Source organism: Rhizobium sp. Root1203, from assembly GCF_001424945.1.
Classification (GTDB): Bacteria; Pseudomonadota; Alphaproteobacteria; order Rhizobiales; family Rhizobiaceae; genus Rhizobium.
In genome coordinates this window covers 110,049-165,900 of record NZ_LMCW01000001.1, presented here as the reverse complement: position 1 = coordinate 165,900, position 55,852 = coordinate 110,049, and the positions used below count along the sequence as shown (strand labels likewise).

General features: G+C 60.5%; 57 protein-coding genes and 3 pseudogenes (2 of these 60 only partly in view). 13 read left to right on the top strand and 47 right to left on the bottom strand.

Translation table 11 applies throughout. The features are described 5' to 3' along the window. From ASC97_RS00885 to ASC97_RS00835, 13 genes and pseudogenes are all read right to left on the bottom strand, one after another. On the bottom strand, positions 1-866 hold the 5' portion of the coding sequence (locus ASC97_RS00885; protein ID WP_057466472.1) for a flagellar hook protein FlgE. Its footprint begins 433 nt before the window's first position; the window shows 866 of its 1,299 coding nt (coding positions 1-866); the start codon lies at positions 864-866; its stop codon lies off the left edge, out of view. A 129-nt stretch (positions 867-995) separates the two neighbouring features. After that, positions 996-1,667 (bottom strand): transcriptional activator Rem, encoded by a 672-nt coding sequence (gene rem, locus ASC97_RS00880; RefSeq protein ID WP_057466471.1) that lies wholly within the window; start codon positions 1,665-1,667, stop codon positions 996-998. Between the two features lie 282 nt (positions 1,668-1,949). Then, on the bottom strand, positions 1,950-2,534 hold the full coding sequence (locus tag ASC97_RS00875) for a transglycosylase SLT domain-containing protein (protein WP_057466470.1): 585 nt from the start codon (positions 2,532-2,534) through the stop codon (positions 1,950-1,952). After that, a complete protein-coding gene (gene fliK / locus ASC97_RS00870; RefSeq protein ID WP_057466469.1) occupies positions 2,455-3,840 on the bottom strand; it encodes a flagellar hook-length control protein FliK in 1,386 nt (461 codons plus the stop codon). The genes ASC97_RS00875 and fliK overlap by 80 nt, the downstream gene beginning before the upstream one ends. Before the next feature lies 1 nt (position 3,841). Continuing rightward, on the bottom strand, positions 3,842-5,149 hold the full coding sequence (gene motC / locus ASC97_RS00865; RefSeq protein ID WP_057466468.1) for a chemotaxis protein MotC: 1,308 nt from the start codon (positions 5,147-5,149) through the stop codon (positions 3,842-3,844). Positions 5,150-5,152: 3 nt separating this feature from the next. Next, positions 5,153-6,376 carry a MotB family protein gene (locus ASC97_RS00860; protein ID WP_057466467.1) on the bottom strand — a complete coding sequence of 408 codons (1,224 nt, stop codon included), beginning with the start codon at positions 6,374-6,376 and terminating at the stop codon, positions 5,153-5,155. After that, positions 6,373-7,008 (bottom strand): hypothetical protein, encoded by a 636-nt coding sequence (locus ASC97_RS00855; RefSeq protein WP_057466466.1) that lies wholly within the window; start codon positions 7,006-7,008, stop codon positions 6,373-6,375. Before ASC97_RS00855 ends, ASC97_RS00860 begins: the two co-directional genes overlap by 4 nt. A gap of 168 nt (positions 7,009-7,176) precedes the next feature. Beyond that, on the bottom strand, positions 7,177-8,142 hold the full coding sequence (locus ASC97_RS00850; RefSeq protein WP_057466465.1) for a flagellin N-terminal helical domain-containing protein: 966 nt from the start codon (positions 8,140-8,142) through the stop codon (positions 7,177-7,179). A 268-nt stretch (positions 8,143-8,410) separates the two neighbouring features. After that, positions 8,411-9,319, bottom strand: a complete 909-nt coding sequence (locus ASC97_RS00845) for a flagellin N-terminal helical domain-containing protein (RefSeq protein ID WP_057466959.1) — start codon at positions 9,317-9,319, stop codon at positions 8,411-8,413. A 256-nt stretch (positions 9,320-9,575) separates the two neighbouring features. After that, a pseudogene (locus ASC97_RS36130) lies at positions 9,576-10,102 on the bottom strand (flagellin); the annotation flags it as partial. Between the two features lies 1 nt (position 10,103). Further along, positions 10,104-10,457 (bottom strand): annotated as a pseudogene (locus tag ASC97_RS35000) (flagellin N-terminal helical domain-containing protein); the annotation flags it as partial. A gap of 1 nt (position 10,458) precedes the next feature. Then, on the bottom strand, positions 10,459-10,738 hold a 280-nt coding region (locus ASC97_RS34995; RefSeq protein ID WP_443216722.1), incomplete at its 3' end, for a flagellin N-terminal helical domain-containing protein. A 283-nt stretch (positions 10,739-11,021) separates the two neighbouring features. Then, positions 11,022-11,829 (bottom strand): annotated as a pseudogene (locus tag ASC97_RS00835) (flagellin N-terminal helical domain-containing protein). A 390-nt stretch (positions 11,830-12,219) separates the two neighbouring features. Here ASC97_RS00835 and ASC97_RS00830 point away from each other — a divergent pair. Then, positions 12,220-14,181 (top strand): O-linked N-acetylglucosamine transferase, SPINDLY family protein, encoded by a 1,962-nt coding sequence (locus ASC97_RS00830; RefSeq protein ID WP_200959432.1) that lies wholly within the window; start codon positions 12,220-12,222, stop codon positions 14,179-14,181. 72 nt (positions 14,182-14,253) lie between these two features. Here the strand turns inward: ASC97_RS00830 and ASC97_RS00825 are convergent, their stop codons facing one another. The 3 genes from ASC97_RS00825 to ASC97_RS00815 are packed head-to-tail and all read right to left on the bottom strand — an operon-like array spanning position 14,254 to position 17,407. After that, positions 14,254-15,474: a glycosyltransferase gene (locus tag ASC97_RS00825; RefSeq protein ID WP_057466464.1), complete on the bottom strand. Its 1,221-nt coding sequence runs from the start codon at positions 15,472-15,474 to the stop codon at positions 14,254-14,256. Further along, positions 15,471-16,547, bottom strand: a complete 1,077-nt coding sequence (locus ASC97_RS00820) for a radical SAM protein (RefSeq protein WP_057466463.1) — start codon at positions 16,545-16,547, stop codon at positions 15,471-15,473. The genes ASC97_RS00825 and ASC97_RS00820 overlap by 4 nt, the downstream gene beginning before the upstream one ends. After that, positions 16,544-17,407, bottom strand: a complete 864-nt coding sequence (locus tag ASC97_RS00815) for an NAD-dependent epimerase/dehydratase family protein (protein ID WP_057466462.1) — start codon at positions 17,405-17,407, stop codon at positions 16,544-16,546. The genes ASC97_RS00820 and ASC97_RS00815 overlap by 4 nt, the downstream gene beginning before the upstream one ends. A 119-nt stretch (positions 17,408-17,526) precedes the next feature. Here ASC97_RS00815 and ASC97_RS00810 point away from each other — a divergent pair, with 119 nt between their 5' ends. The 3 genes from ASC97_RS00810 (at position 17,527) to ASC97_RS00800 (ending at position 20,743) form a co-directional block, all read left to right on the top strand. Continuing rightward, positions 17,527-18,759: an FkbM family methyltransferase gene (locus ASC97_RS00810; protein ID WP_057466461.1), complete on the top strand. Its 1,233-nt coding sequence runs from the start codon at positions 17,527-17,529 to the stop codon at positions 18,757-18,759. Beyond that, complete coding sequence (locus ASC97_RS00805; protein ID WP_057466460.1) at positions 18,756-19,850, top strand: FkbM family methyltransferase; 1,095 nt, start codon at positions 18,756-18,758, stop codon at positions 19,848-19,850. The genes ASC97_RS00810 and ASC97_RS00805 overlap by 4 nt, the downstream gene beginning before the upstream one ends. Positions 19,851-19,981: 131 nt before the next feature. Beyond that, positions 19,982-20,743, top strand: coding sequence for a TylF/MycF/NovP-related O-methyltransferase (locus tag ASC97_RS00800; RefSeq protein WP_057466459.1), 762 nt, complete (start codon positions 19,982-19,984; stop codon positions 20,741-20,743). Between the two features lie 132 nt (positions 20,744-20,875). Here ASC97_RS00800 and rfbC read toward each other — a convergent pair whose 3' ends face one another. The 17 genes from rfbC to flgF form a co-directional block, all read right to left on the bottom strand. Beyond that, positions 20,876-21,427 carry a dTDP-4-dehydrorhamnose 3,5-epimerase gene (rfbC, locus tag ASC97_RS00795; protein WP_057466458.1) on the bottom strand — a complete coding sequence of 184 codons (552 nt, stop codon included), beginning with the start codon at positions 21,425-21,427 and terminating at the stop codon, positions 20,876-20,878. Between the two features lie 78 nt (positions 21,428-21,505). Further along, positions 21,506-22,759 (bottom strand): glycosyltransferase family 2 protein, encoded by a 1,254-nt coding sequence (locus tag ASC97_RS00790; RefSeq protein WP_057466457.1) that lies wholly within the window; start codon positions 22,757-22,759, stop codon positions 21,506-21,508. Positions 22,760-22,847: 88 nt separating this feature from the next. After that, complete coding sequence (gene rfbG / locus ASC97_RS00785) at positions 22,848-23,951, bottom strand: CDP-glucose 4,6-dehydratase (protein ID WP_057466957.1); 1,104 nt, start codon at positions 23,949-23,951, stop codon at positions 22,848-22,850. Beyond that, the gene (rfbF, locus tag ASC97_RS00780) at positions 23,942-24,715 is read right to left on the bottom strand and encodes a glucose-1-phosphate cytidylyltransferase (RefSeq protein ID WP_057466456.1); all 774 of its coding nucleotides are present in this window, start codon (positions 24,713-24,715) and stop codon (positions 23,942-23,944) included. The genes rfbG and rfbF overlap by 10 nt, the downstream gene beginning before the upstream one ends. Before the next feature lie 230 nt (positions 24,716-24,945). Then, positions 24,946-25,683 (bottom strand): flagellar type III secretion system pore protein FliP, encoded by a 738-nt coding sequence (fliP, locus tag ASC97_RS00775; RefSeq protein ID WP_057466455.1) that lies wholly within the window; start codon positions 25,681-25,683, stop codon positions 24,946-24,948. Continuing rightward, a complete protein-coding gene (locus tag ASC97_RS00770) occupies positions 25,680-26,198 on the bottom strand; it encodes a flagellar basal body-associated FliL family protein (protein ID WP_057466454.1) in 519 nt (172 codons plus the stop codon). The genes fliP and ASC97_RS00770 overlap by 4 nt, the downstream gene beginning before the upstream one ends. 11 nt (positions 26,199-26,209) lie before the next feature. Then, the gene (gene flgH / locus ASC97_RS00765; protein WP_057466453.1) at positions 26,210-26,926 is read right to left on the bottom strand and encodes a flagellar basal body L-ring protein FlgH; all 717 of its coding nucleotides are present in this window, start codon (positions 26,924-26,926) and stop codon (positions 26,210-26,212) included. Next, entirely contained in the window at positions 26,923-27,468 is a 546-nt protein-coding gene (locus tag ASC97_RS00760; RefSeq protein ID WP_443216723.1) for a MotE family protein, read from the bottom strand. The genes flgH and ASC97_RS00760 overlap by 4 nt, the downstream gene beginning before the upstream one ends. Continuing rightward, positions 27,468-28,586, bottom strand: a complete 1,119-nt coding sequence (locus ASC97_RS00755; RefSeq protein ID WP_057466451.1) for a flagellar basal body P-ring protein FlgI — start codon at positions 28,584-28,586, stop codon at positions 27,468-27,470. The genes ASC97_RS00760 and ASC97_RS00755 overlap by 1 nt, the downstream gene beginning before the upstream one ends. After that, positions 28,583-29,065 (bottom strand): flagellar basal body P-ring formation chaperone FlgA, encoded by a 483-nt coding sequence (gene flgA, locus ASC97_RS00750; protein ID WP_057466450.1) that lies wholly within the window; start codon positions 29,063-29,065, stop codon positions 28,583-28,585. The genes ASC97_RS00755 and flgA overlap by 4 nt, the downstream gene beginning before the upstream one ends. A gap of 17 nt (positions 29,066-29,082) precedes the next feature. Beyond that, positions 29,083-29,871, bottom strand: coding sequence for a flagellar basal-body rod protein FlgG (gene flgG / locus ASC97_RS00745; protein ID WP_057466449.1), 789 nt, complete (start codon positions 29,869-29,871; stop codon positions 29,083-29,085). A 19-nt stretch (positions 29,872-29,890) separates the two neighbouring features. Beyond that, positions 29,891-30,217, bottom strand: a complete 327-nt coding sequence (locus ASC97_RS00740; RefSeq protein ID WP_057466956.1) for a flagellar hook-basal body complex protein FliE — start codon at positions 30,215-30,217, stop codon at positions 29,891-29,893. After that, a complete protein-coding gene (gene flgC, locus ASC97_RS00735; RefSeq protein WP_057466448.1) occupies positions 30,217-30,633 on the bottom strand; it encodes a flagellar basal body rod protein FlgC in 417 nt (138 codons plus the stop codon). Before flgC ends, ASC97_RS00740 begins: the two co-directional genes overlap by 1 nt. Positions 30,634-30,636: 3 nt before the next feature. Then, complete coding sequence (gene flgB / locus ASC97_RS00730) at positions 30,637-31,029, bottom strand: flagellar basal body rod protein FlgB (RefSeq protein ID WP_057466447.1); 393 nt, start codon at positions 31,027-31,029, stop codon at positions 30,637-30,639. 156 nt (positions 31,030-31,185) lie between these two features. Then, a complete protein-coding gene (locus ASC97_RS00725; RefSeq protein ID WP_057466446.1) occupies positions 31,186-31,737 on the bottom strand; it encodes a hypothetical protein in 552 nt (183 codons plus the stop codon). An 11-nt stretch (positions 31,738-31,748) separates the two neighbouring features. After that, positions 31,749-33,140 carry a flagellar protein export ATPase FliI gene (fliI, locus tag ASC97_RS00720; RefSeq protein WP_057466445.1) on the bottom strand — a complete coding sequence of 464 codons (1,392 nt, stop codon included), beginning with the start codon at positions 33,138-33,140 and terminating at the stop codon, positions 31,749-31,751. Positions 33,141-33,156: 16 nt separating this feature from the next. Further along, positions 33,157-33,891 carry a flagellar basal-body rod protein FlgF gene (flgF, locus tag ASC97_RS00715; RefSeq protein ID WP_057466444.1) on the bottom strand — a complete coding sequence of 245 codons (735 nt, stop codon included), beginning with the start codon at positions 33,889-33,891 and terminating at the stop codon, positions 33,157-33,159. A 251-nt stretch (positions 33,892-34,142) separates the two neighbouring features. Here flgF and motA point away from each other — a divergent pair, with 251 nt between their 5' ends. The 6 genes from motA to ASC97_RS00685 all read left to right on the top strand — a co-directional run bounded on the left by motA (position 34,143) and on the right by ASC97_RS00685 (position 39,343). After that, positions 34,143-35,015, top strand: a complete 873-nt coding sequence (motA, locus tag ASC97_RS00710; protein WP_057466443.1) for a flagellar motor stator protein MotA — start codon at positions 34,143-34,145, stop codon at positions 35,013-35,015. Between the two features lie 4 nt (positions 35,016-35,019). Then, positions 35,020-35,958: a FliM/FliN family flagellar motor switch protein gene (locus ASC97_RS00705; protein WP_057466442.1), complete on the top strand. Its 939-nt coding sequence runs from the start codon at positions 35,020-35,022 to the stop codon at positions 35,956-35,958. Between the two features lie 63 nt (positions 35,959-36,021). Beyond that, positions 36,022-36,618: a flagellar motor switch protein FliN gene (gene fliN / locus ASC97_RS00700; protein WP_057466441.1), complete on the top strand. Its 597-nt coding sequence runs from the start codon at positions 36,022-36,024 to the stop codon at positions 36,616-36,618. Between the two features lie 29 nt (positions 36,619-36,647). Continuing rightward, positions 36,648-37,688: a flagellar motor switch protein FliG gene (fliG, locus tag ASC97_RS00695; RefSeq protein WP_057466440.1), complete on the top strand. Its 1,041-nt coding sequence runs from the start codon at positions 36,648-36,650 to the stop codon at positions 37,686-37,688. 127 nt (positions 37,689-37,815) lie between these two features. Beyond that, entirely contained in the window at positions 37,816-38,898 is a 1,083-nt protein-coding gene (gene flhB, locus ASC97_RS00690) for a flagellar biosynthesis protein FlhB (RefSeq protein ID WP_057466439.1), read from the top strand. Between the two features lie 4 nt (positions 38,899-38,902). Then, positions 38,903-39,343 carry a hypothetical protein gene (locus tag ASC97_RS00685; protein WP_057466438.1) on the top strand — a complete coding sequence of 147 codons (441 nt, stop codon included), beginning with the start codon at positions 38,903-38,905 and terminating at the stop codon, positions 39,341-39,343. Positions 39,344-39,364: 21 nt separating this feature from the next. Here the strand turns inward: ASC97_RS00685 and visR are convergent, their stop codons facing one another. From visR to ASC97_RS00620, 13 genes are all read right to left on the bottom strand, one after another. Continuing rightward, positions 39,365-40,111: a transcriptional regulator VisR gene (visR, locus tag ASC97_RS00680; protein ID WP_057466437.1), complete on the bottom strand. Its 747-nt coding sequence runs from the start codon at positions 40,109-40,111 to the stop codon at positions 39,365-39,367. An 11-nt stretch (positions 40,112-40,122) separates the two neighbouring features. Continuing rightward, positions 40,123-40,869: a transcriptional regulator VisN gene (gene visN / locus ASC97_RS00675; RefSeq protein ID WP_057466436.1), complete on the bottom strand. Its 747-nt coding sequence runs from the start codon at positions 40,867-40,869 to the stop codon at positions 40,123-40,125. Between the two features lie 313 nt (positions 40,870-41,182). Next, a complete protein-coding gene (gene fliF, locus ASC97_RS00670) occupies positions 41,183-42,871 on the bottom strand; it encodes a flagellar basal-body MS-ring/collar protein FliF (RefSeq protein WP_057466435.1) in 1,689 nt (562 codons plus the stop codon). A 108-nt stretch (positions 42,872-42,979) separates the two neighbouring features. Further along, a complete protein-coding gene (gene cheT, locus ASC97_RS00665) occupies positions 42,980-43,372 on the bottom strand; it encodes a chemotaxis protein CheT (RefSeq protein ID WP_057466434.1) in 393 nt (130 codons plus the stop codon). 12 nt (positions 43,373-43,384) lie between these two features. After that, positions 43,385-43,939, bottom strand: a complete 555-nt coding sequence (cheD, locus tag ASC97_RS00660) for a chemoreceptor glutamine deamidase CheD (RefSeq protein ID WP_057466433.1) — start codon at positions 43,937-43,939, stop codon at positions 43,385-43,387. Next, the gene (locus ASC97_RS00655; RefSeq protein ID WP_057466432.1) at positions 43,936-44,325 is read right to left on the bottom strand and encodes a response regulator; all 390 of its coding nucleotides are present in this window, start codon (positions 44,323-44,325) and stop codon (positions 43,936-43,938) included. Before ASC97_RS00655 ends, cheD begins: the two co-directional genes overlap by 4 nt. After that, positions 44,325-45,368 (bottom strand): protein-glutamate O-methylesterase CheB, encoded by a 1,044-nt coding sequence (cheB, locus tag ASC97_RS00650; protein ID WP_057466431.1) that lies wholly within the window; start codon positions 45,366-45,368, stop codon positions 44,325-44,327. Before cheB ends, ASC97_RS00655 begins: the two co-directional genes overlap by 1 nt. Next, complete coding sequence (gene cheR, locus ASC97_RS00645) at positions 45,365-46,276, bottom strand: protein-glutamate O-methyltransferase CheR (protein WP_057466430.1); 912 nt, start codon at positions 46,274-46,276, stop codon at positions 45,365-45,367. The genes cheB and cheR overlap by 4 nt, the downstream gene beginning before the upstream one ends. Further along, on the bottom strand, positions 46,273-46,740 hold the full coding sequence (locus tag ASC97_RS00640) for a chemotaxis protein CheW (RefSeq protein ID WP_057466429.1): 468 nt from the start codon (positions 46,738-46,740) through the stop codon (positions 46,273-46,275). The genes cheR and ASC97_RS00640 overlap by 4 nt, the downstream gene beginning before the upstream one ends. A 4-nt stretch (positions 46,741-46,744) precedes the next feature. Next, positions 46,745-48,991: a chemotaxis protein CheA gene (locus ASC97_RS00635; protein ID WP_057466428.1), complete on the bottom strand. Its 2,247-nt coding sequence runs from the start codon at positions 48,989-48,991 to the stop codon at positions 46,745-46,747. A gap of 17 nt (positions 48,992-49,008) precedes the next feature. Next, a complete protein-coding gene (gene cheY1, locus ASC97_RS00630) occupies positions 49,009-49,374 on the bottom strand; it encodes a chemotaxis response regulator CheY1 (RefSeq protein ID WP_003545492.1) in 366 nt (121 codons plus the stop codon). Beyond that, positions 49,371-49,667, bottom strand: a complete 297-nt coding sequence (locus tag ASC97_RS00625; protein WP_057466427.1) for an STAS domain-containing protein — start codon at positions 49,665-49,667, stop codon at positions 49,371-49,373. Before ASC97_RS00625 ends, cheY1 begins: the two co-directional genes overlap by 4 nt. 63 nt (positions 49,668-49,730) lie before the next feature. Beyond that, on the bottom strand, positions 49,731-51,341 hold the full coding sequence (locus ASC97_RS00620) for a globin-coupled sensor protein (protein WP_057466426.1): 1,611 nt from the start codon (positions 51,339-51,341) through the stop codon (positions 49,731-49,733). A 652-nt stretch (positions 51,342-51,993) separates the two neighbouring features. On the opposite strand from ASC97_RS00620, the gene ASC97_RS00615 reads away from it, so the two are divergent. After that, entirely contained in the window at positions 51,994-53,418 is a 1,425-nt protein-coding gene (locus tag ASC97_RS00615) for an ArnT family glycosyltransferase (protein ID WP_057466425.1), read from the top strand. Positions 53,419-53,422: 4 nt separating this feature from the next. On the opposite strand, the gene ASC97_RS00610 is transcribed toward ASC97_RS00615, so the two are convergent. Beyond that, entirely contained in the window at positions 53,423-53,725 is a 303-nt protein-coding gene (locus ASC97_RS00610) for a transcriptional regulator (protein WP_057466424.1), read from the bottom strand. Between the two features lie 34 nt (positions 53,726-53,759). Here ASC97_RS00610 and ybaL point away from each other — a divergent pair, with 34 nt between their 5' ends. After that, entirely contained in the window at positions 53,760-55,574 is a 1,815-nt protein-coding gene (ybaL, locus tag ASC97_RS00605; protein ID WP_057466423.1) for a YbaL family putative K(+) efflux transporter, read from the top strand. A gap of 54 nt (positions 55,575-55,628) precedes the next feature. Further along, positions 55,629-55,852: the 5' portion of a hypothetical protein gene (locus ASC97_RS00600; protein WP_057466422.1), read on the top strand. Its footprint extends 160 nt past the window's final position; 224 of the gene's 384 nt are visible here — the first part of the coding sequence; it begins with the start codon at positions 55,629-55,631; the stop codon falls past the right edge of the window.

Genomic DNA, 55,852 nt, shown 5'->3' with positions numbered 1-55,852 from the left:
ATCGAGCCGGCCGTGATGGTGTCGTTGATCGTCAGCGCACCGGTGCTGACCATCTTGCCGTTTGCATCGAACGTCAGCGTCGTGTTGCCGACTGCAGCGGTTGCCGCGGGAGTGTAGGGAAACGACGAGGTGCCGCCGGTGGCAGCGTCAGCGTGACGGAACACCGCAACCTGCCAGGTGCTTGCTACGCCGGGAGCTGCCGGTGGAGGTGTCGTCACTGCGGTCTTGGTGAAGTAGAAATCGTACTGCACCGTATTGCCGAGCTTGTCGTAGCCGACCATCGACATCTGCTTGGTGTCGGCAGTCATCGGTGCCGTGTTGGACAGCGGCAGGTTGCCGGTTGCGACCGCCGCGTTGGAGTTCAGGTTGCCCGCGAAGTTGCCGGTGGTCGATGCGATCGCGGTCAGGCCGGACTGATTGACGTTGATCGGAACCAGACCGGAGAAACCGTTGACAACAACTGCCGGAGCGCCTGCATCGTAGGAATAGCCCATCAGCTTGAAACCGGCGGAGTTGACCAGGTTGCCCAAGGGGTCCTTGGTGAAATCGCCTGCACGGGTCAGGACCGGCACGCCATCCGGGCTCTGGACGATGAAGAACCCGTCACCGGAGATCGCCAGGTCGTAACCCGATGTGGTGTACGAGATATCGCCCTGCTCGGAAACAGACTGGCGCACCGTGGTCTGGACGCCGCCGGAATTGTAGTTGCCGGATGTCGATGGAAGGACCAATGACGAGAAGGCAGTCGAGACGGCCTTGTAGCCCGTCGTGTTTGCGTTTGCGATATTGTCCGCGACCGTGCTCAAGCGGTTAGCCTGTGCGTTCATGCCGGACACTGCCGTCTTCATGCTGCCAAAAATGCTCATCTGAAAACCTCGATTCCCTTAGTAGACCTGAGAGTATTTGTTGGGCCTTGCGTGAAGCTGTCTGGAGCTGGAGAGCCTGCCGAAACTATTCGAGGCTAGGCTTCACATGTGCGGCCCACTTTGAAAAAATTAATTCCAATCAATGCAATAGCCAAGGAAGCGCTTCGAATCGACAGGGTCGACACCGAGCTTCTTGCGGAGCTTCTTGCGGAGTTTGGAAATATGGCTTTCGACGACGTTTTCTTCGACTTCCTCGTCGAAGATGCCGTAGATGGCGTTGAAGATCTGTGTCTTCGTAACGCGGCGACCGCGGTTGGCGATCAAGTACTCGAGGATGCGGCGCTCTCGACGCGGCAGCACAAACACTTCACCGTGGATTTCCGGATCGCGACCGTCTGAGAAAACGCGGATTGCGCCGATGTCGGTGTGACTGGAAATTGCCTTGAGGCGGCGCCGGATCGCAGCTGCGCGGGCCAGAATCTCGCGGGGATGCACCGGCTTGCGGACAACATCGTCGACGCCAGAATCGAAAAGCGCGAGCGTATTTTCAAGAGACGGCTGATCGCTGACAGCAATCACCGGCGCCTGGGTCCGGTCGCGAATCGCCCGCGGCAGCTCGGACGTCTTCTGTCCCTGCCCGATCAGGAATGCCTCGACAGCGGCGATATCAGAATCCGCCGCCGATTGAACCCATTCCCCGAACTCACCTGGATCAAACCCTGTTGAGGGAATGCCCTCACGCCCGAAAAGGGACGTGTATCCGTCTTTCACGAGCTCACGCTCATCAACCACTACGATCATTCGTCCGCCTCCGAATCACTTGTGGTACCTCGATGCTCTATGGGTACGAATCGCGCGATTCTGGGACAAGCTGTAGGAACTCACAGGCAGAAATTAATAGTTGATTAAGATTTGGGTCCCGATTTGACCTAGATGTAGTGGGTAGCCAAGCTTTTTAACACAAAAGTTTCGTGGAAAAGTTAACGAAGCCTAAAATGTGACTTGCGTGACCACATTGAGCCAGATTCCTGCCACATTGTGACACATTTCCGCTTTGTTCTATTTCTGCTATCTTTGATTGAATCAGTTGCGGCAGAAGTTACTCGCATTGGGAGTCCACTTGCCATAGCCCGTCGCGACCAGATTGGCGATGACGCGGCATACGTACTGCTTCTGCGCGGGGTCATTGTTGGGGCCGGCATGATATCGCGCGACCGCCATCGTCCAGGTTTCGTGCCGATCATGCAGATTGCGCAGAAACTTCGCAGCATACTCCACGTTCCGCCTGGGGTCGAACATCTCTTCCGTGGAGCGGAAATTCTCACCATGGTAGAACTGGTTGATCTGCATGCAGCCGATATCGATCAGCTTGGCACCGGATCTGCGCGCCACCTCAAACTGCCTCAGGGCGTCCTGCTCGGAGGGTGGGAAGAAAGGCTTCCCCTCGATGTTGAGGGCGTAGGGATAGAGCGACCCTTTCCGTCCCGTCTCGGTCAAGCCGACGGAATAGAGAATGCCCTCCGGAATACCGAACTTCAGCGCAGCCGACTGGATCTCCTGCTCGCACGCGGTGTTCGAAGCTCTCGCCTCAGAGGTAGACGTCGCTGCCGCGCCCACTACCACCAGAGCTTGAAGAAGCGCCGTCAACAGCGATCTCGCCTGCGTCATTGAAACCTCCAGCACTGCGCTGTCCCGATTGATTCTGACGCTCGCGAGCCTCGCCGCCCTGCCCTTGCTGTGCGAATGCCTGCTGGCCCTGGGCGCCCTGCTGCGCGCTCGCTTCGGAACGCCCGACCGGCGCCATGCTGATCGTCACGTTATCTATAGTGTAACCCTGGCTGCGCAGCGCCTCAAGAATCTTGCTGTGATCTTCCTTGAGCTGCCGGTAAGCAGCGCCTGTCTCCACCTTCAGATCGACGTTCAGCGCGTCGCCCTGCAAACGCATCGTTGCCGTGACGAGGCCGAGATCGATCGGATTCATCTGGATCTTCAGCGTGTTCACGACCTTGCCGGTGCTGGTCCATTCGGCGGCATTGGAGAGCGCCGAACTTGCCTGCATAGCATGGGCCCATTCGGGATCGCCCGAAATGGCTGCCGTCACGGCAGCGGAATTGGTATTCTGCGCCAGGCCGATATAGCGACGCGAATCAAGCACCGCGATAGCCTCGACGTTCGTCTTGCCCGCAGGTTCGGCGGCGGGGTCCTTTTCGATACCGAGATGCATGTCCATTGATTGCGCCTTGCCATCGGCGCGGCTCAATCGAAATGTCCTGGCATCGGCGCCGTCCACCGTGGCGACACCCGGCATTTCGGCGTCGGCAGCGGTGCCGTCCTTGACCGATAGCGACTTGGAAACGTCGACAGGGGTGCCGTCCTTGGACTTTGCCCCCATGTCGGACTTGTCTTTGGGATCTGCCGGTGCCTTGGGGTCGATCGTTTGCCCGGACAAGGCGATTGCGACGGCGGCAGTCGCACCGTCTGCCGGCAATTGCTTGAGCAGGCTCAGCACGTCCGACGCGGCGCTATCATCGGCGACCTCGTCCTTGGCGTCGTTGCCTTGAGCCTTCGAAGGCTTGGCGCTCTTGGAGACATGCGCTGCGACTTCATCTTCCAGAGCGTCGGCACCATCCTGCCGCTCATCGGCCTGGTGCTTGCTGCCGGACTTGATCTCGTCGCGACCCGTCTTCAGCGCATCTTTCGGCACAAGACCGGTTTTCGAGCCGGCCTCGGCCTGCGCTGCCAGGGAGGCGTCACTGAGGTCGATCAGCGGCTTTGCCGTCGGCCGATGCGCGCTTCCGACCTCTGTGCCTGCCGTGCTCGTGCTCGCGGCTTGTCCGCCCGGTTCCGTGCCGGATCCGCCGCTCGCTTTGTTCAGGACATCCGAGAACCCACCGCCGCCGGCCTCACTGCCCTTGGTCGTCTGCCGACCGGGCCGGGCCACCGAAGGAGCTTCCGAAACGCTGATGTCCGCCATATCAGTTGCTTTCTTTGTTCAAGAGGCCGTCGATCTCATCCAATTGCGATCGACTTGACGTCACAAACGAGCTGAACGAAGGGTCCGCGTCCTTCTGTCCACTCGCACCAGATATCGGCACGGATGCCGCATCTCCGGCAACAGGATCCTGGGCTGCATCGTGCTCGCCCCCGTGTTCCGCCGCTTGCGGAACGTCAGCCTGCTCAGAAGTCATTTCTCGATCATCAGATCTAGGGGTCGAGCCTTGCGTCAGGCTTGCCGGATCCGGCGCGCGAAGCACCTGTTCTGCAACGCTTTTTGCCGCTGCACGCAGAGCCTTGTCGCGGGGCGACAGATCGCTGTCGGCGATGGTGTCGATGTTCTTTGCGGCCGCATTGATCTTGTCTGTCGGAATTGCAGCCATGCCACCATAGAAATCCGCCAGCGCACCAAAGGCGTTGTCGGCGTTACCTGCGAGCGCCTGGGCCCGGGCTGCCGACATCCTGGCGAGTTCGCTCTTGCCGGCAATCGCGGCCGCACGCGCGATGCGCAGATAAACTTCGCGCTGCCGCGCCTCGTCCATGAAGGAGAGGATGCTTACGACATCTTCCGGTTTGACCTGATGGTCATGATCGACGAGCAATTTGACGAACAGATCCGCAAACTGGCTGGCGTAGGGAGAATGCAGGTAGCGACGGATGTAGCGCTGCGAGTATTCCAGCCCCTTGTCCACCATCCCGGCGTCGACGCATATCGCGACCGAGCGGCGCAGGGCCGCCTCCTCCACGATGGTGCCCGGCGCATTGAGGCGGGCGCGGTCGTAGAGTTTCAGCGCATTCGCCGGACCGCTGGCAAGGGTGACGTTGGCGCTGACCAGGGCGAGGTAAGGACCAATTCTCTTGTCCTTGTATTCATCGGCCGCGTCGGTCAGGCTCTTTGCGACGAGCAGTCCCTTGCCGCTCAGGTACTTCCTGAGGATATCGGTCACGCGATTGTCGAAATAGCCATTCACATCGCGCGACACGAGATATTCAAGCGTCTGCGGATTGCCGCCGCTCATGGCGTAGATCAGGGCCGCATCGACGTTGCGATCGTCGTCGAAGACGGAAGGATCGAGAGAACGCAGCCGCTTGTCGATCGTGCCAAGCATGAAGCGTTGCATCTCTGCTGCCGAATGATCTCCGAGCACCACGGAATCCTGCACGAACTGCAGGGATCGCAGCATCTTGTACGGTGCGGTATTCTCCTCGCCTTCCGCACATGCTGCGGCGGACGGAATTGCCGCAAGGCCAAGAAGGAGAGGCAGGAGATGGCGATGCAGACGAGCCATGGGTTATCCCCGATCCGCCTGCACGAGGATCTCGATGCGCCGGTTCGCCGCATTGAACGGATCAGCCGGCTCCTTGAGTTTGCGGTCGGCAAAGCCCGATACCTGCGAGATGCGCTTCTCATCAAGGCCGCCGCGGACGATCATGTAATAGGCTGCCTGGGCGCGATCCATGGACAAGCGCCAGTTTGCGTTCTCGCCCTTGTATTGACGGCCGTCGGTATGACCTCTGATGACGACCGCGCCCGGCTTGTCCTTGAGCACGCCGCCGATCTTCTCCATCGCGAGGATCATCTCCTTGCGCGGAACGGCTGAGCCGACATTGAACATCGAATCGTCGCTCTGATCGGAAATACTGACCAGCAGTCCACCTTCCGAGGGAGTCACGGTCAGCCCCTCGGCCAGTTTGCCGGCGGCGGCGCCGATCTGCTCGGTGATTTCCTTCTGCAACGCCTCCGCCTGCTTCAGTTCCATCGCCTTCTGCGCGTCGGTCACCTTTGCTTCGCCGGCCTTGCCCTGCTCTGTCTCAGTGGTTTTGCTTTCGGCGTCCGCGGCCATGGTCATGTCCTCGGACTTTGCGACTTCCAGCGGATCCTGCGAGGGGTCTACCGGCGAATTGTCGGATGCCTGCTGCTTCTTGTCGGCGTGAGTTACCTCAATCTGCTTCGTCCAGAAATCCGGATCGAACGGATCGCGATAGGCCTCGCCGCCGTCTGCCCCCGTTGCGGGACCGGAGTCGCTGGCTCCGCCTTCGCCCTTGGCGCTGACGTTTGCCTGTTGGCCGACTTCCTGGGCGATTTCAGCGAGAACAGAATAGGGGTTCTCAAAGAAATCGGCTTCCGAATAATTCGCCTGGTCGCCGGAGGTGGATGTCTGGTCCTCGCCGGTGGACGACGCTGCCCCCTTGTTGGGCTTGTCTTCCTTCTCTTTCGACTTGTCCTGCTTCTCTTCGCCGTCGGCCTGATCGACAGGCTTCTTCAAGCCTTTTTCCGTCGGCTTCTCGTCGGCGAGCTTGATCGGATTGAAGTAGGTCGCGACGGAGGCCTTCGTTTCCTCGTTTGCGGCGTTGACCAGCCACATGACGAGAAAGAACGCCATCATCGCCGTCATGAAATCGGCGTATGCGATCTTCCAGGCGCCCCCGTGGGATCCATCGTGATCGCCACCGCCGTGACGTTTGACGATGATGATCTCGTTCTTGCCGTGGTGATGGTTTTCGCTCTCGCTCATTCCAGAACTTTCTTCAAGCTCGTCGCCCAGGCTGACATGCGGGTCACGAGAATCGCGTCGCCGAATTCAACTGTTAGATCGACATCGGGCGTTTCATGGTGGCGCAGAAGGGCTGCCTTCTCGCCAAGTGCATTCTTCAACACGTCGAAGAGCCGCGCGGGGCCCTTCACGATAACGGTGCCTGCGTCACCTTCCAGTATCGCTGACCGAAGGCTGCCGGCGAGCGTGAGCGCCGCCTTTTCCGCCAGAGCGTCCGTCATGACAGGCGCCAGGACTTTTGCCGTGGCAGCGCTGACAATCTCGGCAACCTCGGTGGCAATGGTCTCCAGGCGGGTCGCGATCAGCTCGGCCGCCTCGACTTCGTACCGATCCCTAAGCTCTTCGATCTCGCGCTGGTGGACCAAGGCGACAGTCTGCGCTTCGAGTTCGTATTTCTCCGTCAGCGCCGCAGTCGCCTCTGCATGGCCCGCCGCATGGGCGCTCTGCCGCTCGGCTTCGACGTCCACTTCGGTTTCGGCCGGGATCTCGGCAAAACCGCCGAAGTCGTTGGCAAAGTCATCCGTCTCGACGGCCGGTATTGCCACGGCGGGCTCGCCAAAGTCCTTCAGATAACGAGAAAGAAGCGCGCTCACTGAACCCACCCCATACCCGCGTAAAACTGCAACATGCCGCGCCCCATTCGACCAGACAACTCGTCAGGCGCGATTCCAGGAAGCGCCTTCATGCATCGAAACTAGGGTGTCAAACTTGTGCGAAGATGAAGGGCGGCAGCGCCGGCGCCGTCGCCGCCGCTGTCTCTCTTACTGCAGAAGGATCAGCACCTTGCTCGCCGCGGTGTTCAGGATCGATACGGCCTGTACGGCCATCTGCTGTTGCGTCAGCAGTGCCTTCTGCCGGGTCGATGCCTCGTCCATGTCGGTATCAATCAACGCGCCGACGTTCTTGTCGATCAGATCGGACATGTTCGCGGTGTATTCCACGCGATCGCTGATGCGCTCGCTCATGGTACCGAGCCCGGCTGCGGTGGCCGTCACACTCTTGAGCATCGAGTCCACGACGGCGAGCATGTCTTTGATCTGCGGAAGGGTCGTGTTGGCGTCCAGTTTGATCTCGGTTCCGCCTGCGGGAGTCGTCGACCCGGCGTTGACCAGATAGTAGTTCCGGGATGTGGCGCTGCCGTCGGGATTCAACGTGTTCGCGTCGATCGCCTGTGTCAGCACGCCGCGATTGGCATCCGTCATGTCGATCATCACGGTTTGGGCGGCGGGAAAGCTGATGGTCTGCGCCTGGTAATCCCCACTTGTGCCGCGAACGAAGCCGCCGATCACCGATCGTGACGTTGGCGGCGTTGCGTCTCGATTGAGCAGCCAGTTCTCGCCTGCGAAGTTGGTCGTCAGAACGGTCGTCTGCAACTGGCTCTTCATCTCGCCCAGAGACGTATTGAGTTTCGTCTTGTCGACGCCCGCCTCCTGCGCCGTAACGAGGGTGGCGCGGATATTGCCCAGCTGATCGATAAGGCTTTCCATGGCGGTGTAGGCGGTGTCGACCTTGGATGCCCCGACGCCGAGGGCATCGTGGATGTTCTGCAGCGAGCTGCTGTCCGACCGCATCACGCTGGCAAACGACCAGTAGGTCGCGTCGTCTGCGGCCGTCTCGACGCTCTTGCCCGAAGAAACCTGCTGCTGAACCGTAGCCGCATCCTTGTTGATGATGCGCAGCGCAGCGAGAGCATTTACCTGGCCGGCGCTCGTAATTTTATAGGTCATCTTGGGCTCTGAGGTAGGGGAACGGGACAGGCCGGATTACCGGCAGCGACCGACTTGGCGTCATGCCACCGACTGGACTTCCAGGTCGGCTCGTCGCTGAAACAAATCAACTGTTAAGGAAATTTAACCAACCGCGACGACGCGCGCAAGGTGTGGAAATTGTGGGCCGCAAGCTTCGCGCAACCTTTAAAATTGCTTCGAAAACAAAGAGAAAGCCGCATCGGAGGACGCGGCTTTCGATCGGTCGCAGAGCGCTGAGCGCCGTCGCTTAGTTCTTGAACAGGGTCAGGACATTCTGAGCGCTGGAGTTTGCAATCGACAACGACTGGATCGCCAGCTGCTGTTGTGTTTGCAGCGCCGTCAGCTTGCTCGATTCCTCTTCCATGTCGGCATCGACCAGGCGTCCGACACCCGAATCTATCGAGTCGCTGAGAGTGGACACGAAGCTGTCCTGAAGATCGATGCGGGTCGAGATCGAGCCGAGCTGCGATGCAGCCTTGGTCAGGGCGCTCAGGCCGGCTTCAACTGCCGTCAGCGCCAGGTTGATGTCGGCCGGGGTGAAGTTGGCGATATTCATGCTGTAGATCGAACCGACGGTGCCAGAGGAACTGCCGATGATGCCCGATGTGGTATTGATCGCGCCGGTGGTATCCATTCCGAACAGCACGTTGCCATTGGTGCTGTCATCGAGGACGTACTGGGTCGTCTGGACTGCAACCTGGCCGTTCGCACTGCGGACGAACGAGGAGACTACGCTCTTCGTCGTGTTGCCGGCAACCCAGTTCTCGCCGGAGAACGACGCGGAGCCTGCCACGCTCAGAAGCTGCTGCTGAAGCTGTGAGATTTCGTCCTGGATCTTCGTCTTGTCGACGCCCTTTTCCGTCGCCGCAACGATCTTCGCCTTGATTTCGCTGACGATGTCGATGGCGCTGTCCATTGCCGAATAGGCCGTGTCAACCTTGGCCGCACCCAGGCCGAGAGCGTCGGAAACGGCCGAGAGCGCCTTGTTGTCCGAGCGCATGGTCGTCGCGATCGACCAATAGGCGGCGTTGTCCTTGGCTTCGGCGACGCGATAGCCGGAGGAGACGCGATTCTGTGTTTCTTCGAGGCTACCGTTGATGCTGCGCAGGGTCTGGAGCGCGGACATAGCCGCAACGTTCGTCAAAATGCTGGTCATAAAAAAATCGCCCCTTACGGCAAAATTGATCAAGGGACACTCCGGAAGACACCGGGAACGGCAATCAGCGTCATGCCTGCTAACCGCCTGTTAGGTTTGGTTAACATACCGTTTCGTTGACGCCAGAAAACATCAGTTTGGTTAACAAATACTTAACGAACAGAAAAAAGGCCGCACTCCTGCGAGCGCGGCCTTCCATATGAGGCGCCGGATGCCGGCGCCTTGTGCTTCCAGGGCGCCTTTCGGCGTCCGTTTATTAGCTGCGGAACAGCGAGAGGATGTTCTGCGAAGCGGAGTTTGCAATCGACAGCGACTGAACAGCGAGCTGCTGCTGGGTCTGGAGAGCCGTCAGCCTGCTCGATTCTGCTTCCATGTCGGCGTCGACCAGGCGGCCTACACCAGACTTGATGGAGTCGCTGAGCTTGGAGACGAATTCGCTCTGCAGATCGATGCGCGTGGACATCGAACCGAGCTTCGAGCCGAGGGCGGTCATCTTCTTCAGAGCCGTTTCGGTGTCGGAGATGAGGTTGTCGATGTCACCCTTGGTCGAGGTCGAGSTGATCGAGAAGCTCGAGATCGAAGCCGTCGTGAACTTCGCGCCGTTGGTGCCGAGGATGCCGTTGGTGCCGGCCGTGTCGAACAGCAGGTCGTTCGCCGTGGTGATGTAGCTCGTCGTGGTGACGGCAACGCCGCCCGAGGAGTCACGAACGAACGAGGAGACGACGCTCATCGTTGCGCCGACGCTGGCCTGTACCCAGTTCTGACCGTTGAACGAAGCAGATGNAACCGGCGGAGGACGACGGCAGGGTGCGCCGGTTGCCGTGGTGATGTAGCTCGTCGTGGTGACGGCAACGCCGCCCGAGGAGTCACGAACGAACGAGGAGACGACGCTCATCGTTGCGCCGACGCTGGCCTGTACCCAGTTCTGACCGTTGAACGAAGCAGATGCTGCAACGCTCTTCAGCTGAGCCTGCAGCTGGGTGATTTCGTCCTGGATCTTCGTCTTGTCGACACCTTCTTCGGTGGCGGCAACGAGCTTGGCCTTGATCTCCGTCACGACGTCGATCGAGCTCTGAACTGCGGTGTAAGCGGTATCGACCTTGGCAGCGCCCATGCCGAGAGCGTCGGAAACAGCCGANTGGCCTTGATCTCCGTCACGACGTCGATCGAGCTCTGAACTGCGGTGTAAGCGGTATCGACCTTGGCAGCGCCCATGCCGAGAGCGTCGGAAACAGCCGAGAGGGCCGCGTTGTCAGAACGCATGGTCGTTGCGATAGACCAGTAGGCAGCGTTGTCAGCAGCCTTGCCGACGCGCTCACCAGACGAAACGGCGTTCTGTGTCTTCGACAGGCTGCTGTTGACGTTGCGCAGCGTCTGCAGAGCGGCCATTGCGGTGTTGTTGGTCAGAATGCTCGTCATCTTATTTGCCCCTTTGGCAGATTGAAAAAAAGAAGGGACATTCCGGATCTGTTGCCGGGAACGGCGGCCAGCTTCATGCCTGTTGAACGCGTCTTGTTTGCTGGTTCAACTCGCCGTTTCGATAGGCACATCTAACGGCAATATGGTTAAGAAAAGCTGAAGCGAAAACCGAATATTCTCAAAATTATCCGTGGGTTAGCTATATTTTTGTTAACCCTACGTTAAAACATTAGCGGCCGGGGTTTCCCCCGGCCGCCGATGTTTTCCGTATTGCTTGGACTTATCAGCCGCGGAACAGCGAGAGGATGTTCTGCGAAGAGGAGTTTGCAATCGACAGCGACTGGATTGCCAGCTGCTGCTGGGTCTGGAGAGCCGTCAGCTTGCTCGATTCTTCTTCCATGTTGGCGTCGACCAGGCGGCCTACACCAGACTTGATGGAGTCGCTGAGCTTGGAGACGAAATCGCTCTGCAGATCGATGCGCGTGGACATCGAACCGAGCTTCGAGCCGAGGGCGGTCATCTTCTTCAGAGCCGATTCGGTGTCGGAGATGAGGTTGTCGATGTCACCCTTGGTCGAGGTCGAGCTGATCGAGAAGCTCGAGATCGAAGCCGTCGTGAACTTCGCGCCGTTGGTGCCGAGGATGCCGTTGGTGCCGGCCGTGTCGAACAGCAGGTCGGTAGCGGTAGCAGTGTAGCTCGACGTGGTGACGGAAACGCCGCCCGAGGAGTCACGAACGAACGAGGAGACGACGCTCATCGTTGCGCCGACGCTGGCCTGTACCCAGTTCTGACCGTTGAACGAAGCAGATGCTGGCCTTGATCTCCGTCACGACGTCGATCGAGCTCTGAACTGCGGTGTAAGCGGTATCGACCTTGGCAGCGCCCATGCCGAGAGCGTCGGAAACAGCCGAAAGAGCGCTGTTGTCGGAACGCATGGTCGTTGCAATCGACCAGTAGGCAGCGTTGTCTGAAGCCTTGGCAACGCGCTCGCCAGACGAAACGGCATTCTGCGTCTTCGACAGATTGCTGTTGACGTTGCGCAGCGTCTGCAGAGCGGCCATTGCGGAGTTGTTGGTGTTGATGCTTGTCATTGGTTTCGTCCCCGAAAACTAGATACAATGGAGGACATTACCGGACTTATTTACCGGCAATGACGGTTCAGCTTCATGCTACTTGGCCGATTTTTTTCAGGACCAAACCCGTCATGTCGAGGAACAATTTTGCAGCTAAATCTTGCAAACTGATTAAAATGCGGGTGCAAATTCCTGAGCCGATACAAATGGTTAATTAATCGTGACCATACGCCGCCGGATTTGACACCCGGCCCGGCGGGGAGACTTCGGATAGCGCCTCCCGCTACGGGCAAGCTTCGTATGCAAGCGTAACTATTGGATTGCTACCAAAGCCGCGACGCTCGTCCATCAGCGAACGCAGATTGGTGCTCACAGCTTGAAGATTGAACGGGGTTGACCTTGAACAGTATGGTTTCGTTTTCCGCAGCATCGAAAGACTACCAAAGCGGGCGCTACGTGAAATCCCTGGAGACGCTCAACGCGCTTCTGGAGACCCAGAAAGATTCCAAGACATACGGGCTTCTTGCCAAAACCCTGCTTCAGCTGGGAATGAAGGCGGACGCGGCCCGGGCCTTTGCCCTCGCCGGAGAGGCAGGAGGCTCCAGCGGCATAGAGTTCACGCGCAGGGCTGCCGCGCTCCATCACGAGTGCGGCAACGAGGAAGATGCGCTCCTGCTGGGGCTGCGGTTGATGGCACAAGGACACCTCGACGCCGACATCGCCTATATCCTTGCTTCGATCTACCAGGAACGGGGACGCGACGACCTGCTCAGCCCTTTCCGAAAGATTCTCGCCGAAAGCGGCAACGTCGAGCACACGCGTCTTGCGGTGAGATTGCTCCGGAACGATCCGAACGACCAATCGCAGGCTTTCCTCGCACGCAGTCTTTTCAAGCGCTTCCCCGACATCGTGTCGATGCGCATGCTGTATCTGATCTTCGCCCGCGCAGTCTGCGATCTGACGTCCGTGAAGCGGCATCAGCGTCTGGTGGACGAGCTGCTGGCAAAAGGCGAGCATGACATCCTTCAGCACGACACGGAGTTTTATGTCCTGCAATGGTGCGGTGACGAGGCGCTGAACCGACTGGCGAAGGGTCGTCACAGGCCCATAAGCGAGGCGCATGTGGCGGAGCGGAGAAGCCGGCCGCACAACTGGTCGAGCAAGATTCGTATCGGATATCTGTCGAACGACCTCTTTGACGATCACGCGACCATGAAACTCCTGCGTCGCGTGCTCGAGCTTCACGATCGCGACCGCTTCGAGGTAACGCTATATTGCCATACCGACGAGAAAGGCATTGCGCGCAACAAGGCAGACCGAAGCCGCTGGGGCAACATCGTCCGGATCGTCGGCATGACCGACGAGGAGGCGGCTACGCTTATGCGGGAGCACGAGATCGATGTTCTCGTCGATCTGAAAGGCCCTACCTTCGAGACGCGCTACAGCATTCTGAACCATAGCGTCGCGCCGGTTCATGTCTCCTGGCTGGGCTTTCCAGGCAGCGCGATCGACACGGATCTCGATTACATCATCGGCGACAGATACGTTCTGCCCGAGACCTCCAAGCCGCACTATCATGAGAAGTTCATCCGCCTTCCGGACACCTATCAACCGAACGATCCTGTCCACCGGCCGCGACCGCGCGCCGCAGGTCGCGCAGAGTTCGGCTTGCCCGAGGACAAATTCGTGTTCGCGTCGTTCAACGGCAGCCGCAAGATCACGCCCGCCACCGTCGACGTCTGGTGCAACATCCTGCGAAGAGCCCCGGACAGCGTGCTGTGGGTTCTGGCGATGTCTCCCGCCGCAGAGGCCAACCTCAAGCAATATTTCAAGCAGCAGGGCATTCCGACGAAACGCGTCATCTTTTGCCCGCGCGCCGACTACCAGACACACATCGATCGCCAGCAGGCGGCCGATCTCGCGTTGGACACATGGCCGTACAACGGCCACACCACGACCTCCGAACAGCTCTGGGGCGGACTGCCGGTACTCACGCTCAAGGGCACGAATTTTGCGTCGCGTGTGAGCGAGAGCCTGCTGAACGCGATCGGGCTGCCGGAACTCGTGGCGCCTGACGTTCAGCGTTATGAAGACCTGGCCGTTGAACTCTACGAAAACCCCGAGCGGATCGAAGCGTTGAAGCAGACCATCGAGGACAACAGGCACATCAAGCCCTTGTTCGACGCTGAGCGCTTCTGCCGCCACATCGAGACCGCGTACGAAATGGCCGTTGCGCGCGCCAAACAGGGACTGGTTCCCGACCACATCGACGTGCCGGCGAGACCGGTCCGCAATGAACCGTTCAGCGTCGAAGACACCATCGCGACACCGGCTGAGACCGGCGGTTACAAGCTCTTCGACTTTGGCTGACCAACCTGTGGCGGGGAGCGTTGTCAGATGCTCCCCGCACCACAAGTTTGTGTCAAGGCAGATGGTACCGGATTAATTTGCCAGGGATCTGAGAGTGACGTCCTCCGGCATGCATGCCAGGAAGTGCGCGAGACTGCCCTTCGATGCCGCGCCGGACGACGAGAAATCAGCGATCGCGAGCACGTTGCCGGGGCGCGTCTGTGTCGACAGAAACCAGCGAGCGGCGTCGCTGCCAAGAAATTCACTGAAATCGACCACGCGTTTCGGCTGTGACAGCAGCTCTGCGTAGCACGTCTGCAGTGCCTGCGCCGACAAAGACGGGATGTGGGTTCGCGCGACCGTCGCTGCCGCTGCCCGCCCCATGGCCGATACCTGCTCCGGATGATCGAGCATCCAGGCGAGCTTGATGGCTGCGTCTGCCGGGTCGGTCGCCACAAGCCCGGTTCGGCCGTCCTCGACGACGGCCATCTCGGCCGGATTGGCCATGACCAGCGGCGCAACGCCCAGCGACATGGCCTCGATAAGAACGTTCTCGGCGGTGCCGTAGTGATCCGGGCGCAGGAGATAGACCAGTATTCCCGCTTCCGACAGCATCGACTGCGGATCCCCGTGCGCACCTTCGAGCGAGACGCGCGCCGGCTGGCGCATGGCGGCCGCGCGTGCCGCCGGTTCGCCTTGCGGGTCGAACTGGCCCCAGATCTCGACGCTGAAGTCCTTGTGCCCGACCGCATCGACAATCTCGAAGAAAGCAGGATGCATCTTCACGAAATCGACGGTTCCGAGATAGACGGCCCTGGAGGGGTTCTGCACCGCGTCTGCGACAGTCCCGAAGCCGAAGCCGCTGTTGACCACGCCAAGTCTCGTGCGCAGCGACGGTGGAAGGTCCCGCAGATTGTCTGCCTGCAGCGAGCAGGGCGAGGTGAAAAGCAGTCGATCCGGCATTTCCGCGAGACGCTCCGGCAGCAGGGGCGGAAAGAGACCGGAGATGTGCGCCCACACGACGGAGCGCATCGCCGGGAGGCTCCATCCGCTGAGGCATTGGTAAAGGCGGGGATGGTTCCACCACTCGATCTGGACGACATCAGCCGCCTCGACGGCGGCCTGAAGTTCGGCCGGCCCGCCTGTCATCAGCGTCGCGCCGGAAGCCTCGACGAGGGACGGGAAGCGCCGATCGCGCGGCTCCTCGAGAAGAAAATAGGTGCGCCGGACATCCCGCGAGCTGGCGGCCGCTATCGCCGCATGGGCCTTGCCGACGCCGCCACCCAGGTGCGGCGTCAGATGCAGAACGTTCATTCCGCGGCTACGGGGAACGGAATTCGCACGCCGCCGGGAGCCGGGACGTCAGGGTTGATCTTGACGAGGTTCCGGAACCGTTCGAGCAGCATCGGGCGATGCTCGTCGATGCTGTCGGGCAGGCAGTGGGTGAGCTGTCCGCAATTTCCGCAGGTCTGGTTTTCGCAGCGGCGACCTTCCAGATGCTGGAGACGCAGGCTGTTCATCTTGTCGGAGTTCCAGATTTCCTTCATCGTCTGCGTGCGGGCATCGCCGATGATCAGCTTGCGGCCCCAATCGAGGAAGCAGGAGCTGACGAGACCATCCGCGTTCACAGAGCAGCCGTAGAAAATGTAGGGGCAGGTGTCGGTGTTGCCGATTTCCTGCTGGTAGATGCCCTGAGTGATCTGTACGCCGGTATGCTTTTCGATGTCGAACTCTGGCCAGCACGGTGCGAAATTCTCGATGAAGATACGATCCGCGTAGTCTCCGAACGTGTCGAAAAACTCCTGCTTCTGCGCCTCGCTGATCAGCTCTCCGGGAATCTTGATCGAAATTTCACAGTCGCCCTTGTTGTCGTAGAGCCATTTGACGTTCTCGACGAACTTCGGGAAATTGAAATTGAAGCCCGTGAACTTCATGTACTGCTCGACGTTCATGCCATCGACGGAGATATTGATCTTGTCGATCCCTGCCGCGATGATTGGCGCCATGCGCTCGGGCGTTATGAAAGTGCCGTTTGTCGTGGTGTCGATGTATTCGATGTAGCCGCTCTTCTTGGCGTAGGCGACCATGTCGGCAAAACGCTTGTTGAGCAGCGGTTCGCCATCCTTGTAGAGGCGCAGAACCTTGATCGGGTTTTCGAACGCTGCAAGATCGTCGATGACCTTCTGGTATACTTCGTACTTCATAGCGCCCTGATAACGCCCGGTCTCGGCAATCATGTCGCGGTGACCGGTCGGGCAGAATGTGCATTTGAAGTTGCAGGAACTTGCCGGATCCACAAAGACGATAAACGGCGTCGATAGCGGGATGACCGTCTCGAGCGGCGTACGGTCGTCTAGATTGATACGCGGCTTCAACTGGGCTTTCATGAATTCGACTCCGGCGACCGATTGGGTAGCATAGCGTTGCAGATACCCACGACAGCGGCCGGATCGGATGGATGAATGGCGGCCGTACCGAATTCGAGCAGGTCGCGCCTGCCGTATTCGTCGGCGATCGCCTCCACCAGTTGGCGTATCGTGGTCGATTTACCTGAACATATGTTGATTGCGCCAGACTGACCTGTGGCAACCACATTGGCGATCATCGCCCCAGCCTGGACCACATCGAGAAAATCGCGTCTTTGCGTTCCCGCGGAAAGCCTCGCGACCTCCCCCTTGCCCAGCCGTTCATGAACGTAGGGAACCAGACGCGCCGGATGCTCGCCTTCTCCGAAGAGATAAAACAGACGACACCAGGAAAAGTCAGTTCCCTGCTTCGTGAAGAACTGTGTCAGCATATGGTAAACGGAAAGTTTACATGCCGCGTAGAGTGTCGCGGGTGATAGTTCGGAGTCGACAGCGAGAGCTTCCGAGGGAAGTCGGTATTCAAAGCAGGTGCCGACGCCTATGAAATGGCGGACGCCGGCTGCCGCAGCGCCACTTGCCATCCGCAACGTTCCGCTTACGCAATCGAAATTCTCCGCCGCGTCCAGATACTTCCCCGGGACGACGTACCAGGCGCAATGGATTACAGCATCGACGCCCGTGAGGACCGTCTTCCACCACTCCCCGCTTTCGGCGAAGAGGTCGGCGCTCGTGACCAAGCCCTCCCGATCGACGGGCGCGACCAATCGCGCTTCGGATCCCGGACGCAGCACGACGCTCACGTCGTGACCGGCATCCACGAGCGATCTGTGAATCTGACGGCCGACGAAGCCGGTTGCGCCGGTGAGGACTACGCGAGCCATGACAAGCCCCGGGAAAGGTAGTGCATGATAACTGGTCCTATTGAATTTGGGAGCATTTGGAACAATCCGAATCAGGGTTTTTGCCGGTGTGAACCTAGCAACAGGACCGAGAGAACGGAATGGAGCAGCGGGCAGCCGCAGCGCTGGCAAGCGAGGCCAGAAACGACGAAACCGCCGCTGCCCGAGACATTGGGGCGGCGTGCGACCGTCGGTCGGCAAAGCGGCTGCTTCTCGAGATTGCAGACGATTCGACCGACCGGCAGCCCCAGGCGCCCAGGCAACCGCTTTCTCTCTACGGCGGCGGCGAACTCGGCCTGCTCGCACGGGCACACCTCGAAGCGGTCGGCTGCGGCATCGCAATGGTCGTCGACCGAAATGCGGAACAGCTCTCGTCCAGCCCGGCCTGGAGCGGCCTGAACGTCGTTGCGCCCGCCGATGTGCCGCAGGAATTCAAGACAAGCGCCCTTCTGGCCGTCAGCGTCGTCACCAGCCCCTATCGCGCGCTTGAAACAGCCCTGAGGGCCGATGGGTGGGCAAATGTCGTGCCGTTCTACGACATCGCCGAATCGTTCCGTGACCGGCATCCGCTGTCGAACGGCTGGTTCGCAGAGCCGTTTGACGCAGAAGACGCCGCGCAAACATCAGCGGTGCTGGACCGATGGGCGGACGATGCGTCTCGGGCTCACCACCTGCAGTTCCTCGCCTGGCGCAGATTGCGGCAGGAATGGGTATTCTCCACAGCTCCCGTGGCGACGCACGACAGGTTCTTCATTCCTGAAGTCATGCAGCTGCTGGCCGACGACGAGGTCTTTCTCGATGCCGGCGCGCATCACGGCCATGTCATCCAGCGCTTTTTGAAGGCAACGGACGGCGCGTTTGCTTCGATCGCAGCAATCGAACCTGACGGTGCAAGCCGGAGCATTTGCCTGGAAACCATTGCAAAGCTGCCGCCCGAGATCGCCGGCCGGATCAAGGTCATCGACGCCTTGCTCGACACCGAAAGCCGCAAGCAACCGTTTCACGACGGGCTCGGCTACGCGTCCCAGATCGCCGCGACGGGAGCGAGTTTCCGGCTGACGACGACGATCGACAGCCTCGAACTTTCGCCGACCTTCCTGAAGCTCCACCTCGAAGGCGCAGAGCTGCCGGCCCTGAAGGGCGCCCGGCAGACGATCGCGCGGCATCGCCCGATCATCGCCGCGACCACCTATCACAACGACGACGGGATCTGGCGCACGCCAGCCTGGCTGATGGAAAACCTGGAAGGCTACCGCTTCCTCATGCGGCTGCACGGGTGGTGCGGCACCGGAGCGGTCGTCTATGCAATACCCGAGGAAAGACACAACGCATGACGTTCTCCGTGGACAAACTGATGCCGGCAGTCGAGGCGGCGAAGGCCGCCTCGGCTGGCATCGTCGGCAGACCTGACGCGCGCGTCGCCATCTACGGCACAGGTTTTCTCGGTCGCTGGGCGGCAAAGTGGCTCGTCCAGCAAGGAATGAACCTCGTGGCCTGCTTCGATGGCGACCCCGCGAAGGCCGGCGGCACCGTATGCGGCGTGACAATTCATGGGGCCGACGAGGTCGAGAGCATCCGTCCGGATCTCGTTTTCATTACAGCCCGGCATGCCGTCGGCGCAGTTTCGCGCTACCTTGCGGACCGGGCAATCCCGCACGTCTCATTTGATGGATACTACGCCGCAGGTCACCTAGACGATTTCGCCGGCGTGGCACCGCTTTTCGCGGACGAGCGTTCCCAGCACGTATTGCAGTCGATACTGATGGTAATGCTCAGCGGAGACCGGCGCTATTGCGAAGAGATCTTCGAGAAGGACCAGTATTTTTGCCTTCCAAGATTCTGCGGTGCCGAAAACGAGACCTATGTCGACGCCGGCGCCTATACTGGCGATAGCATCGAGCGCTTCCTGTGGGCACATTACGGGGTGTTCAAAGAGATTCACGCCTTTGAACCGGGCGTCCGGCAGTTCCAGGCAATGTCGAAGAGGATCGCCCGGCTATCGGACGAGTGGGCCCTGCCGCAAGACGCAATCCAACTCAACAAAGTCGGCCTGGGTGCGGGGAGCGCCACCATGGCGTCGGCGACGCACAGCGGACAGCTGCAAAGCCTGCAGCTCGAGATGAACGATTCACCGTCCGATACCGGCGTCCCGATTCAAATCCAGTCTCTCGACGCGTATCTTGACAGCAGACGGGCGACGTTCATCAAAGCCGATGTGGAAGGCATGGAGATGGCGCTGATCGAAGGCGCGCAGGCGACCATCGTGAACTTCAGGCCAAAGCTCGCGATATGCGTCTATCACTATCCATCGGATATTCATGAAATCGCAGTCCGTCTCAAGCAGCTGGTCCCAGAGTACCAAATGGCGCTCCGCCACCACTCGCCGCAGTTCATGGAAAGCGTGCTCTACGCATGGGCCGATTAGACGCAGGGCGCGCGATGTCATTGGGCTCCATCCTCGCAACCTCATCGATTTCGAGGCCAGCCGGCTCGCCCCGGACAAGCAGCGGTGAGACATCACTGCACAAAGTTTCACCCTAACGGAGCTATTCCGACATGCAGACCGATACGTTCTTCTATCCCTCCGATGGCGAGAATTCCTACTTCACCAAGCTCGCCGCCATCACGCAGAAATGGCCGCATGACGTTCGCCACTACATGGACCTCTTCCCGGTCTATGCCAGCCGCCGCTCGTTCATCCGCCAACTCGCCCATTACGAGCTCTTCAAGCTCACTCAGGATCTGCCCGGGCACTACGTCGAGTTCGGTGTCTACTACGGAAAGTCCTTCTTCAGCTGGCACAAGTTCCTTGAGGTCTTCACACCGACGGCGACCCACAAGAAGGTTTTCGGCTTCGACAGCTTTGCCGGGTTCCCGAGCCTTGCGGAGCAGGACGGAGACACCGACACGCGCATTCAGAAGACGCCGGGCGGCCTTAGTTCGGAAAGCTTCCTAGACGAATTCATGGAACTCATGAAACTTCACAACGAGGATGGCGTGCTGCCGACCAATCGCGGCAACATCGTCACCGGCGACATCAACCAGACCCTGCCCCACTGGCTTGACGAAAACCCGGAAGCCCGGTTCTGCCTCATCAATCTCGATGTGGACATCTACGAGCCGACGAAGCTCGTGCTCGATCGCTGCTGGGACCGGGTGGTGACCGGCGGCGTGATCGTTCTTGACGAATACGCCACGAGCAAGTGGCCTGGCGAAACGATCGCCTGGGACGAGTTCGCCAGGGAGCGCGGTATCAAGACGCCGCTGCGCCGCTTTCCCTGGGCAAACGCGCCGGGAGCGTATCTCGTCAAGGAGTGACGCCGACGGGGTTCACCCATCGCCCAGAAAATCATACGCCCGGCTTCGACCGGGCGTTGTTGTCTATCAAGGGATTTACAAGGCCTTCGGCGCATGCGGAACGGCCGCGTGGGCCGCGGCCCTGGTTTCCGGTCAGCCAAGTTCTACCGGTTGCAGCTCCGAAAACGACGGGTGAGCGAGATCCCTCTGAGAGACGTTCGCAGCAGGTAGCGGCCAGGCGATAGCCAGTTGCGGGTCGTTGTAGCAAAGGCCGCCCTCGTCCACCGGCGAATAGAATTCCGACACGAAATACATGAGTTCCGTATCCGGCTCCAGCGTCTGGAAGCCATGGGCGAACCCGTGCGGAACGTAGATCGCGTTGCGCGCTTCGGCCGTCAGTTCGTAGCCGATCCAACGTCCATAGGTCGGCGACCCGGCACGGATATCGACGACGACGTCGAGTGCTGCACCGCGAACGCAACGGACGAGCTTGACCTCGGCTTTCGGCGGGCGCTGAAAATGCATGCCACGCACGGTGCCTTTCGCGGCACTGAACGAGGTGTTCGCCTGTACCCACGTCGCCTCCAGCGCCTTGTCGGCAAACTCCTGCACGCAGAAGGAGCGCGCGAAGAACCCCCGTTCGTCCGTGCGCCTTTCGATCGCGATGGAAAATACGCCGGATAGGCCGAGCGGTTGTATGTCCATTTTCGAACATCCTCTTGTGGGAAACGACGGAGCGCCCAGATGCCGGATCAAGCGTGGCCGGCAAGCAGACGCCGACGGCTAAACCAGGATCGAAACCGAGAGATCCGTTTCGCGCAGAACCAGGTTCGGCAGGCAGCCCCGATCCAGGAACTGCTGCCTCTCCGCATCGCCGGGCACCAGGACCAGCAATTTTGCCATGTCGGCTTTCTCGTCGCCGTCGATCTTGTCGACCACGGCAACATCCTGCGGCAGGCCGAGATCGCGCAGCATTCGTTCGACCGGCTCTATGTTGCCGATGCCGTGAAGGACCAGCCGGCTGACACCTGCAACCGCGCCGGCGGTCCAGGCCAGCGCCTGCAGCGAGGCCATGCGCGGCAGTATATCCCGCAGAGGCAGGAGGTCCGGCGTTCCCGCAAGACCATTTGCCGCCAGCCGCACGTAGATCTCGTGAGCCTTCAGATAGTTCTTTTTCCCAAGCCACAGCTTGAGGGCAATACTCATTCGAACAAAGACGAATTGCTGTATCACCTGCTGATAGCGACTGCCGCGATCCCCGCTCAGGGTCATCGCGCCACGCTTCAATCCGGTATGCAGGAAGTACTCCAGGCCTCCACGATATCGATCCCACGACGTCATGGCTTCGTCGTGCCCCGCCTGAACGCGGTCGCGAGCGATGGCACTCTGGATGATCGAGCGATAAAACGGCTTCTTCAGGAACGCGACATCGCCGAATTCGAGGAAGTGGGCAAGGTGCATGAAGGGAGAGTAGCAGAACGTGCCTGGAATCGGCAGCGAGCGTAGCGCCGAGACACTGAAGATTGCCGCTTCCGGGAAAATGTGCCCCTCGGTGACGAAATCGAAGACCTCGCTATAGCTGCGGCGGACGAAGCGCATGTCCCTTTCGAGTTCGAAGAAAAGGTGGGTGTCGCGACCCTCGATCTCGTTGTGCTGGTACCATGGGGCATAGCAGGCGCTGACGACGGGGTTGGTGTCAAGATAATCGACCGCTTCCCTCAGGCCGTCCATGATGAGCCGATCGTCATCCCCGGTGTAGACGGCGTACCTGCCCCCGACGAGATGGAAGGTGCTCATGACATTGACTTCAAGCCCGCCATTGGTGGCGCGCCTGAAGTATTTGATCGGCATGCCGTAACCGATGAACTCCTCGACCAGCGCAGGGGTATCGTCCGTCGAAGCGTTGTCCGAGATGACGATTTCATAGGCGAAGGGGAGATCGACGGTTTCGCGATAGTATTGCAGCGTGCGGCGCAAGAAAGCGGACCGGTTATAGGTCGGAATGCAGATGCTGAGCTTGATATCCCCGGTCGTCATTTCGCAGTCTCCCTGAGCGGCCGAGCAGCTCGAAATCGCCGCCGCGCGCTCGTCGTCTTCACCTGAATTTCGTTATGGCGATAACCGTCTAGCCGGCCATGGCCATGCGCGCATGGACCGATACGAGCGCACTCGTCGGCGCCAGCGCTTCGTATCGCGCGATCTGGTCGAGCGTGAAGGAGCGCATATCCCGTCCCGCGCGATGAGCCGCGTACCAGGCGGACGTCCACTCGATCGTCTCGCCGAGGTCGAGCCTTGGCCGCCACCCGAGCGAGGCGGCGGCAAGCTGCGAAGTGAGCGTCAGGGTGGCTGCCTCCGGCGGATGTGCGCCGGGAGCCATTTCCCACCCCCTCGCCAAACCACAGGCGGCGCTGAGGGCGTCGACGACGTCGGCAACGGTTGCGAAGCTGTCGGGGTCGGGCCCGAAATTCATCGCCTCCGGCAGTCCGCCCTGGCGCGTGGCGAGTGCCTCGGCCATCGCGAGATAGCCGCTGAGCGGTTCGAGCACATGTTGCCATGGGCGCACGGCGTCGGGATAGCGCAGGCTGATGCTCCTGCCATCGCTGACGGCGCGCATGAAGTCCGGCACAAGCCTGCCCTCTGCCCAATCGCCGCCCCCGATGACGTTGCCAGCTCTCGCGGTCGCAACCAGAATGCCTTCCTTGGCCATGAAGCTGTCGCGATAGCTCCTGCAGACGAGTTCGGCGCAGGCCTTCGAATTGCTGTACGGGTCCTTGCCGCCGAGGGGGTCGAGCTCGGAGAACGGCCGGCCTTCGCCGTGATTCTCATAGACCTTGTCCGATGTGACGACGAGCACCGCGCTCACGGTTCCCGATGCGCGAACGGCTTCGAGCAGGTTCACCGTGCCCATGACATTCGCGGCGAACGTCTCCACCGGGTCCGCATAGGAGCGGCGAACCAGTGCCTGGGCCGCCATATGGATGACGATCTCGGGCCGCGCGGCTTGCAGCGCCGCCGTCAATCGGTCTCGGTCGCGGATATCGAGCGTCGTATGATGCTGTCCCGGCCAGGGAGCGACAAGCTGATGCAGCGAGCCAGGCTCGGCGGCCAGGGCCGCGCCATGGACTTCGGCGCCCATGCGCTCCAGCCACAGACAGAGCCAGGCACCCTTGAAGCCCGTATGCCCGGTGATGAAGACGCGGCGCCCGGCCCAGAAATTCGTCATGCCCAGACCTTCCAGGGCGCCTTGCCCGATCGCCACAAGTCATCGAGTTCCGTGCGTTCGCGAAGCGTATCCATGGGCCGCCAGAACCCGTCATGGCGGAACGCCGCGAGCTGGCCGAGCCTGACCAGCTTCTCCAGGGGGCCGGTCTCGAGGACCGTTTCGTCTCCCTCGATATGATCGATAATCGAGGGCTGCAGAACCAGGAAGCCGCCGTTGATCCGTTGCCCGTCGCCGCGCACTTTCTCGGCGAAGTTCGAAACGAGATCTCCGGACATTTCGAGCGCGCCGAACCGGCCCGGGGGAAGAACGGCGCAGACCGTTCCGTCGAGCCCATGGCTGCGGTGGAACGCGATCTCCGCGGTGATATCGATGTCGGCGACACCGTCGCCATAGGTGAGGCAAAAGGGCTCGTCGTCGCGCAAATACTTGCGGATGCGCTTGATGCGTCCGCCGGTCAGCGTGTTGATCCCCGTGTCGATGACCGTAACGCGCCAGTTCGGCGCAGAACCGCCGTGGTATTCGATGCTGTTGCGGCCGAGATCGACCGTGATGTCGCTATGATGAAGGGCGAGGTTTGCGAAGTATTCCTTCAGCATATAGCCCTTGTAGCCGGCGCAGATGATGAAATCGTTCAGGCCGTGATGAGCGTAGATGCTCATGATATGCCAAATGATCGGCTTGTCGCCGACTTCGACCAACGGCTTGGGACGAACCGACGTTTCCTCGGCGAGCCTGGAGCCCAGGCCGCCGGCAAGGATGACGACCTTCATGGGAACCGCCGTGGCTCAATGCGGAAAAGGCGACCTCGGACTATCGTGTCCGGAGCGGGAAACCAGGGGCATTCATGGGTCATATGGAAGACAATCCGGTAGCAGGTATGTCCCCATCTATTCCGGAAAACTCTTGTGTGAACCTTGCCTGCCCGAGAAGATCGACACTGCATCGTCACGGGTAAGAAATTGGGTTTTTCGCGGTGAAATCGAAGCGGACGACGCAATCGTCAGTGGAACGATCGCACCAGACTGCCGACGAGCAGGTTCCAGCCGTCTATCAAGACGAAGAAGAGGATCTTGAACGGCAGGGAGATCGATGTCGGGGGCAGCATCATCATGCCCATCGCCATGGTGATGGTCGCAACGATCAGGTCGATGACCAGAAACGGAAGCACGACGAGGAATCCGATTTCGAAACCTCGGCGGATTTCCGAAATCATGAAAGCGGGGATCAGCACGCGATAGTCGACCTTCTCGCCGGTATCGACCGTCTGGCCGCGCTCGCGCGCGAGATCGACAAAGAGCGCAAGGTCCTTCTCGCGCGTATTGTGGGTCATGAACGTCCGAAACGGCTCGGCAATCCGCTCAATTGCCTGCTGTTCGTTGATCTGGTTGACGAGCAGCGGCTGCACGCCGGTCTGCCACGCCTGATCGAAGGTCGGCTGCATGACGTAGAAGGTCATGAAAAGCGACAGCGACAGGAGGATCATGTTCGACGGCGTCGACGAAAGGCCCATGCCACTGCGCAGGATCGAAAAGGCGATGACGAAGCGCGGAAAGCTCGTCACCATGATCAGGATGCCCGGCGCGACCGAAAGGACGGTGAGCAGGCCGAAGGTTCTGATGATCCACGCGGCGACCGAACCGTCAACCGGCAGGTTCAGCAGGTTCGTCGGCAATTGCTGGGCATGCGCCAGCTCCGGGACCGCCATCATGGCAGCCAAAATCACGAGGAATCGAATCATTCGATGACGAAGGTCCTGAACATGATCTTCGATACGCGTCCCTGCGCTCGAAGGTCAACACGCTCCTGGATGTCATCCCTAAGATATTCGAAGCCGCGCGGGCCTTCGATCTGCTGCAGCGAAACCGTCCGTACGTAGGCCAGGATGTCCTGATGAATATCCTCGGCGAGCTTCACGTCCGGCGGACCGTCAAACAGCAGCGCAATCTCGAGGCGAACCCAGTTCTCCGAGGGATAGGCGAGATTCGACGTGATGGGCTCGAGCTGCACGACGTTGTTGGCTTCCGTCGAGATGTGCGGCAGGCCAGTCTCGCCTTCCTTCTTCTGCGTGGAAGCGTCCTTGGCTTCCTTGGCCTGTTCTACCTGTGCCGCCCCCTTGATGCTGGGAGCAACCATCCCGCCGACGACCCAGCCGCCGCCGCCGCCGAGCAGCGTCAGGACGGCAAGACCCACGACGGTCATCATGGCGGCCGACTTCTTTTTCGACTGGCCTTCGGGCGCTTCTGCATTTGCCATCGTATTCGACCTCAGAGCGGCGAGAAGAGATCGACGACCTGCTGGCCGCGCGGAGGCTGCTGCACTTCCATCAGGCGGCCTCGACCGCCGTAGGAGATCCGCGCCTCGGCGATCTTCTCATAGGAGATCTGGTTGTCGGCATCGACATCCTGCGGACGCACGATACCGGCGACGTTGAGAATCCGGATTTCCTGGTTGACACGAACTTCCTGTGAGCCGCTTAGCACCAGGTTGCCGTTCTCAAGGATGCCGGTGACTACGGCGGCGACCATGAGCTTCAGTGTTTCGGAGCGGTCGATCTTGCCCTTGCCGTCGGTGCTTGTATCGGAACCATACGTCACATCGGTCTTCGACGACGGGTTCCAACCCATGACGTTGGCATTGACGTCCCAGTTGAGGCCGCTCGAGTTGGTCCGGCTGCGGCTGGTATCGTTCTCGAACTTCGCCTTGTCGTTGATCTGAATGTTGACGGTCAGGATATCGCCGACATTGAGCGCACGCGCGTCCTTGAACAGCGCGGCCTGGGAATCGCTCCAGAGCGAATAGCCCTGGGCGACCTGCCGCGGCTGCTTCGGATACATCGACATCTGCGACGTCTGGCCATAGGCAAGGCCGCTGCCGATCGGGCTCATGGCGGGAGCTCGGCCGATCTCGTTGACCGCTTGCGGCGACGCGCAGCCTGCGAGAATAGCTACGGCACCGATTGCCGCCGGGAGGAGCTTGTTCATGAGGGGTCCTTCGACGTATTGGGATCGGACGCGCTGGCGATGATATTGGCGATGATCGCCGCCTTCTTCGGATCCATCTCGTTCAAGATCAGGCTCGACTGCGTCGGGTTGAGCCGCATGACGACGGCTGCAGCGACTTCGATTCTCATCTCCTGAAGCTGCGAGGCAGCGGCGTCCGGCTTCATTTTCTTGTAGATATCGGTCAGGCCCGCTTCGGCCTGCTTCAGGAAGACATCCCGGCGTTTCAGCCAGTCCTGATATTCGTCCTTGCGCTTCTGCATCTCGGCAATGCGGGTGTCGACATCGGCGCGCAGCTTCTCCAGCTCCTGCTTCTGCAGCAGGTAGCGCTGGTCGCGGGCCGGATCGGCGATGTTCGTGCAGAACTGCTTGATCTCCTCTTCCGAGGTGAGCTCGCCGCCGACGGTCGACCGTGCTTCCTGCGCAAAGGCGCCTGGAATCGTCAACAGCACGATGGCGGCAGCGGGCAGCGCCAGACGGCGCATCAGTTCAGGAAGAACCACGCTCGGACCCGAAAACTTCATCATTGCAGCACAAGCTCCGCTTGCAGCGCACCGGCAGACTTGATGCCCTGCAGGATTGCGATGATACCGTCCGGCTTGACGCCGATATTGTTGAGGCCCGCCACCAGCGTCTTGAGATCGGGTCCGTCGAGCAACGCCACCTTGCCACCCGTCTTCTGGGCCGCGATATCCGTCTGCGGCTGGACAGCGGTGACACCGCGAGAAAACGGCTCAGGCTGGATGATCTGCGGCGTTTCGGTCACTTGCACGGTCAGCGTACCGTAGCTCACGGCAACCGGCGAGACGCGCACGTCCGCTCCGATGACGATCGTTCCCGTGCGCTCGTTGACGACGACCTTGGCGGGCGTGTCGGTTTCGACGGCGAGGTTCTCGATATCCGCCATGAGGCGCGTAAGGTCGGCTTCCCGAGGCTTCTGGACGACCACCTCCTGGGCATCCTTCGCCTCGGCAACAGGGCCGCCGAAGCGACGCGAAGCATAGCCGTTGACGACGTCGGCGATCCGGACGGCGGTCGAGAAATCCGGGTTGCGCAATTGCAGCACCAGATTGACGGAATCCTTGAAGCGCGAAGGCAATTCGCGTTCGATGATGGCACCTCCCGGAACCCGGCCGGCGGTGGTGACACCTTCGGTGACACTCGCCGCCTGGCCTTGGGCGGTGAAGCCCGATACGACGACCGAGCCCTGGGCGACGGCATAAATCTGGCCGTCGGCACCCGACAGAGAGGTCATGACAAGCGTACCGCCGCGCAGCGACGTGGCATCGCCGAGCGAACTGACGCTGACGTCGATGCGGCTGCCCGGGCTTGCGAAGGGCGGCAGGTTGGCCGTGACCATGACGGCGGCCGTATTCTTGGCGTTGGACTGGCCGCCCTGCGTCGAAATGCCGAGATTCTGCAGCATCGCGCGCATCGACTGCTCGGTAAACGGCGAAGCACGGAAGCCGTCGCCGGTCCCCTGAAGGCCGACGATCAGGCCGTAGCCGATCAGCTGATTGTCGCGGCCCGCCTGAAGCGAGGCGATATCCTTGATGCGCGACGTCACTGCAGCAGGCGCGACCGACGCAAAGTTCGGAGACAGAAATGCAAGCGTGATGAAAAGGCGAAAAAATATCTTCATTTTGCGGCCACGTGTATTGTGCCGTCGGCGAGCACAGTGCCGCTGACGATGACACCGGAATCCATATTGCGAACGCGGACGAGCTGGCCGGTCATACCGTCTTCGAGCGGCGATCCCGCAGCCGAGATCGTCATCGCGCCCAGCGTGAACACCAGACGGATCGAAGAGCCACGCGTCACCGTGTAGGGTTCGCGCAGCGCCGAAATCGAGATGGTCCGTCCAGGCAGGAACGTCCGCTTGGATATCATCCCCTCGACCTGGCCAATCGACTTTGCATAGTCGCCCGCCAGATTCGGATTGGTCACCTCCACCTCCTGCAACTGGGCACCGGAGATGGCTTCGCCGGGGTAGATGGTCGTCGTGGGAACCACGGCATAGCCCATTCCGGCAGCGACTGCCGGTGGTGAGACAATGCTGGTGACGACGATCGCGGCGGCAGCTGCCCATCCGCGGATGTTTCTAACCCGGCAAAACATCATGTTTCGGCTCTTCCCTGTTACTTCAGGTTCTTGCTGACGATGGAGGCCATTTCGTCGGCGGTGGTGATGACCTTGGAGTTCATTTCGTAGGCGCGCTGGGCCGATATCAGCTCGGTGATTTCCTTCACCGGATCGACGTTCGACGATTCCAGATAGCTCTGCTTGAGGTAGCCGAATCCCGCCTCGTCGGGCGTGCCGACGACCGGATCACCGGAGGCCGGCGTCTGGGCGAAAAGGTTGTCGCCGAGAGGCTGCAGGCCGGCTTCGTTGACGAAATCGGCGATCTGCAACTGGCCGAGGACCGTGGGATCCGTTGCGCCGGGGAGCTTTGCCGAAACTTCGCCCGAGCGGCTGATGGTCAGCTGGGTAGAGCCTGTCGGGATCGTGATATTCGGGGCGACCGTATAACCGTCGACCGTGACGATCTGGCCGGTCTCGTTCTTGTTGAAAGCACCTGCACGGGTATAAAGCGTCGTGCCGTCCGGAGCCTCGATCTGAAAGAAACCGCGGCCGACCAGCGCGACATCGAGATCGTTGCCGGTCTGAGCGAGTTCGCCCTGAATGTGCAGGTTGCGGACAGATGACGTCTGCACGCCGAGACCGATGTTGGCACCTTCGGGAACGATCGCCTGGTTGGCCCGGTTGGAGACGCCCTTTGCACGTTCCGTCTGATAAAGCAGGTCCGTGAATTCAGCGCGGGCGCGCTTGAAGCCGGTCGTATTGATGTTCGCGATATTGTTCGCGATGACTTCAAGATTGGTCTGCTGGGCATCCATACCCGTGGCAGCAATGGCAAGCGCTCTCATGGCTTCGTCCTTAAATCAACTACATCTGCATCTTTGTGACTTCGAGAAAGGCCGAGACGACCTTGTCGCGAAGGGCGATTGCTGTCTGAAGTGTTTGCTGAGCCTGCATCACGGCATCGACGACTTCACGCGTCGTTGCGGTCCCCTTGATACCCGCAAAGGACATGTTTTCGGCATTCTTCAGGGTGTTGACCGCACCGTTCGCGACGTTGCCGAGGACGGACGCGAAGCTTCCATCGGTTACCGCACTTTGCGCAGACGACGAGGCAGTGGACTTGCCGAGATCGACGCCGGCGAGGTCGCGCGTCATCGACAGGGAGCTGATATTGCTTATGTTGTTGATCATCATTGGCTCTTCAGAAGGTCGATCGTCGACGAGATCAGGTCACGGGATTGCTTAATGGTCTGCAGATTGGCGTCGTAGGAGCGGTTTGCTTCCCGCATGTCGGCCATCTCGACCAGCATGTTGACGTTCGGCATCTTGACGACACCTTTCGCGTCCGCAGCGGGATTGCTCGGATCGTATTCGGTCGTGAACTTCGACTCGTCGACGCCGAGCTTCTTGACGTTGACGGTCGTTACGCCGTTGGCGCGATCGACAGCCTCGCCGAAGGTGATCGTCTTGCGGCGATACGGATCGGCGCCCGGCGTATCCCCGGTCGAGCGGGAGTTGGCGATGTTTTCCGAAACGATGCGAAGACGCGTCGATTGCGCTTCGAGACCGGAACCTGCGATTTTAAGGGCTGCTGACAAAGGATCCATGGTTTACGTCTTCACCGTCATGAGCATCATTCGATTGAAAGAGCCGACGAGCGATGTGTTCAGCTCGTACTGGCGCTTGATTTCGCCGGATTTGGAAAGCTCCTCGGCGAGGCCGACCGTATTGCCGGATTCCTGCATACCGATTTCCTGATCGAGCGCGGCATCCTTCACGTCGATGTCGCTTTTGGTGCTCAGATCGTTGCCGGTCAGGTGCGCAGGGTCGGTCCGCGCCATCGTCACGTCCGATTTGTCGAGGACGGCCTGGAATGGCGTGATGTCCCTGGCGCGAAATTTCGGCGTGTTCGCGTTCGCGATATTGCCGGCAACAACCTCCTGACGGATCGTCAGCCATTCCGCCTGCCGCGAGGCCAAGTCGAACAGTTGAATCGGTTGCATAGAAACTCTCCGTTTTTACTGACGTGAACCTACGACGGTAATCTTGCGTCAGACTTACGGAGAATACGGTCTTGGAGTACCGGAGCTGTGTACCTCCAAAGATGCAAAAGGCTCCGCCGTTGCCGGAGGAGCCTTCAAACCGACCGGACGCCAATCCTAGTTGCGCTGGTAGACGTCGCCCTTCGAGGTCACGATCACCCATTTGCCGTCGCGCTCTTCCAGTGTCGCCAGGCGGCTCTCGTCCGGCAGGATCGAGCCGACGCGGACCACGTACATCCCTGACGTATCCTCGATCAGCGCCCGACCGTTCGCCACGTGCAGGAGGCGGAAACCGGAGTTGCCCGGGAACGGCTGTTCCTCGGCAGGCATGCCCTTGTCGTCTTCCTTGCCGATGCTGGAGACGGTTGCCGTCGTCATCGGGTCCACCGGAACCTCGGGCTTGTCCTGCTGGTTCCTGTTCGCCATCGCCAGCGGCGAGACGCTGAAAACGTTTCGCGCCGGCCAGTCCGGCAGGTCGCGGGTGTGATCGCCCTGGGCGACATTGATGCCGAACTTGTCCTCGTTGAAAAAGACATACCACGGGAAAACCGCGGATGCGCCTGCCAGAAGGAGACCGGCCACGGTCAGCGCGCGGTCGTGAAAGGCCGTTCTCCTGCGCCCCTCCGGCTTCAGCGGAGCGATCTTCTCGTCATCGTCGAAATCGGTCACGTGTTGCCTTTCTATCGTCGAATGCCCGGCTGGTTGCCTATGCCGGCTGCGGCCTTCAGCGCACCGGCCAGGTCGGCGAAGGCGTCGAGCGAATCGGCATCGCCGGGCGACTGTTTCAAAACATCGTAAATAATCGGTACCTGCTTGACGGCCATGTCCAGATCCGGATCGGCGCCCTGGCGATAGCCGCCGATCAGCCGCAGATCGCGTGTCTCTTCGAACCGATGAACCAGCGTCTTCAGACGCGAGACCAGCTTCTCCTGGTCCGGTGTCCAGGCCTTGCGTGCCAGACGCGATATCGAGGCCAGGGGATCGATCGGCGGATAGCGCCCTTCCTCGGCAAGGCTGCGCTGCAGCACGATATGGCCGTCGAGAATGCCGCGGGTCGAGTCAGCAATCGGATCGTTGTGGTTGTCGCCATCGACGAGAATGGAAATGATCGCCGTGATCGTTCCAGTGCCTTCCGGGCCGGGTCCGGCTCGTTCCAGCAGGCGCGGCAACTCCGTGAACACCGAAGCCGGGTAACCGCGTGCGATGGGCGGCTCTCCCGAGGCCGTGGCAACTTCACGGATTGCGTGAGCGAAGCGGGTCACGCTGTCGACGATCAAAAGGACGTTCTCGCCCTGATCCCGGAAATACTCCGCGATCGTTACGGCCGTCAGCGGCGCCATCTTGCGCAGCATCGGGCTTTCGTCGCTGGTTGCGACAACCGCGATCGACTTCTTCATGTTGGCGCCAAGCGTGTCTTCGATGAATTCGCGCACTTCACGACCGCGTTCGCCAACCAGTGCGATAACGACCTTGTCGAAGGCGTCGGCGCGCGCGAGCATGGACAGCAGCGTCGACTTGCCCACACCCGAGCCCGCGAAAATGCCAAGGCGCTGGCCCAGGCACAGCGGCGAGAAAATGTCGATCGCCCGTACGCCGGTCCTGAAACCCTTTTCCACGCGCTGGCGCGTCATCGACGGCGGCGCCGTGTTGGAAATCGAGCGCCGGTCCAGCCCCTCGGCAATCGGGCCGAGGCCGTCAATCGGCTCGCACAGCGAATTGACGGTGCGGCCGCACCAGGCGGCGGATGGAGAAATGCGGAAGGCACCCTTGCGGATAACGACGTCATGGATGCCGATCGGCTCTCCCGGTTCGATCGGGCAGACATAGGTCAGCTCCGGCTCCACCCTCACGACTTCGCCGAGGTGAACGCCGGTCGGCGACCTGTGGGCGACGAACTCGCCCAGGCGCACATGGCGCGACAGGCCGGTGACCGTGTAGTGCCCTGCCGCAATCGTCTGCACGTGGCCGCCCGGAGCGACAAGAAAAGCCGGATTGGCGTATCGCTCTGTCAGGCCCGCAAGGTGTGCGAGCTTGGGCGAAAGTGCGCCTTCGGTGAGGGGTGCGTTGGGCATGCTTCAGACCTTCCGGTTAGCGGCTGCCACCGAGCGTCTTGATTGCTTCACCGAAGGAAGCCTCACTGTCCTTGGAGAGCGACGCCATGCTTTCGAAGGCCCGGTTCACTTCGATCAGCTGCGTGATTTCGCGCATCGCATTGACGTTGGAGTTTTCCAGGTAGCCCTGCTGGACGCCGACGTTGAAGCGGTCGGTGATGGAGCGCGGCGTTTCGGTGGTCATGATGCCGCTGTTTTCATAGCGCAGATAACCCTTGCTGATATCTGCTTCGAAGAGACCAAGCGAACCGGCCTGCCTGCCGTCCTGATAGATCAATCCGTCAGAACCAACCTTGGGCTCGCCGCCGCCCTTGTTGAGCTGGATCGGCGCGCCGCCTGCATCGAGAACCGGATAGCCGCGCACCGACACGAGTTCCCCGGTCTCCTTCAGCGTGAAGCGGCCGTCCTTGGTCAGGATCTTGCCGGCAGGTGTGTCGAGCGAAAACCATGCATCGCCCTTGATCGCGAAATCGAGCATGTTGCCGGTGTGCTCGAGTTCGCCGCTGTCGCCGGACAGGTAGTCGTTTCCCTGCGAGACATAGGCGATCTTGGCGTTGATCTTGTTGCCCGTCTCACTCAGCATCTGATTGAATTTCACTTCCGTGCCGCGGAACCCGGTCGTGTTCACGTTCGCCATGTTGTCGGCGATGGTATCGAGGCGTCGTTCAAGCGCCATCTGGGACGACAACGAAACATAAAGACCGGATTGCATCGAGGTAAGCTCCTGGCATTGGCGATGAACAGTACGGAACCCGCACGCTTGCAGTCGGTTCGACCACGGGTCCGCTGAGGCGGCATCTCAGAAACGGGCACGAACGCCCATTCGTCATCTGCAACCTGACAGCAAATCCTTGTGCGAAGCTGGGTACGCAAAAAGCTTGGTTTCCGGGCCGATCATCAGCCTCACGCAAGCCAGCAATCCTATCCCTTCGGTTGAAAATAACGATCAGGTTTGGACTGACGATGAATATCATTATCGGATTTGTGATTACCTGCGGCTGCATCGTCGGCAGCTTCATGGCGATGGGCGGGCATATCGGCGCGCTCTGGCAGCCTTTCGAGCTCGTGATCATCGGCGGCGCCGGCCTGGGCAGCTTCATCATGGCGAACCCGATGAAGGTTGTTAAGGACTCCGGAAAGGCGCTTGGAGAGGCCTTCAAGCACTCGGTGCCGAAGGAGCGGAACTACCTCGATACGCTCGGTGTCCTCTATTCTCTCATGCGCGACCTGCGTACGAAGTCCCGCAACGAGATTGAAGCCCACATCGACAATCCGGCGGAATCCTCGATCTTCCAAGCGGCTCCGACCGTCCTGAAGAACAAGGAGATCACGGCATTCATCTGCGACTACGTTCGCCTGATCATCATCGGCAACGCCCGCTCTCACGAGATCGAGGCCCTGATGGACGAAGAGATCAATACGATCCTTCACGACAAGATGAAGCCATACCACGCCATCCAGATCATGGGCGACGCTTTCCCGGCGATCGGCATCGTGGCCGCCGTCCTTGGCGTCATCAAGGCGATGGCCCACATCAACGATTCGCCGGAAGTTCTCGGCCACCTGATCGGCTCGGCGCTTGTCGGAACCTTCCTCGGCATCCTGCTTTCCTATTGCCTCTGCTCGCCGCTGGTCTCCCAGATCAAGGTCGTGCGTTCGAAGCAGCATCGTCTCTACGTGATCGTGAAGCAGACGTTGCTCGCCTACATGAACGGCTCGGTGCCGCAGGTCGCGCTCGAGTACGGCCGCAAGACGATCTCGGCCTACGAGCGACCTTCGATCGATGCCGTCGAGCAGGAAATGATGAACCCCGGCGGCGAGAACAAGGCGGCGTAAGGACATGAATGCTCCACTCCAGAAACCAGTGATGGACAACGCTCTCCTCGCCAAGCTCACGGGCAGACTTGGCGACCGGGCGACAATCGAAAAGCTCTGCAGCTCGTTCGGCGACGTCTATTGCGAATTCCTGCCCGACATCATCAAGAGCGAGACCAACCTCGACGTCGAGGTGAGCTATATCGGCTGCCACCGGGGCTTTAAGAGCGATCTGATTGCCGATCTCGGCGAGAGCGTCACGCTGGTTCATGCGGTATTGCGCAACTGGTCGCAGAATGTGACGCTCGCCTGCGGCAACCGCTTCATCATCACCCTGATGGAGCATCTTCTGGGAGCTTCGCCGGAATCGGTCGAACAGCCTGCAGATCGCGTGCTCTCGGCCATCGAGCTGGAGCTTGCCGTTACGGTCTTCGAAAAGATCGCCAATGTGCTTCGTTCCGCGGTGAACGCACCGGGCGGCTTCGAACCGATCCTGGAGCTGCCGCACGCAATCGAAACGCCGACGAAATCCGCCGACGACAAGGTCGACGAGTTCGCGGCGGCCATCACCATGGCGATCACGCTTTCCGGGATCACCTCCGAGTTCTCGCTGATCGCGCCGCAGGCTGCACTGCTGAAGACCACTGTTACCGCCCCCCGCGCGCAGAACCAGGCTGCAAAATCGTCCGCGTGGACCGAACAGCTTACGGAGCAGGTGCGTCGTTCGCAGGTTACGCTCGATGCCAAGATTCGCCTGCAGGACCTGACCCTCAGGACGATTTCGAAATTGGCGGCAGGCGACGTCATCCCCTTCCACGACAGTGGCGATGTCCGCGTCGACGTCAGCGCCAACAGCAGGGACCTGTACGTGTGTGAGTTCGGACGCTCGGGCGAGAATTATACCGTCCGGGTCAAGGATACGATCAACTCGGATGACGAGCTCATCCGCCACTTAATGAATTAGGCCATTTCGGTCCCCCTGCCCCAAGGCAGGTTGAGGCAAGTTTCAACTGGAATAGTGATTTTCATGGCGACGAAGAAGACAAACCAGAACAGCGATCTTTCACTCGAGCTTCCGGGCAACGAGGCTGAACTTGATCAGGCTATCGACGACCTGCGCGGCGTTCTGAAAACCGACGCGGACGGCGGAATGCCGGACTTCGGCGATGAAGCCGACGCATTTAGCGGCGGTACCGATCTCTCGACCTTCGGCGGCGATCTCGACGCAGTCGGCGAGACGACCTTCGGCGGCGATGATTTCGGCGGCTCCTCGGACTTCGGTGCCACGGACTTCGGCGGCGCCGCGGACCTTGGCAATTCGACGTTCGGCGCACCTGCTCCGGTCGCGGCTCCGCTCGGCAGCGCCATGCAGTCGAACCTCGACCTGATCATGGATATTCCGATCGATGTCCAGATCATGCTCGGCAGCAGCCGCATGCAGGTGTCCGGCCTGATGAACCTGAACGAGGGGGCGACGATTGCCCTCGACAAGAAGATCGGCGAGCCGGTCGAGATCATGGTCAACGGTCGCAGGATTGCGCGCGGCGAGATCACGGTTCTGGAAAACGACGACACGCGATTTGGTGTGAAGCTGATTGAAGTACTGAGCACAAAGAAAGCCTGATCCCGATGTTGGGACGGAGAGGTTAGACCATGATGGACTTTGACGATTTCGGCGGCGCTCTTGCCGAGAAACCGTTGACCCAGGCTGAAAAAGCAGCGGCCGTTCTTCTCGCTATGGGAAAAGGGGTCGCTGGCAGGCTGTTGAAGTATTTCACGCAGGCGGAGCTGCAGACGATTATCGGATCGGCGCAGGCATTGCGCGCCATCCCGCCGGATGAACTGCTCAGTCTCGTCGCAGAATTCGAGGATCTCTTCACCGAAGGCGCGGGTCTGATGGACAACGCGCGGGCGATCGAGAGCATCCTCGAGGAAGGCCTCACGCCTGATGAGGTGGATAGTCTCCTCGGCCGGCGCACAGCTTTCCAGGGCTACGAAACGTCTATCTGGGACCGCCTCGGAGAAGGCGATCCCGTCTTCATCGGCAAATTCCTGCTGCGCGAACATCCTCAGACCGTAGCCTATATCCTGTCCATGATGCCGTCCTCCTTCGGCGCCAAAGTCCTGATGCAGATCCCGGACAGCCGGCGCGCGGACATCATGAACCGCACCGTCAACCTGAAAGCCGTGAGCCCGAAAGCCGCGATGATCATCGAGAAGCAGGTCATGACGCTGCTTGCCGAGATCGATGCGGAGAAGAATTCGATCGGCTCGACGAAGGTCGCGGAACTGATGAACGAAATGGACAAGCCGCAGGTCGATACGCTGCTGACCTCGCTGGAATCAATCAGCCGCGAATCGGTCAACAAGGTTCGCCCGAAGATCTTCCTGTTCGAGGATCTCATGCTGATGCCTCAGCGCAGCCGCGTGATGCTGTTGAACGACACCTCGGCAGATATCCTGACCATGGCGCTTCGTGGCGCATCCTCGGAGATGCGCGAGACTGTTCTCGCCTCGATCAGCCCGCGCCAGCGCCGCATGATCGAATCGGATCTGCAGAGCGGCACGGTCGGCATCAACCCGCGCGAGATCGCCATTGCGCGGCGCGCCATCGCCCAGGAAGCGATTCGCCTGTCCAATTCCGGGCAGATCCAGCTCAAGGAAGCGGAAAACGACGGCGCGGCCGCAGCATAAGGCGCTGTTGTTGTGCACAGTCGGACAGCTTTCGACTGTCCCGATTGATCACGGCGGTGACGACAGATACCCTTCGAAGCGGCCGCACTCAGGTGCGGCCGTTTCTATGTGATGGAGGGTCGCGACCTTGGCCGACGACGACGACAAGGACAGCAAAACAGAAGACCCTACCGCGAAAAAGAAAAGTGACGCGGCCGACAAAGGCAACGTGCCGTTTTCGCGCGAACTGCCGCTCTTTGCGACAGTTCTTGCCACCTTTGTCTATCTGATCTTCTTCCTGCCGAATGGCCTCAGCCGGGTTGGAGAGTCGCTCAAGGACATTTTCGAACAGCCGGATCAATGGAAGCTAGAGACCGGTCCGGACGCGCTCTCCCTGTTCGTCCACCTCGCCTGGGTGTCCGCCTCGCTCTTGGCGCCGGCGATGATCCTGTTCATGACGTTCGGCGTTGCCGCGTCGATCGCGCAAAACCTGCCGACGCCCGTGCTCGAGCGCATACGTCCGCAATGGTCGCGCATTTCGCTGGCCAAGGGCTGGTCGCGGATGTTCAGCCTGCCGGGCTTGATCGAGTTCGGCAAATCGTTCGTCAAGATACTGATCGTCGGCGTCGTGATGTTCTTCGTCTTGAAGAGCGAGTATTTCGGCGCGATCGATGCAATGTTCTCGGATCCTTCGACCATTTTCACGCGCATGATGTCGGGGATGCAGAAAATTACCGTCGTCGTGCTCGTCGCGACTGCCGTGGTCGCGATCGCCGACTTCTTCTGGACGCGGCATCACTGGTTCACCGAACTGAAGATGACCCGGCACGAGGTGAAGGAAGAAAACAAGCAGTCGCAAGGCGATCCATTCGTAAAAAGCCGCCAGCGCTCCGTGATGCGCGACCGTGCGAGGCGCCGGATGATCGCCAGCGTGCCCCGCGCGACCATGGTGATCGCCAACCCGACTCACTACGCGGTTGCCCTGCGCTACGTGCGCGAGGAAAACGATGCGCCTGTCGTCATTGCCAAGGGCCAGGATCTCATCGCGTTGAAAATCAGAGAAATCGCGGAAACGAACGGGATTCCCGTTTTCGAGGATCCGCCTCTCGCCCGCTCCATGTTTGCGCAAGTCTCGGTCGATAACGTCATCCCGTCTGTATTTTACAAGGCCGTCGCAGAGCTCATTCATCGGGTTTACGCGACGCAGGCCAAGAACAAACGGGTAAAATAGCCGAATGAAAAAATGCCCCTACTCTGCCCAGCGTGAACAAATTCTTGCGGAAGCAATCAGCCAGGTCGCGACGGAACTGCGCCTTCTGGATGCTTCGGACCTGATCTCGATCCTGCGCTTTGAGTACTACGGCAACCTTAAGGATCTCGTCTCCTCGGCGGCCGAGATGTTTTTCCATCCCGGCACGGTGAATTTCGGCCACGGCGGCAGCTATACGCTGGAATGGGGTGGCAAGCCGGAGGTCGTGATCGATCTTGAAATCAAGCCGCGCGGCGTGACCGTCTATGCGCAGCTGACGCTCGCCGCGGAGTTTGCCGGCATCGAGATCAACCACATCGCGTTCGAGAACCCTTCGGCCGATCCAGACGAGAACACCGCCTTTCTGGAGCGCAGCCTTCAGAACGCACGCTATATCGTGCCGCCGCTGCAGGCGCTGGCAAGCTGACTTTCGGCCCTATCGTTCGGCTTAGCTGATGTAGCCGAGCCGAATTGCTTTTGCGATCGCTTGAATACGGTTGACCGAATCCAGCTTGATCGTCGCGGAACCGAGATAGGCGTTGACGGTATGGACCGAGAGGCCAAGCTTTTCCGCGATCTCTTCGCTGATCCGGCCGTCGCCGGCGAGTTGCAGACAGGCGATCTCACGCTCGCTGAGCGCTTCGGCGGCCGTTACGCGCCGCTCGTCCAGCGATAGAAGATCGATGATCACATGACAGGATCGACCGTGTAGCTCCACGATCATGTCGCTCGGCGGATCGAGGTCGTCGCCGGTGAAGACCACGAAACCATTTCCGATCGCGCCGAGGCGAACGGGAAAGGCCATGCCGGAAAAAGGGACGAGACCATCCTGCAGGCGCGCCATGAACGGCCCAAGGCCGGCGGGGCCGGGAAGCCCACGATCGTGCCCGCCAGCCCAGGCCAGCGGCAGAAGCGATTTCTCGATGTGCTCCAGGAGCGCGTCGCCGTAGGCATCGGCAAATGCCTTGCTGAACCCGGCGTTGGCGGGACCCCAATTCTCCAGCTCGCAAACCAGCCGCTGCTTGGCAGGCAAGCCCGAACCGGTCATTCGATAGACGGCAAAGTTCTGGGCGTCGGCCAGCTTCTGCATCGCAATCAGGCGCGGAAAAAGGTCCGATCGGCTGCTCACCTTGCCGCTGCGCAAAGCCCGCATGCCGTCCGAATTGCCAAGGGTCCTGCCCACTGAATGCGCCATTAGCCGTTCCCCTAAACGAGATTGTTCCTGACCGCGAACGCTATGGCTTCAGAGCGAGTCTTTGTCGCTGTCTTTCGCATGACGCTGGTGATGTAGTTGTTGATGGTATTGCGCGAGATACCAAGGATCATCGCTATTTCGTCACTCGTCTTGCCTTCGGCGATCCAGAAGAGGCATTCCAGCTCTCTGTCGGTCAATTCGAAGTCGCGGTCGCTCTTGGAAACGCCGCACTGCAGCAGGCTGGTAAAATAGGCCGTCAGCAGGCCGACATCCCGCAACCGCTCCTGCGACAGGATGAAGCCGTCGTCGAACAGGAACATCAATGCCAGCCGCGAGCGGCCGATGTTGAACATCAACGAACAGTACTGGCGGCTGGCGCCATCAGGTACCTCGGCCGTCGGCGGCAGGAGGGCGAAATGCGGTTGGAAGAGCTGCATGCATTTTTCCAGCTCGGTCGAGCGGGCAAAGCCTCCGACGAACGTGTCGCCGAGATTGGTGACCAAGTCGAATGGCCAATCCGACGTCACGACAAAGTCCAGGCCGGCCTCCTGAACCAGGTCGGCCCGGGCAAGAAGATAATGGGAAGCGCCCACATAATCGGTCAGGATACGGAGTCCCGGCTGCAACCTTCCCGTGCTTAGCGTCTCGGACAACTGACTTATCAGTTCGTCGCGAGATGACAGGTTCGTTGCGGCGATGCCGACGAAGTTTGCCGTGTGCGTATCGCTCTTGAGCGCTTGCAATATATGCATGTCCATTGGCAAATCCTGCGGCTGAGAACCGATCACGACAGAAGCTAGATCCGCGGCTTCCTGTACAGATATGCAGCTTCTCCGCGAATCACCCAAGACTACGCCAAGCGCGAAAAATCGCTATCTCCGAGTTCTTGGGATTTACTTCCGCTGCATTTTGTGCGCCGATTCGCACATCGATCTCGTCTTTTGAAAGCCTATTGAAATTAGGATGATTCTAGGCCTTGTGGCAACACGATTCGCGTCAAACGCGAATCGAAGCTCGGAACCGTGTCTTTGAATGCACACAAATGAAAAAGGCCGGTTGCCCGGCCTTTCGTTATGCGGCGTTTCCGACCGCCCATTTTCGGAGGATTTTCGCAGCGCGTTCCTCGTTGATTTCGACCATTCGGCTCAGTTTGCGTTCCGGGCCTTCCTTGACACGGCGATTGAAGTTGCCGTCGTCGTCGCCCAGACTGAGAAGATCTTCCGTGCTGTCGAAACCGAAATCCGATCCGAAGCCGTCCATCAGCGCGCCGCCGCTGCCTGCGCCGGACGCCGGGGCAAAGTCCGGCAGTTCCAGACCGGCACCTTCCGGTGACGTGTCGCCCCCGACGTATGCACCGCCGGTCACGCTGCGGACCATCGGACGGACGCCCATCCAGACCACCAGGAAGGCGACCACGACAAAGGCGAGCGAGTTGATGATGCCCGCCAGGTTGCGGCTCAGCATATCCATCACACGGACGCCGGTACCGGTATCCTCGAGGAGCTGGTTGTCCAGAAAGTCCATCGCCGTAACCGTGACGACGTCGCCGCGATTGGTGCTGGTGCCGGCTGCGGAGGCCACGATCTTCTGCATTTCCGCCAGATAGGCGTCGACCTCGGCCTGGTCGACCGGCTCGCCGACCATCTTCGCAATGCGGCCCTTGTTCACGACAACGGCGACTGAGAGCTTTTCGACCTTGTAGCTGTTGCGGGTCGTTGCGGTGGTCTTGCTGTTGATCTCGTAGTTGGTCTGCTCTTCCTTCTTGTCCGACTTGTCCTGTGACTCCGGACCGGTGGGACCGCCTGAGTCGGGTGCCGCCTGCGGAATGTTCTGTTCGACCGTCGTTGCGTTGTCGGATTGCTTCTGCTGGGACTGGGACGCTTCCTTGGTCGTGCGGATGGAGCGTTCGACCTTCGATTCCGGATCGTAGACGGTTTCCTGGATCTGCTGGCTGTCGGTGTTGAGATCGGCGGTCACGCTGGAGCGGAAATTGTCCATGCCGAGGAAGGGGGCGAGCGCCTTGTCGATGTTCGATTCGACCTCGTCCTGAACGTTCTGGACGATATTCAGCGAACGGTTCAGGGAGCTGTTGCTCGCATCGTCACCCGACGCGAGCAACTGGCCGGCAGAATCGAGGATCGTGACGTCTCCGACGTCCAGCCCCGGCACTGCCGAGGCAACCAGATGACGGATGGAGGTAGCTGCGGTGCGGCCGGTGGAGGCGCCGGCGCGGATCATGACGGAAGCCGTCGGCTTCTGTTCCGCTCTGCGGAAGTTGCCGACCTCGGGCATGACGATATGAACGCGCGCTGCGGTAATGCCGGAGATGGACTGGATCGTGCGGCCAATCTCGCCTTCGAGCGCTCGAACCCGCGTCACTTCCTGCATGAACGAGGTCAGACCGAGCGAGCCGACATTGTCGAAGAGTTCGTAGCCCGCATTGGCGCTGTTCGGCAGACCGCGTTCGGCAAGCAGGAGACGTGCCTTGCCGGTCATGCCGGCAGGCACGGTAAGGCTGGTACCATCCGTGCCGACCTGGAAACCGATATTCGCCTCGGCAAGCGCGATGCTGATCTGGTTCAGATCCGGCGCGTCGAGCCCGACATAGAGCGTTTCCTGAGCGGGTTTATTGACCAAAAAGGCCGCACCCAGAATAAGCGCAACGGAAACCACCCCGATGCCGGCCAACGCCAGCAAGCGATTCCGCCCTAGCGAACTGAAGTTCCTAATAATCTGAACTAATTGATTTAACAGATTCATTCTGTTCTCGCACGATCTTCACAGACAAAGCAGGCTTATTGCCTCATTCGACAATAAGGGCCGAAACTTGTGCGAGCGTTTCGTATCGACGTGCGGGGAAAAGTCCGTTTAGAAGAAGTCGAAGTCTCCGGCCGCCTTGTTGAGGGGCTGTGAATGGCCGTGACGCATGGCGCCTGCCAATGCATGCTGCATCTCGCTCAATTTGACGAGGCTGAGGGCGGTGGCGACATCGACCATCCAATCGTTGGAGATTTCGCTGGTGATGGTATCGATGAACTCCGCGAGACCACGGGTCTTCTGGACGGCAAGGTCGATCCCCTGCATCACTTTCATGCTCTCGGGCGAATTCAGGAGATCGGCGCCACCGCCCAGGTCCAGGAGTTGAGGCTCGATCCGCTCGATCAGATAGGCGACGTCGTGCAGTTCCGAGACAACCCGCATCAGAATATCGGGAAGCGCCTCGGTTGGCGACGGTTGCTCCATCTTGGTATTCACGCTCATTGGAACCTCGGCTCAGAAGAATTCGATGCTGGTTTCGACCGGCTTTTGCGGAGTAACCGGACGCTGTTCAAGTGCGACGGTTCTCTGAGTTTCGGCACCGGTCAGTGGATATTGCCGGGCGCGGCCCGAGACCGGCCAGAACTCGAGCTTGCGTCCATGGTCACCACCGGTACTGGATCCAACGACGGGAATGCCTTCATCCCTCAGGAACTGCGTGGCGAAGGCGGCGTTCTGTTCTCCGACGTTTGAGAATGTCGAGATCGTCTTTGCTCCGCCGAAGATCTTCGCCTCCAGCCGGTCGCGTCGCGCGCCCTGCTTCAGGAGGCCGTTGATCAGCAGTTCCATGAGATGCACCCCGTAGCGCGTGGCATCCCCACCGGTCATCGGTGTCGTCGCATTGCCGGGCAGGAGGAAGTGGTTCATACCTCCGACGCCTGCCACGGGATCCCGCAGGCATGCAGCCACGCACGAACCAAGAATGGTCGTCAATACCGCGTTCGGATCGTTCAGGACCTTCCATTCGCCCTGAATGATATGGACGCGGCGGGCCGCAACCTCGACATTCATTTCAATGCTCCGAATACGGCTTCGATAGCCGCCTTCATCTTTTCGATGGTGAAGGGCTTGGCCAGGACGTTGTTGGCGCCGAGCGCGGCCGCCTTGGTCACCAGCGCACGGTCGCCCTGTGCGGTCAGGATGATGAAGGCTGCCTTCTTCGTTGCCGGGTTGTTGCGGACGGCCTGAAGCAGGCCGAGACCGTCCATCTTCGGCATGTTGAAGTCGGAGATCACCAGGTGGTGCGGCTGCTGGGCCATGATCTTCATGCCCTGCTCGCCATCGCCTGCGGACGTGATCTGCTTGAAGCCGAGCTGGGTCAGCGCGTCGCTGAGCAGCAGGCGGCTCGTTACCTGATCGTCGACGATCAGAACTTTGATTTTCTCTGCGATGGACATTAGTCGATTCCTTCCTTTCGGGCGGCTGTCATTTTCAAGATTTCTTCACCGATGGCATTCAGCGGCAGCTGCTGCTCGACTGCACCGAGTTCGTGGGCGACCCTTGGCATGCCGTAGACCACGCAGGTCTTCTCGTTCTGTCCGAGCGTGCGGGCGCCGGCATGGCGCATCTTAAGGAGACCGGCTGCGCCGTCGCGCCCCATGCCGGTCAGGATCACGCCCACGGCATTGCGGCCGGCAAGTTCGGCAACGGAATCGAAGAGTACATCGACCGACGGCCGATGGCCGTTGACGGGGTCGCGCTCAATAAGGCGACAGCACGGTGCGTGCGCATTGACCACCTGAAGATGGCGCTCGCCGCCGGGGGCAAGATAGATCTTGCCGATCTCAAGACGCGCACCATCCGTCGCTTCCTGAACAACGGGCGCGCAGAGACGATTGAGCCGGTCTGCAAAACTCTTGGTGAAGGTCGGCGGCATGTGCTGCGTGATGACGGTCGGCGGGCAATTGGCCGGGAATTTCTGCAACACGGCGATCAGGGCCTCGACGCCTCCTGTCGATGAGCCGATCGCAACGATCTTGCGGCCGACACGGAAATCGGCAACGGCGGGCGGCGGCGTGACCGGTGCTGGCTGCGTATATTGGCGGCGTTGCGCGCGGGCCGCGGCCTTGACCTTTTCAGCCAGGTCGGCGAACGGGCGGGCATCGCCCGGCTGCGGCTTGCCGACACAATCGAAGGCGCCGATCTCAAGCGCCGCCAGCGTCGCGTCGGCGCCGCGATGCGTAAGCGTCGAGACCATGATGACAGGCATCGGGCGAAGCCGCATGATCTTGTCGAGAAACTCGAGACCGTTCATGTTCGGCATCTCGATGTCGAGCGTCAGCACATCGGGGTTCAGCTTCTTGATCGCCTCGCGCGCCTCAAGCGCATCGCCCGCCTGACCGATGACGCTGACATCAGGGTCCGAACTCAGCACGGCCGTGATCAGGCCGCGCATGGTTGCGGAATCGTCGACGACAAGAACCCGTGCAGGCGCGCTCATGCCTTCCTCCCGAGACCCTTGGCCGTATACCGGTAAGTGGTGATACCAATATTGTCGAAGACGTTCTTGGCATCGCCCGAGACGCGCTCGGAATGACCGATATAGAGATGGCCGCCTTCCGGCAGCAGCTCGGCGAAGCGCGACCAGATCTTCATCTGCGTCGGCTCGTCGAAATAGATCACGACGTTGCGGCAGAATATGACGTCGAACTTGCCCTTGAACGGCCACTGGGCCATGAGGTTGAGCTCGTTGTAGGTGATCAGCCGCTTGACGCGGTCATCGACTTGGAATTTCCGGCGTCCCTGCACCTCGACTTCGCTGAACCATTGCTTGCGCATCGCGGGCGAGACGGTTTCGAGCGCGGCTTCGTCGTAGGCGCCGGCACGGGCAATGGCGAGAATCTTGGGGTCGATGTCTGTCGCCAGGATCCTGAAGTCGTAGTCGGCGATATTCGGCATCATCGACAGGACGGTGAGCGCGATCGAATAAGGCTCCTGGCCGTCCGAGGACGCAGCGGACCAGATTCGAACCCTGCCGCCCATCTTGGCGCGCTGCAGCAGGTCGGGCAGGACATGATCGCGCAGATGCTCGAAGTGATGGTTCTCGCGGAAGAAGCGCGTGAAATTCGTCGTCAGATGCGAGAGCATCTCCCGGCGGGGCGCGGCCCCCGCTGGCGAAGAAACGAGCGAGCAATATTCCCTGAAACCCGACAGGCCGAGGTTTCGAATGTGCTTGGAAAGACGCGAGTAAACCAGCGATGCCTTGGTCTCGTTGAGGAAAATTCCCGCATCCGAGTAGATCATCGCAGCAATTTCCGTGAGGTCGCGGCGGGTCAGCGGATATTCACCGCTCGCCAGCACCTCGTCCGGGCTTCCCTGCCTCACGTCTTTGGCACTCAGGACATTCATGCGGCTTCGCTTTCCGATTCGGGGAAGATCGCTTCGAGTTCGAGGAGGCAGATCATGCGCTTGTCGATTGCCAGGACACCGCGAGCAAACTGCCGCTGCATTTCCGAGGCGATCTCAGGCGTGGGCTGAACGTTGTCTTCCGTCACAGTCAGAATGTCGGACACGGCATCAACCAGCAGGCCAACGACCTTGCGGTATACCTGGGCCACGATAATGACATGACGCGCCGTCGGCACGGTCGCCGGCATGCCTAGGCGCGCCGACAGATCGACAATCGGCAGCACGGCACCGCGCAGATTGATGACGCCCTTCATGTAGGCGGGCGAGTGCGGCATCGCCGTTGCCGGCGTCCAGCCGCGAATCTCGCGCACCGACATGACATTTACGCAAAATTCCTGATCGCCGATGCGGAACGCGATCAGCTCGCGGTCCCCATCCTTCAGACTTTTTACGGCATACGACATAGTGTTATCCTACCGCTGCCAGCGACATTTCCTGCTTCAACGCCTGACCGCGGGAAGCCCCCACGACGGCGTCGACGTCCAGGATGAGTGCCACGCGCCCGTCGCCCAGAATGGTCGCAGCAGCGATCCCGGGAACGTGCGTGTAGTTCGCCTCGAGGCTCTTGATGACAACCTGGCGCTGGCCCTGGATCGCGTCGACCATCAGGGCGCGCTGACCGCCCCCTTCGGATTCGACGAGAAGGGCAACGCCATCGACGGGGTTTGCCTGCGTCGCGCGGAAGTTCAGGATACGGCCGACATCGACCAGCGGGCAGAAGCTGTTGCGGATCGAGATCAGGCGATGGTTGGCGCCGAAGGAATGGATCGCGGCGGCTTCCGGCTGCAACGTTTCGACGATTGCCGTCAGCGGCACCACGAGCGTCTGCCCCGCGACCGTGACGACCATGCCGTCGAGGACCGCAAGCGTCAGCGGCAGGCTCATCGTGAAGACGGACCCCTGGCCCGGCTTCGAGGTGATGTTGATGCGGCCACCGAGCGCCTGGATCGAGCGCTTGACGACGTCCATGCCGACGCCGCGGCCTGAGATGTCCGAGATCTTGTCGGCTGTCGAGAAGCCCGGCAGGAAGATCAGGTTGTCGATTTCCTCGTCCGTCAGGTTGCTGTCGGCGGGGATCAACTCGTTGGCAATCGCCTTCTGGCGAACCTTCTCGCGATTGATGCCGGCGCCGTCGTCGGCAAGTTCGATCAGGATACGGCCCGAACGATGCTTTGCAGTGAGGCGAACCGTGCCTTCGACGTTTTTGCCGGCGGCAGCACGTTTCTCCGGAGTTTCGATGCCGTGGTCGACGGCATTGCGGATCATGTGGGTGAGCGGCTCGGCCAACTTGTCGATGACCGTCTTGTCGACTTCGGTATTTTCACCTTCGGTGATCAGGCGGATCGTCTTGCCCGTCATGTCGGCGATTTCGCGAACGATACGCGACATGCGCTGGAAGACCGGCTTCACCGGCTGCGCGCGGATCGCCATGACCGAATCCTGGATCTCACGGGTCAGCTGCTGCAGCTCTTCCAGCCCCATGTTGATCGAGGAGGTGCCGGTCGTGTCGTTCTCGATGACGCTCTGCGACAGCATCGCCTGATTGATGACGAGCTCGCCGACGAGGTTGATGAGGCGGTCGACCCGATCGAGATCGACGCGGATCGTCTGGCCGGCGCTCGCTGCGGCGTTGTTCTGGGCTGCGGCGGCAGCGTTTGCGGCAGCAGCCGCAGCAGATTCCTTCTTCTCGACGCGCGCAGCGGCGATCTGCGTCACGTTGGACGCCGTTTCAGCGGCGGAGACCGCGGCGGCAACATCGGATTTCGGCAGCTCGGCCGGAATACCCGCATCGTCGTCGAGGACGGACAGGTCGAACGGAACCGGGATCATCGGCAGTTCTTCGCTGGCGGCAACCTTTGCCGCTGCCTCGGCGACCTTGATCTCCAGGTCGCAATCCCATTCCGCAAATTCGAAGACGGTCCGGATGGCGTCCTCGCCCTTGTCGGTCTTGATCGTGACGTTCCAGTGGAAATAGGCCGCTTCCGGATCGAGCTCGTCGAGGCCCGTCAGCGCATCCATGTTGCAAGCACAGCTCATCTCGCCAAGGCGGCTCAGATCACGCAACAGAAGCGTGGCGTCGTTGCCCTTCGAGTAAAGGTCGGACCGCGGTTTGAATGCAATTTCGTACGACGGCATGCCCGAGGCCGCCTCCTCCTCGTCGCCGAAATCGTCGAACGAGAAGGGGATCGGCTGGAAACCGCTGTCATCCGCCGGCTTCGGCGCGGCTGCGACCGGTGCCGGCGCGTCTGCCGCAGCGGACGGAGACGGAAGTTCGCCATTGGCCAGCGCCTCCAGCTCCTTGACGAGACCGCGGCTGCGGCTCTCGTCGACACCCCCGCCGTCGCGGGCAGCGTTGGTCAGGTCCGCAAGAACGTCGGCCGACTTCAGCATGACCTTCAGGACGTCCTGTGTCGGTTCAAGCTTGTTGGAACGAACGCAATCAAGGGTGGTCTCAAACACATGTGCGAAGGCGACGAGATCGTCCAGACCAAATGCGCCAGCGCCGCCCTTGATCGAATGGACGGCACGGAATACCGCGTTGACGGTTTCCGGATCGCGATCGCCATCATTCATTTTCAGAAGACCGGACTCCAGTTCGGCGAGCTGTTCCTCGCATTCCTGGAAAAAGATCTCTTTGATTTCGTTCATATCCATAGGCGAAAATCCTGGGTTTAAGCGGTTACGCGCTCAATGGCATCGATCAGCTTGGCAGGGTCGAAAGGCTTGACGATCCAGCCGGTGGCACCGGCCTGGCGCGCGCGGTTCTTCTTTTCCGCATCGCTTTCGGTCGTCAGAACCAGGATCGGGATTGCCCGGTATTTCTCATTGCGGCGGACACCTTCGATGAAACCGAAGCCGTCGAGACGCGGCATGTTGATGTCGGTGACGATGACGTCCGGATTGGATTCTTCCAGGACCTCAAGTCCCTCGATACCGTCTTCCGCCTGGATCGTCTCGAAGCCCGCATTGTTCAGCGTCACGAGAAGCATGTTACGAATGGTCCGTGAGTCATCCACGGTCAGTACTTTTTTCTTCATTGCCGGATCTCCTTGGCAAGCAGATGGTGGATGTCGACACCGATCAACTGCATGGTTTTCTGAAATGCGTCCGAGACTTTGGTGAAGGTGAACGCCAGTTTGTCCTCATCCCAGGTCTTGGCTCCCGCCATCAGCACCTGCGCGCCAAGCGTTCCGACACGCTCGACGGCAGAGGCATCGATCGATACGTCGCTGCCCCGGAGCGACAAGAGCTTGTCGCGCAGGACGGTCGCTTCGTTGAGATCGAGGACCGCTGCCAAATTCAGCGTCTTCACATTCTTCTTTGCTGCCATCAGCTTTTCCTTGTTCCCTGATTTGCGCTCAGTGAATGTGAGCCGCCGTCATATTCCAATGGTTCAGTAAACACTCCGACCTCCCCCGAGGCTTGCGAGCGGCCGGCCGAAGTCAAAACCTTCGTCCTCGTTCTCCACATTCGCACGAACCGATTGCACCTCGACGGCGCGCGTGGGACGTCGCGCCGTCTCGGCATCCTGCCGGGCCAGGCGGAACTCGCGAACGGTGCGGCCGAGTTCGACGATCACGGTGTGAAGATCATCGGCGCTTTCAGCGGATTGCGTTGCATCGCCTGCACCCTCAGCGACGCGTGCGCCGAGGCCCTTGACGTCCGTGGTGACCGTATCGAGTGCGGAAGCATGCTCGTTCGCCTGGCTGGCGACGGTCGCGATCGCGGCGTTGATCTCCGTGACCTGGCGAGCGATGCTGCCGATCGAATCCTGCGTCCGGCCGACCATCTGGACGCCCGCTCCGACCTGTGCCTTGGTCGTGCTGACCAGCGTTTTGATTTCGCGCGCAGCGTCTGCGGACCGCTGTGCCAAGGCGCGTACTTCCTGCGCTACGACGGCAAAGCCGCGGCCGGAATCGCCAGCCCGAGCCGCCTCAATCCCCGCATTGAGCGCAAGGAGATTGGTTTGAAAGGCAATTTCATCGATCGCGCCGATGATCTGGCCGATCCGTTCCGCGGACTTCTCGATATCGGCCATCGCCGTGATCGCGCGACCGACGACCTCCCCGCTTTCCTCAGCGGCGACACGGGTCGAAGCAGCGGCCTGCTCGGCGGCGCGGCTGCCCGCAGCTCCCTGGCGAACGCCTTCGGAAAGTTCGGCAAGAGCCGCGGCCGAAGAGAGCAACTCCTCGGCATGGCCGGACGCATTGCCGGCGAGACGCCGCGACGTGTCACCGAGCACCTGCACGGAAGCTTCCGCCGATGCCGTCTTCTCGCCGATCGTCCGGAATTCGGACTGCAAGACATCGAGGGCGCCGTTCAGCGCCTCGGCGATGTCGCGATGCGCACCGTCCGGCTCGACTGCTGCACGGACCGTGAGGTCGCGGGCGGCAAGGCCTTCGATGACATCGGCAAACATACGGGACACTTCAGCCTTGTCGGTGTTGCGCTGGTCGGCAAGCTGGCGCTGCTGGGAGGCGCGCAGCGCATTGAAGCGCAGGGATACCGCGATCTCCACGTCCACCATGACGAGCCGAATGATGGCGTTCATCAGCTCTGTCGTTTCGCGGGCCCGGCGCCTGGCGCCCGGCAGCAGAGGACGGCCTGAAAGTTCGGCAGCAAGACCCGCTATGGCATGTTCGAGCACGACGCCATGGCCGGCGATGTGCCAGCGCGGGTCGAGGCCCATTTTGCTTTCGGTATCCGACAGCACCTTCACACGCTCGGCGTAGAGGCTATCGAAGCGCGCATCGGTCAGCACGTCCCAGTGGGACGCCTGCAGGTCGTGGAGCCGCTCCACCTGACGCTCGCTCTCGAAATTGCGCGCTGCATCCGGAAACGACTGGAAACGGTGGAAGAGATCGCGAAGGCCAGCCGTCAGGTGCTGCTGGAGGGCGGGCCGGTGGCGGCGAACCATGTCGCACTGGTCGGTATCGAGGCCGGCAAAGCGCAGTCGATCGCGCAGGCTGCCTGCCTGTGCTCCCCGTGCCTGATCCGATGGCATGTCCTGCCCCAACGCCTGTCCCCAACACTGTCCGGGCGGACGCCCGGCGAAAAAATCCATGCTTCATGCAATAAGCGCGGATCGCAGGCGGCAGCAGGACACCGGCGATCGCCGGCGGGCTGAAGCATCCCGGTCAGTGCATATTGTTGCAAAGCTGCTTGAGAGATGGATACCGGATCGACCCGGTACGGCGGTTCGGCGTCATGCCTGGTGGGGACGAGTCAATCTTCCCATTCCGACGTAGGATTGAATGTTTATGGTTAATTCCTTGCCTGAAGGTTAATACGCATTTTATGAATGCCCGCTTTCGTGGCAACGCGAATTACCATCTATGAAATACTGGGCTTGCGTTGCTTGGCTGCTACAAGTCTGAAGCAAGCTTCGTGCTATATCCCCGCCGAACTGTGACATGACGTCTTAAGGATCGGGCAATGATTGTTCTCGGATTGGGTTCGTGCTTACTGGCAATAGCCGTTCTTGCAGCCGTCGCGCTGCTCGATCGTATCGCGGCAAACCGCGGCGCTTTGTCTCTTCGCGTCCTTTGAATCTCCGTCGTAAATTCACAGTATGACGACGCTGACGCGTTAGTTCTCACGCAACAGCTGTACCGGCCCCTCCCCGGGTCCTTGGGCAGTTCAACGGAATCCGGTTCATGTCTGCCCGGCTAGGTCTCTTCGTCATCATCGGCATCACGCTGTGGCGTGTCGTCACGCTTCATTTCGACAGCACGGATCTGTTTGTCGATGAAGCGCAATACTGGCTTTGGTCACAAAACATCGACTTCGGCTACTACTCGAAGCCACCGATGATCGCCTGGATCATCCGGGCGATGACCGAGATCTCCGGTTCGACGTCGATATTCTGGATCCGGGTCTGCGGCCCGCTGGTCCACATGGCGACCGCCTTTGTGTTGATGAAGACGGCGAAGCGGTTCGTCGGGCCCGAAGTCGAAGGCTGGACCGGCGTCACCTACATCACGCTGCCGGGCGTAGCGCTGTCTTCGGTCTTCTTCTCGACTGACGTCGTCCTGCTGTTTTTCCTTGCCGCCGCGCTGTTTGGCTATTTCGGACTTACCCGGCAACGGTCGATCGGGCTGGCGCTGCTCATGGGGATCGCCTTCGGCTGCGCCTTCCTGTCGAAATATGCGATCCTGTTCGTCGTTCCCGGTGGTTTGATCGCCTTGATCCTTATGCAGTCGGCCCGCATCGCCTGGAGAGATTTCTTCATTTCAGCAGGTGCAGCCATCGCCGTGGCCTCGCCGAACCTGTGGTGGAACGTCACGCACGACGCGACGACGGTGAAGCATACGACGAACATTGCGCATTGGAGCGCTCTCAGCATCGACGTGCGCCGCGGCGTCGAGTTCTTCGCGGCGCAATTCGGCGTCGTCGGACCGATCGTGTTCTTTGCGATCCTATGGGCGGTCTACCGAGCCATCAGGGGCAACAGCAGCGCATTCGAAACGCTGCTGATATGGCTTTCGGTTCCTGTCATTCTTCTCATCACCTTCCAGGCGCTGGTGGCAAAAGCCTATGCCAACTGGGCCGTGACCGCCTACGTCGCCGGAACGATCCTTGCCGTCTGGCTGCTCCACCGCGAATGGCCGAAAGGATTGCGGATTTCTCTGGCCCTCAACGGATTCGCAAGCATCGCCTTTCCCTTGGCAGCGGTCTTCGCGCATCAGCTCGTACTGCCCAACGGCAACGAGGCGATGAAACGCTATCTCGGACGTAGCACCATCAGTCGCGAGGCCGCCGATCTGGCACGCCAGTCCGGCGTCACAGACATCGTCAGCGACAGCCGCGACATGCTTGCCGATATGTTCCATACGCTCAGAAACGAGCCGTTCCGCCTCTATGCGCGTCCGCCCGCTGGCACGCCGGAGAGCTACTACGAACAGACTTTTGCGATGCCGGATGACCTCAGCCGGGACGTTCTGTTCATCACGACACAGCCCGTGACCTGCGCGCAGACGCCGGTGGCCGTCGGGTCCTGGGAACCGGCTGACGGATACTATCGCGGCAAGACCATCTACGCGTACAAAGTCTCGCCACGCTGCCTGATGCGCACCAGATAGAGTATCATTCGGTTGATGGGAGGCAGAGACACGTCCCCACTCCCTCGACTTCGACAAACGCAACGCCACCTTTTTCGAAAGCCATGCGCAACTGCGCTTCTGTCGCACGGTGGATTTCGTGGTGCCGGCCCTCGTAATCGCGGATCGTGCTTCGCGAGACTGCTGCCTGATCGGCAAGATCGAGTTGCGTCCAATCGAGCAATCCGCGAGCGGCGCGGCACAGTGCCGGTGTCAGAATTGTTTCCTTTGCGCCTTGACCCATATCGTCAAACCACCCATATTGGTTGATATAGGTCATATATGTCATATTTTTAACGGGATATCCAGTTCGGGAGACAACGATGCCGCACGATACACCTTTGATTTCGACGATCGTCGGGGGTCTCGTGCTTGCGTTCATTCTCGGCGCGCTGGCCCACAGGCTCCGTCTGCCGCCACTCGTCGGCTATCTCGTCGCCGGCATTTTGGTCGGGCCGCACACGCCCGGCTTCGTCGCAGACCAGGGATTGGCGCCCGAACTCGCTGAAATCGGCGTCATCCTGCTCATGTTCGGTGTCGGCCTGCATTTCTCGCTCAAGGACCTTCTCTCGGTGCGCGGTATCGCCGTGCCCGGAGCGATCGTTCAGATCGCCTTCGCCACCCTGCTCGGTTGGGGATTGGGAGCGATCATGGGATGGCCGACGGGAGGGAGCCTCGTCTTCGGCCTCGCTCTTTCCGTCGCTTCGACAGTGGTGCTTCTGAAGGCACTGCAGGAGCGGCGGCTGGTCGAAACCGAACGCGGCAAGATCGCCGTCGGCTGGCTGATCGTCGAGGACCTTGCCATGGTTCTGGCACTCGTCCTGATACCGGCAGCCGCCAGCATCGGCGGCGGCCACGGAACAGTCGAGCCGCTTTCTGCTGCCGTCAGTCGTTTGTTCGGCCTTGATCTCGGCATCGGCGGCATCATCGCCATGACGCTCATAAAAGTGGCGCTGTTCGTCGGCGTCATGCTGATTTTCGGGCGGCGCGTCATCCCCTGGACGATGCACCGCATCGCTCATACCGGCTCCCGCGAGCTTTTTCGCCTCGGCGTGCTTGCGATCGCTCTTGGCGTCGCGTTTGGCGCTTCGAAACTCTTCGGCGTGTCGCTGGCGCTCGGCGCCTTCTTCGCGGGTATGGTTCTGGCCGAAAGCGAGCTCAGCCACCGTGCCGCGCAGGAAAGCCTGCCGCTTCGCGACGCTTTCGCGGTGTTGTTCTTCGTGTCGGTCGGCATGCTGTTTGATCCGAACATCCTGGTCGACAAGCCGATCCCTCTGCTTGCCACCGTCTTCATCATCGTTATCGGAAAATCGCTGGCCGCCTTCCTGATCGTGCTGTTGTTCCGCAAGCCGATAGGAACGGCGCTGACGATTTCAGCGAGCCTCGGGCAGATCGGTGAATTCTCCTTCATTCTGGCCGCGCTGGGCGTCGATCTGGGACTGCTGCCGGAAGAGGGACGCGATCTGATCCTTGCTGGCGCAATCATCTCGATCATCCTAAACCCGCTTCTCTTCTATGCCTGCGACCGGCTTCGTCCGCTCCTCGAACCAGCCAAGCGCGACGAACCGGCCGCCGAGATCAAGGAAGAGGCGGCGCCGGAGCCCGCCGAAGCGCCGCTGGCGGTCGCAGACGAAGTGCACAAGACCGCACTTCGCGGGCACGCCATCCTGGTCGGCTACGGACGCGTCGGCAGTATCGTTGGCCAAAACCTGAAATCATCCGGAACACCCTTCCTCGTCATCGAGGACTCCGACAAGCGCATTGCCGAACTCAAGGACCAGGGGATCGAGGTCATCAGCGGCAACGCGGTGTCGCGCGACGTGCTCAACCTCGCGAACCTTGCCGGCGCGCGCAGCCTGGTGATCGCGATCCCGAATGCCTTCGAAGCCTGCGGCGTGGCGGAACAGGGACGTGCCGCCAATCCGAGCGTGCTGATCGTCGCGCGTGCGCACTCGGACGCGGAAGTGGAAGAACTCAAGGACTACGGCGCCGACACCGTCATCATGGGCGAGCGGGAAATCGCAATGGGCATGCTTGACCGCCTCTCTCAAGTGCATCATGACAGTGCACCCTATGAAGACGAGGCCGAGGCTGGTACAATCCAAGCCGAGGAAACGCCTTCTCCAGAAAAAGAATGAGAGACTTCTGCACCGTTGAGCCGGTTCGAGATTGAAAAAGCAGACGAACACGGGATGAGGCTCGACGCGCGCCGCATGACGGGTCGCGTTGCCGTTTCTCTCGCCGTTGCGATCTTCGCTTACCTCGGCCTTCTCTTTGGCGGCAATCTCGTGCTCGGTCCGGCGCGCGGGCCGAATTCAGTCTCGTCTTCGAGCAAGGACGGCCAGCCGCTGCAGCTCAGCGCGCGGGACGCAGTGCGCGGAATTCTCGCCGCCGACCGCAAGGTCGCGCCGAAATA

Excerpts from the sequence above, each read along its gene's own strand:
- fliN (WP_057466441.1), top strand. The coding sequence starts at position 36,022 with ATGGCGACGAAGAAGACAAACCAGAACAGCGATCTTTCACTCGAGCTT.
- fliG (WP_057466440.1), top strand. The coding sequence starts at position 36,648 with ATGATGGACTTTGACGATTTCGGCGGCGCTCTTGCCGAGAAACCGTTG.
- rfbF (WP_057466456.1), bottom strand. The coding sequence starts at position 24,715 with ATGAAGGTCGTCATCCTTGCCGGCGGCCTGGGCTCCAGGCTCGCCGAG.
- fliP (WP_057466455.1), bottom strand. The coding sequence starts at position 25,683 with ATGATTCGATTCCTCGTGATTTTGGCTGCCATGATGGCGGTCCCGGAG.
- ASC97_RS00770 (WP_057466454.1), bottom strand. The coding sequence starts at position 26,198 with ATGGCAAATGCAGAAGCGCCCGAAGGCCAGTCGAAAAAGAAGTCGGCC.
- cheR (WP_057466430.1), bottom strand. The coding sequence starts at position 46,276 with ATGAATGTCCTGAGTGCCAAAGACGTGAGGCAGGGAAGCCCGGACGAG.
- flgA (WP_057466450.1), bottom strand. The coding sequence starts at position 29,065 with ATGATGTTTTGCCGGGTTAGAAACATCCGCGGATGGGCAGCTGCCGCC.
- cheD (WP_057466433.1), bottom strand. The coding sequence starts at position 43,939 with ATGAATGTCGAGGTTGCGGCCCGCCGCGTCCATATCATTCAGGGCGAA.
- flgF (WP_057466444.1), bottom strand. The coding sequence starts at position 33,891 with ATGCAATCCGGTCTTTATGTTTCGTTGTCGTCCCAGATGGCGCTTGAA.
- ASC97_RS00815 (WP_057466462.1), bottom strand. The coding sequence starts at position 17,407 with ATGGCTCGCGTAGTCCTCACCGGCGCAACCGGCTTCGTCGGCCGTCAG.
- ASC97_RS00810 (WP_057466461.1), top strand. The coding sequence starts at position 17,527 with ATGGAGCAGCGGGCAGCCGCAGCGCTGGCAAGCGAGGCCAGAAACGAC.
- ASC97_RS00625 (WP_057466427.1), bottom strand. The coding sequence starts at position 49,667 with ATGGCAGCAAAGAAGAATGTGAAGACGCTGAATTTGGCAGCGGTCCTC.
- flgG (WP_057466449.1), bottom strand. The coding sequence starts at position 29,871 with ATGAGAGCGCTTGCCATTGCTGCCACGGGTATGGATGCCCAGCAGACC.
- cheY1 (WP_003545492.1), bottom strand. The coding sequence starts at position 49,374 with ATGAAGAAAAAAGTACTGACCGTGGATGACTCACGGACCATTCGTAAC.
- ASC97_RS00805 (WP_057466460.1), top strand. The coding sequence starts at position 18,756 with ATGACGTTCTCCGTGGACAAACTGATGCCGGCAGTCGAGGCGGCGAAG.
- ASC97_RS00620 (WP_057466426.1), bottom strand. The coding sequence starts at position 51,341 with ATGCCATCGGATCAGGCACGGGGAGCACAGGCAGGCAGCCTGCGCGAT.
- motA (WP_057466443.1), top strand. The coding sequence starts at position 34,143 with ATGAATATCATTATCGGATTTGTGATTACCTGCGGCTGCATCGTCGGC.
- ASC97_RS00845 (WP_057466959.1), bottom strand. The coding sequence starts at position 9,319 with ATGACCAGCATTTTGACGAACGTTGCGGCTATGTCCGCGCTCCAGACC.
- fliK (WP_057466469.1), bottom strand. The coding sequence starts at position 3,840 with ATGGCGGACATCAGCGTTTCGGAAGCTCCTTCGGTGGCCCGGCCCGGT.
- visN (WP_057466436.1), bottom strand. The coding sequence starts at position 40,869 with ATGGACATGCATATATTGCAAGCGCTCAAGAGCGATACGCACACGGCA.
- ASC97_RS00790 (WP_057466457.1), bottom strand. The coding sequence starts at position 22,759 with ATGACGACCGGGGATATCAAGCTCAGCATCTGCATTCCGACCTATAAC.
- flgB (WP_057466447.1), bottom strand. The coding sequence starts at position 31,029 with ATGCAACCGATTCAACTGTTCGACTTGGCCTCGCGGCAGGCGGAATGG.
- ASC97_RS00760 (WP_443216723.1), bottom strand. The coding sequence starts at position 27,468 with ATGAAGTTTTCGGGTCCGAGCGTGGTTCTTCCTGAACTGATGCGCCGT.
- ASC97_RS00860 (WP_057466467.1), bottom strand. The coding sequence starts at position 6,376 with ATGAGCGAGAGCGAAAACCATCACCACGGCAAGAACGAGATCATCATC.
- visR (WP_057466437.1), bottom strand. The coding sequence starts at position 40,111 with ATGGCGCATTCAGTGGGCAGGACCCTTGGCAATTCGGACGGCATGCGG.
- ASC97_RS00830 (WP_200959432.1), top strand. The coding sequence starts at position 12,220 with ATGGTTTCGTTTTCCGCAGCATCGAAAGACTACCAAAGCGGGCGCTAC.
- cheT (WP_057466434.1), bottom strand. The coding sequence starts at position 43,372 with ATGAGCGTGAATACCAAGATGGAGCAACCGTCGCCAACCGAGGCGCTT.
- fliI (WP_057466445.1), bottom strand. The coding sequence starts at position 33,140 with ATGCCCAACGCACCCCTCACCGAAGGCGCACTTTCGCCCAAGCTCGCA.
- flgC (WP_057466448.1), bottom strand. The coding sequence starts at position 30,633 with ATGGATCCTTTGTCAGCAGCCCTTAAAATCGCAGGTTCCGGTCTCGAA.
- ASC97_RS00740 (WP_057466956.1), bottom strand. The coding sequence starts at position 30,217 with ATGATCAACAACATAAGCAATATCAGCTCCCTGTCGATGACGCGCGAC.
- rfbC (WP_057466458.1), bottom strand. The coding sequence starts at position 21,427 with ATGGACATACAACCGCTCGGCCTATCCGGCGTATTTTCCATCGCGATC.
- ASC97_RS00705 (WP_057466442.1), top strand. The coding sequence starts at position 35,020 with ATGAATGCTCCACTCCAGAAACCAGTGATGGACAACGCTCTCCTCGCC.
- rem (WP_057466471.1), bottom strand. The coding sequence starts at position 1,667 with ATGATCGTAGTGGTTGATGAGCGTGAGCTCGTGAAAGACGGATACACG.
- ASC97_RS00875 (WP_057466470.1), bottom strand. The coding sequence starts at position 2,534 with ATGACGCAGGCGAGATCGCTGTTGACGGCGCTTCTTCAAGCTCTGGTG.
- ybaL (WP_057466423.1), top strand. The coding sequence starts at position 53,760 with ATGCCGCACGATACACCTTTGATTTCGACGATCGTCGGGGGTCTCGTG.
- ASC97_RS00685 (WP_057466438.1), top strand. The coding sequence starts at position 38,903 with ATGAAAAAATGCCCCTACTCTGCCCAGCGTGAACAAATTCTTGCGGAA.
- ASC97_RS00615 (WP_057466425.1), top strand. The coding sequence starts at position 51,994 with ATGTCTGCCCGGCTAGGTCTCTTCGTCATCATCGGCATCACGCTGTGG.
- ASC97_RS00635 (WP_057466428.1), bottom strand. The coding sequence starts at position 48,991 with ATGGATATGAACGAAATCAAAGAGATCTTTTTCCAGGAATGCGAGGAA.
- fliF (WP_057466435.1), bottom strand. The coding sequence starts at position 42,871 with ATGAATCTGTTAAATCAATTAGTTCAGATTATTAGGAACTTCAGTTCG.
- ASC97_RS00820 (WP_057466463.1), bottom strand. The coding sequence starts at position 16,547 with ATGAAAGCCCAGTTGAAGCCGCGTATCAATCTAGACGACCGTACGCCG.
- ASC97_RS00640 (WP_057466429.1), bottom strand. The coding sequence starts at position 46,740 with ATGTCGTATGCCGTAAAAAGTCTGAAGGATGGGGACCGCGAGCTGATC.
- ASC97_RS00800 (WP_057466459.1), top strand. The coding sequence starts at position 19,982 with ATGCAGACCGATACGTTCTTCTATCCCTCCGATGGCGAGAATTCCTAC.
- ASC97_RS00825 (WP_057466464.1), bottom strand. The coding sequence starts at position 15,474 with ATGAACGTTCTGCATCTGACGCCGCACCTGGGTGGCGGCGTCGGCAAG.
- ASC97_RS00755 (WP_057466451.1), bottom strand. The coding sequence starts at position 28,586 with ATGAAGATATTTTTTCGCCTTTTCATCACGCTTGCATTTCTGTCTCCG.
- motC (WP_057466468.1), bottom strand. The coding sequence starts at position 5,149 with ATGGCTCGTCTGCATCGCCATCTCCTGCCTCTCCTTCTTGGCCTTGCG.
- ASC97_RS00850 (WP_057466465.1), bottom strand. The coding sequence starts at position 8,142 with ATGACCTATAAAATTACGAGCGCCGGCCAGGTAAATGCTCTCGCTGCG.
- flgH (WP_057466453.1), bottom strand. The coding sequence starts at position 26,926 with ATGAACAAGCTCCTCCCGGCGGCAATCGGTGCCGTAGCTATTCTCGCA.
- cheB (WP_057466431.1), bottom strand. The coding sequence starts at position 45,368 with ATGAGCGCGCCTGCACGGGTTCTTGTCGTCGACGATTCCGCAACCATG.
- ASC97_RS00655 (WP_057466432.1), bottom strand. The coding sequence starts at position 44,325 with ATGTCCATCGCAGAGAAAATCAAAGTTCTGATCGTCGACGATCAGGTA.
- ASC97_RS00610 (WP_057466424.1), bottom strand. The coding sequence starts at position 53,725 with ATGACATATATGACCTATATCAACCAATATGGGTGGTTTGACGATATG.